Source organism: Bacillus sp. 17RED48 (genome assembly GCF_019837545.1).
Taxonomy (GTDB): Bacteria; Bacillota; Bacilli; order Bacillales; family Bacillaceae_G; genus Bacillus_A; species Bacillus_A wiedmannii.
Genome location: NZ_JADAXG010000003.1, coordinates 173,015 through 230,685, shown reverse-complemented (window position 1 = coordinate 230,685; position 57,671 = coordinate 173,015). Strand labels below are relative to the sequence as shown.

Annotated in this window: 48 protein-coding genes and 6 pseudogenes; 20 read left to right on the top strand and 34 right to left on the bottom strand. The window is 33.6% G+C overall.

Features of this window, described 5'->3' with window-relative positions; translation table 11 throughout:
* Positions 1-337 precede the first annotated feature (337 nt).
* On the top strand, positions 338-1,051 hold the full coding sequence (locus ILT06_RS14030; protein ID WP_222655217.1) for an exosporium leader peptide-containing protein: 714 nt from the start codon (positions 338-340) through the stop codon (positions 1,049-1,051).
* Between the two features lie 94 nt (positions 1,052-1,145).
* Here ILT06_RS14030 and amyS read toward each other — a convergent pair whose 3' ends face one another.
* Positions 1,146-2,687 carry an alpha-amylase gene (gene amyS, locus ILT06_RS14025; protein WP_222655216.1) on the bottom strand — a complete coding sequence of 514 codons (1,542 nt, stop codon included), beginning with the start codon at positions 2,685-2,687 and terminating at the stop codon, positions 1,146-1,148.
* A gap of 216 nt (positions 2,688-2,903) precedes the next feature.
* On the opposite strand from amyS, the gene ILT06_RS14020 reads away from it, so the two are divergent.
* Both ILT06_RS14020 and pepF read left to right on the top strand, forming a co-directional pair.
* A complete protein-coding gene (locus tag ILT06_RS14020) occupies positions 2,904-3,695 on the top strand; it encodes an arylamine N-acetyltransferase family protein (RefSeq protein ID WP_222655215.1) in 792 nt (263 codons plus the stop codon).
* 117 nt (positions 3,696-3,812) lie between these two features.
* Positions 3,813-5,600, top strand: a complete 1,788-nt coding sequence (pepF, locus tag ILT06_RS14015) for an oligoendopeptidase F (protein ID WP_088047100.1) — start codon at positions 3,813-3,815, stop codon at positions 5,598-5,600.
* 48 nt (positions 5,601-5,648) lie between these two features.
* Here the strand turns inward: pepF and ILT06_RS14010 are convergent, their stop codons facing one another.
* The 8 genes and pseudogenes from ILT06_RS14010 to ILT06_RS13980 form a co-directional block, all read right to left on the bottom strand.
* Positions 5,649-6,686, bottom strand: coding sequence for an agmatine deiminase family protein (locus tag ILT06_RS14010; protein WP_222655214.1), 1,038 nt, complete (start codon positions 6,684-6,686; stop codon positions 5,649-5,651).
* 107 nt (positions 6,687-6,793) lie between these two features.
* Positions 6,794-8,536 (bottom strand): amidohydrolase, encoded by a 1,743-nt coding sequence (locus ILT06_RS14005; RefSeq protein WP_222655213.1) that lies wholly within the window; start codon positions 8,534-8,536, stop codon positions 6,794-6,796.
* An 81-nt stretch (positions 8,537-8,617) separates the two neighbouring features.
* Positions 8,618-8,701 (bottom strand): annotated as a pseudogene (locus ILT06_RS32890) (MerR family transcriptional regulator); the annotation flags it as partial.
* Between the two features lie 129 nt (positions 8,702-8,830).
* Positions 8,831-9,960 (bottom strand): annotated as a pseudogene (locus tag ILT06_RS14000) (RNA-guided endonuclease InsQ/TnpB family protein).
* 633 nt (positions 9,961-10,593) lie between these two features.
* Entirely contained in the window at positions 10,594-11,352 is a 759-nt protein-coding gene (locus tag ILT06_RS13995; protein ID WP_088046772.1) for a MerR family transcriptional regulator, read from the bottom strand.
* Positions 11,353-11,390: 38 nt separating this feature from the next.
* Positions 11,391-12,368 (bottom strand): agmatine deiminase family protein, encoded by a 978-nt coding sequence (locus ILT06_RS13990; protein WP_222655212.1) that lies wholly within the window; start codon positions 12,366-12,368, stop codon positions 11,391-11,393.
* A gap of 360 nt (positions 12,369-12,728) precedes the next feature.
* Positions 12,729-13,886, bottom strand: a complete 1,158-nt coding sequence (locus tag ILT06_RS13985) for an agmatine deiminase family protein (RefSeq protein ID WP_142289328.1) — start codon at positions 13,884-13,886, stop codon at positions 12,729-12,731.
* 230 nt (positions 13,887-14,116) lie between these two features.
* Positions 14,117-15,244, bottom strand: a complete 1,128-nt coding sequence (locus ILT06_RS13980) for a serine hydrolase domain-containing protein (protein ID WP_064476903.1) — start codon at positions 15,242-15,244, stop codon at positions 14,117-14,119.
* 262 nt (positions 15,245-15,506) lie between these two features.
* Here ILT06_RS13980 and ILT06_RS13975 point away from each other — a divergent pair.
* Positions 15,507-15,737, top strand: a pseudogene (locus ILT06_RS13975) (hypothetical protein).
* 109 nt (positions 15,738-15,846) lie between these two features.
* On the opposite strand, the gene ILT06_RS13970 reads toward ILT06_RS13975, so the two are convergent.
* Positions 15,847-17,079 (bottom strand): MFS transporter, encoded by a 1,233-nt coding sequence (locus ILT06_RS13970; RefSeq protein ID WP_142289327.1) that lies wholly within the window; start codon positions 17,077-17,079, stop codon positions 15,847-15,849.
* An 85-nt stretch (positions 17,080-17,164) separates the two neighbouring features.
* Here ILT06_RS13970 and ILT06_RS13965 point away from each other — a divergent pair, with 85 nt between their 5' ends.
* From ILT06_RS13965 to ILT06_RS13955, 3 genes and pseudogenes are all read left to right on the top strand, one after another.
* Positions 17,165-18,016, top strand: a complete 852-nt coding sequence (locus ILT06_RS13965; RefSeq protein WP_103655096.1) for a LysR family transcriptional regulator — start codon at positions 17,165-17,167, stop codon at positions 18,014-18,016.
* Positions 18,009-18,518, top strand: a complete 510-nt coding sequence (locus ILT06_RS13960) for a DUF3916 domain-containing protein (protein WP_222655211.1) — start codon at positions 18,009-18,011, stop codon at positions 18,516-18,518. Before ILT06_RS13965 ends, ILT06_RS13960 begins: the two co-directional genes overlap by 8 nt.
* Before the next feature lie 93 nt (positions 18,519-18,611).
* Positions 18,612-19,289: pseudogene (locus ILT06_RS13955) on the top strand (YdcF family protein).
* Between the two features lie 44 nt (positions 19,290-19,333).
* On the opposite strand, the gene ILT06_RS13950 reads toward ILT06_RS13955, so the two are convergent.
* The 4 genes from ILT06_RS13950 to ILT06_RS13935 all read right to left on the bottom strand — a co-directional run bounded on the left by ILT06_RS13950 (position 19,334) and on the right by ILT06_RS13935 (position 24,207).
* Entirely contained in the window at positions 19,334-20,278 is a 945-nt protein-coding gene (locus ILT06_RS13950) for a glycerophosphodiester phosphodiesterase (RefSeq protein ID WP_088047068.1), read from the bottom strand.
* A 531-nt stretch (positions 20,279-20,809) separates the two neighbouring features.
* The gene (locus tag ILT06_RS13945) at positions 20,810-21,601 is read right to left on the bottom strand and encodes a hypothetical protein (protein ID WP_098102230.1); all 792 of its coding nucleotides are present in this window, start codon (positions 21,599-21,601) and stop codon (positions 20,810-20,812) included.
* Positions 21,576-22,229 carry a hypothetical protein gene (locus ILT06_RS13940; RefSeq protein ID WP_088047067.1) on the bottom strand — a complete coding sequence of 218 codons (654 nt, stop codon included), beginning with the start codon at positions 22,227-22,229 and terminating at the stop codon, positions 21,576-21,578. The genes ILT06_RS13945 and ILT06_RS13940 overlap by 26 nt, the downstream gene beginning before the upstream one ends.
* Before the next feature lie 358 nt (positions 22,230-22,587).
* Entirely contained in the window at positions 22,588-24,207 is a 1,620-nt protein-coding gene (locus tag ILT06_RS13935; protein ID WP_222655210.1) for an FAD-dependent oxidoreductase, read from the bottom strand.
* A gap of 477 nt (positions 24,208-24,684) precedes the next feature.
* Here ILT06_RS13935 and ILT06_RS13930 point away from each other — a divergent pair, with 477 nt between their 5' ends.
* The 5 genes from ILT06_RS13930 to ILT06_RS13910 all read left to right on the top strand — a co-directional run bounded on the left by ILT06_RS13930 (position 24,685) and on the right by ILT06_RS13910 (position 29,193).
* Positions 24,685-25,029, top strand: coding sequence for an ArsR/SmtB family transcription factor (locus tag ILT06_RS13930; protein WP_088047065.1), 345 nt, complete (start codon positions 24,685-24,687; stop codon positions 25,027-25,029).
* Between the two features lie 18 nt (positions 25,030-25,047).
* Complete coding sequence (locus ILT06_RS13925) at positions 25,048-26,046, top strand: NADP-dependent oxidoreductase (RefSeq protein WP_088047064.1); 999 nt, start codon at positions 25,048-25,050, stop codon at positions 26,044-26,046.
* A 178-nt stretch (positions 26,047-26,224) separates the two neighbouring features.
* Complete coding sequence (locus tag ILT06_RS13920) at positions 26,225-27,691, top strand: protein adenylyltransferase SelO (protein ID WP_222655209.1); 1,467 nt, start codon at positions 26,225-26,227, stop codon at positions 27,689-27,691.
* 222 nt (positions 27,692-27,913) lie between these two features.
* Positions 27,914-29,008 (top strand): response regulator aspartate phosphatase, encoded by a 1,095-nt coding sequence (locus tag ILT06_RS13915; protein WP_222655208.1) that lies wholly within the window; start codon positions 27,914-27,916, stop codon positions 29,006-29,008.
* The gene (locus tag ILT06_RS13910; RefSeq protein ID WP_222655207.1) at positions 29,005-29,193 is read left to right on the top strand and encodes a Phr family secreted Rap phosphatase inhibitor; all 189 of its coding nucleotides are present in this window, start codon (positions 29,005-29,007) and stop codon (positions 29,191-29,193) included. The genes ILT06_RS13915 and ILT06_RS13910 overlap by 4 nt, the downstream gene beginning before the upstream one ends.
* 335 nt (positions 29,194-29,528) lie before the next feature.
* On the opposite strand, the gene ILT06_RS13905 is transcribed toward ILT06_RS13910, so the two are convergent.
* The 6 genes from ILT06_RS13905 to ILT06_RS13880 all read right to left on the bottom strand — a co-directional run bounded on the left by ILT06_RS13905 (position 29,529) and on the right by ILT06_RS13880 (position 34,121).
* Positions 29,529-30,134 (bottom strand): FMN-binding negative transcriptional regulator, encoded by a 606-nt coding sequence (locus tag ILT06_RS13905; RefSeq protein WP_222655206.1) that lies wholly within the window; start codon positions 30,132-30,134, stop codon positions 29,529-29,531.
* 141 nt (positions 30,135-30,275) lie between these two features.
* Complete coding sequence (locus tag ILT06_RS13900; RefSeq protein WP_154131204.1) at positions 30,276-30,803, bottom strand: GrpB family protein; 528 nt, start codon at positions 30,801-30,803, stop codon at positions 30,276-30,278.
* A 23-nt stretch (positions 30,804-30,826) separates the two neighbouring features.
* Positions 30,827-31,174, bottom strand: a complete 348-nt coding sequence (locus ILT06_RS13895) for a DUF4260 domain-containing protein (protein WP_222655205.1) — start codon at positions 31,172-31,174, stop codon at positions 30,827-30,829.
* A gap of 12 nt (positions 31,175-31,186) precedes the next feature.
* The gene (locus ILT06_RS13890; protein ID WP_222655204.1) at positions 31,187-32,155 is read right to left on the bottom strand and encodes a bile acid:sodium symporter family protein; all 969 of its coding nucleotides are present in this window, start codon (positions 32,153-32,155) and stop codon (positions 31,187-31,189) included.
* Between the two features lie 4 nt (positions 32,156-32,159).
* On the bottom strand, positions 32,160-33,551 hold the full coding sequence (locus ILT06_RS13885; RefSeq protein ID WP_064476918.1) for an FAD-binding oxidoreductase: 1,392 nt from the start codon (positions 33,549-33,551) through the stop codon (positions 32,160-32,162).
* 171 nt (positions 33,552-33,722) lie between these two features.
* Complete coding sequence (locus ILT06_RS13880; RefSeq protein ID WP_222655203.1) at positions 33,723-34,121, bottom strand: DUF2871 family protein; 399 nt, start codon at positions 34,119-34,121, stop codon at positions 33,723-33,725.
* 255 nt (positions 34,122-34,376) lie between these two features.
* Between ILT06_RS13880 and ILT06_RS13875 the strand changes: the two genes are divergently transcribed.
* Positions 34,377-34,880 (top strand): GNAT family N-acetyltransferase, encoded by a 504-nt coding sequence (locus ILT06_RS13875; RefSeq protein WP_064476919.1) that lies wholly within the window; start codon positions 34,377-34,379, stop codon positions 34,878-34,880.
* A gap of 468 nt (positions 34,881-35,348) precedes the next feature.
* Here ILT06_RS13875 and hlyIIR read toward each other — a convergent pair whose 3' ends face one another.
* The 4 genes from hlyIIR to ILT06_RS13855 form a co-directional block, all read right to left on the bottom strand.
* Positions 35,349-35,954: a hemolysin II regulator HlyIIR gene (gene hlyIIR / locus ILT06_RS13870; protein ID WP_222655202.1), complete on the bottom strand. Its 606-nt coding sequence runs from the start codon at positions 35,952-35,954 to the stop codon at positions 35,349-35,351.
* A 465-nt stretch (positions 35,955-36,419) separates the two neighbouring features.
* Positions 36,420-37,658, bottom strand: coding sequence for a hemolysin II HlyII (gene hlyII / locus ILT06_RS13865; protein WP_222655201.1), 1,239 nt, complete (start codon positions 37,656-37,658; stop codon positions 36,420-36,422).
* Positions 37,659-37,960: 302 nt separating this feature from the next.
* Positions 37,961-39,196 (bottom strand): N-acetylmuramoyl-L-alanine amidase, encoded by a 1,236-nt coding sequence (locus ILT06_RS13860; RefSeq protein ID WP_222655200.1) that lies wholly within the window; start codon positions 39,194-39,196, stop codon positions 37,961-37,963.
* A 453-nt stretch (positions 39,197-39,649) separates the two neighbouring features.
* Positions 39,650-39,943 (bottom strand): ArsR/SmtB family transcription factor, encoded by a 294-nt coding sequence (locus ILT06_RS13855; protein ID WP_064476923.1) that lies wholly within the window; start codon positions 39,941-39,943, stop codon positions 39,650-39,652.
* 713 nt (positions 39,944-40,656) lie between these two features.
* On the opposite strand from ILT06_RS13855, the gene ILT06_RS13850 reads away from it, so the two are divergent.
* Complete coding sequence (locus tag ILT06_RS13850; protein WP_222655199.1) at positions 40,657-41,022, top strand: hypothetical protein; 366 nt, start codon at positions 40,657-40,659, stop codon at positions 41,020-41,022.
* Between the two features lie 365 nt (positions 41,023-41,387).
* Here ILT06_RS13850 and ILT06_RS13845 read toward each other — a convergent pair whose 3' ends face one another.
* The gene (locus ILT06_RS13845; protein WP_222655198.1) at positions 41,388-41,828 is read right to left on the bottom strand and encodes a hypothetical protein; all 441 of its coding nucleotides are present in this window, start codon (positions 41,826-41,828) and stop codon (positions 41,388-41,390) included.
* 634 nt (positions 41,829-42,462) lie between these two features.
* Here ILT06_RS13845 and ILT06_RS13840 point away from each other — a divergent pair.
* A complete protein-coding gene (locus tag ILT06_RS13840) occupies positions 42,463-43,716 on the top strand; it encodes a sensor histidine kinase (protein WP_103655085.1) in 1,254 nt (417 codons plus the stop codon).
* A 451-nt stretch (positions 43,717-44,167) separates the two neighbouring features.
* Here ILT06_RS13840 and colA read toward each other — a convergent pair whose 3' ends face one another.
* Both colA and ILT06_RS13830 read right to left on the bottom strand, forming a co-directional pair.
* Complete coding sequence (gene colA / locus ILT06_RS13835; RefSeq protein ID WP_149173494.1) at positions 44,168-47,083, bottom strand: collagenase ColA; 2,916 nt, start codon at positions 47,081-47,083, stop codon at positions 44,168-44,170.
* 203 nt (positions 47,084-47,286) lie between these two features.
* Entirely contained in the window at positions 47,287-47,964 is a 678-nt protein-coding gene (locus ILT06_RS13830) for an MgtC/SapB family protein (protein WP_064476928.1), read from the bottom strand.
* 304 nt (positions 47,965-48,268) lie between these two features.
* On the opposite strand from ILT06_RS13830, the gene ILT06_RS13825 reads away from it, so the two are divergent.
* Both ILT06_RS13825 and ILT06_RS13820 read left to right on the top strand, forming a co-directional pair.
* Positions 48,269-48,787, top strand: coding sequence for a GNAT family N-acetyltransferase (locus tag ILT06_RS13825; protein WP_222655197.1), 519 nt, complete (start codon positions 48,269-48,271; stop codon positions 48,785-48,787).
* Positions 48,784-49,701 (top strand): annotated as a pseudogene (locus ILT06_RS13820) (GNAT family acetyltransferase). Before ILT06_RS13825 ends, ILT06_RS13820 begins: the two are co-directional and overlap by 4 nt.
* 21 nt (positions 49,702-49,722) lie before the next feature.
* Here ILT06_RS13820 and ILT06_RS13815 read toward each other — a convergent pair.
* Positions 49,723-50,631, bottom strand: coding sequence for a VOC family protein (locus ILT06_RS13815; protein ID WP_088047050.1), 909 nt, complete (start codon positions 50,629-50,631; stop codon positions 49,723-49,725).
* Between the two features lie 174 nt (positions 50,632-50,805).
* Positions 50,806-51,717, bottom strand: a complete 912-nt coding sequence (locus ILT06_RS13810) for a VanW family protein (protein ID WP_222655196.1) — start codon at positions 51,715-51,717, stop codon at positions 50,806-50,808.
* Positions 51,718-52,080: 363 nt separating this feature from the next.
* On the opposite strand from ILT06_RS13810, the gene ILT06_RS13805 reads away from it, so the two are divergent.
* Positions 52,081-52,422 carry a hypothetical protein gene (locus ILT06_RS13805; RefSeq protein ID WP_116480664.1) on the top strand — a complete coding sequence of 114 codons (342 nt, stop codon included), beginning with the start codon at positions 52,081-52,083 and terminating at the stop codon, positions 52,420-52,422.
* A gap of 115 nt (positions 52,423-52,537) precedes the next feature.
* On the top strand, positions 52,538-53,629 hold the full coding sequence (locus tag ILT06_RS13800; protein WP_000345047.1) for a DUF3900 domain-containing protein: 1,092 nt from the start codon (positions 52,538-52,540) through the stop codon (positions 53,627-53,629).
* A gap of 179 nt (positions 53,630-53,808) precedes the next feature.
* On the opposite strand, the gene ILT06_RS13795 is transcribed toward ILT06_RS13800, so the two are convergent.
* Entirely contained in the window at positions 53,809-54,156 is a 348-nt protein-coding gene (locus tag ILT06_RS13795) for a hypothetical protein (protein ID WP_064476933.1), read from the bottom strand.
* A gap of 256 nt (positions 54,157-54,412) precedes the next feature.
* On the opposite strand from ILT06_RS13795, the pseudogene ILT06_RS33060 reads away from it, so the two are divergent.
* Positions 54,413-54,535, top strand: a pseudogene (locus tag ILT06_RS33060) (hypothetical protein); the annotation flags it as partial.
* Positions 54,536-54,826: 291 nt separating this feature from the next.
* On the opposite strand, the gene ILT06_RS13785 reads toward ILT06_RS33060, so the two are convergent.
* From ILT06_RS13785 to ILT06_RS13770, 4 genes are all read right to left on the bottom strand, one after another.
* Positions 54,827-55,672 (bottom strand): exonuclease, encoded by an 846-nt coding sequence (locus ILT06_RS13785; RefSeq protein ID WP_222655195.1) that lies wholly within the window; start codon positions 55,670-55,672, stop codon positions 54,827-54,829.
* Between the two features lie 188 nt (positions 55,673-55,860).
* Positions 55,861-56,061 (bottom strand): cold shock-like protein CspB, encoded by a 201-nt coding sequence (gene cspB, locus ILT06_RS13780; RefSeq protein WP_001179147.1) that lies wholly within the window; start codon positions 56,059-56,061, stop codon positions 55,861-55,863.
* 216 nt (positions 56,062-56,277) lie between these two features.
* A complete protein-coding gene (locus tag ILT06_RS13775) occupies positions 56,278-57,177 on the bottom strand; it encodes a WD40/YVTN/BNR-like repeat-containing protein (protein WP_000449520.1) in 900 nt (299 codons plus the stop codon).
* Between the two features lie 16 nt (positions 57,178-57,193).
* Positions 57,194-57,637, bottom strand: a complete 444-nt coding sequence (locus ILT06_RS13770; protein ID WP_001062763.1) for a flavodoxin — start codon at positions 57,635-57,637, stop codon at positions 57,194-57,196.
* Positions 57,638-57,671: the final 34 nt, after the last annotated feature.

The window sequence follows — 57,671 nt, the reverse complement described above, 5'->3', positions numbered from 1 at the left end:
CTTATAGATTTTAAATTACGATTTATATAAAGAACTTCTTCTCATAACCACAAGTGTAAAAACACTCATTCGTTATCTATTTACACTTATAGTGTAATTTTACACTATAAGTGTTTTATCGTAAAGCAAATATAATATCTATTAAAATCACGTTAAAAACATACTAATATTTAGTTCTATAGCAATCACAATACAGTTTTTTATTGTATCGAACTTTAAAGTACTAACTTTAATTTCGCTGCGAAAAAATTAAATAAGCACCTCCGCTATTGCGAATGTCATTTACTTTCTCTAATACATTTAATAATTATGACAAGCAATCATAGGAGGTTACTATATGAGCGAACAATACATCATTTTACACGGACCTACTCTTGAACCCAATTTAATTGGCCCCACACTACCACCAATTCCACCATTTACATTCCCAACCGGACCTACTGGAATGACAGGACCTACCGGTGCGACAGGTTTTACTGGAATTGGAATAACTGGTCCTACTGGGGTTACAGGATCTACCGGAATTGGAATAACTGGTCCTACTGGGGTTACAGGATCTACCGGAATTGGAATAACTGGTCCTACTGGGGTTACAGGATCTACCGGAATTGGAATAACTGGTCCCACTGGAGCAACCGGTTTCGGGATACTCCCCGTATTTGGAACAATAACTTCTGAAATAGGTATCGGTTTTTCAGCCGTAGTTAATACAAATGTTAATTTTACCGTTCCAGGACCTGTTAGCGAAACTACTCTAAATCCAGTAGACAACTCCATTACCATTAATACCACTGGTGTATACTCTGTATCCTTTTCAATCGTATTTGCGATACAAGCTATTTCGTCTAGTATATTAAATCTTACAATAAACGATTCTATTCAATTCGCAATTGAAACACGAGTTGGTGGTGGTTCTGGGGTAAGAGCTACATCCGCCAGAACTGATTTATTACCTTTAAACCAAGGAGATGTTCTTCGGGTACGAATAAGAGAAGCTACTGGTGATATTATTTATTCCAATGCATCTCTTGTTGTTTTAAAAGTCGATTAATTCATTTATTAAAATAAAAATCTAGGTATGATAACAATATAAAAAGAAGAGGAAGACTTATATTTCAGTCTACCTCTTCTTTTCTATCACCAATTCACTGCTGAACATATATGGAAACTGATCCTCCACTTACATGGAATTGTCCCCATCCGTCCTTATTAATTGTTACAGTATTTGTTTGATTACCCGTCATATCGTACCATACTTCCCCCGCGTTATTCTTTCCAACTTCCATCCACTTTGATCCTCCTGGTCCATCTGAGATTAATGTCGCTAAACCGGAATCCGCATGTACATCATCCCCTTCTCTTGTCCAGCCAATTACATCTGGATGGTCTAAATAATCACGCTGCGTACCATATGCAAAGTTTTTTCGTGCCGTCAAAATCGGATCAATTTTATTTTTTAATGCTGGAATTTCATAACTACTATTTCCGTCTGTCCCATAGTAATCACCATAGAAAACTGAAGGATACCCCTCTGCACGAGTTAAAATAAATGCATATGCCAACGGTTTAAACCACGGACTTACTACAGATTCCAATGACTGTCCAGGCTGAGAATCATGATTCTCAACGAGAGTAACTGCAAGTGCAGGGTGATTTTGCATTACTGTTCCATTTAAAATATTTCTCATATCATAATTCCCATTTCCTTTTGAAGCATAATGAAAATTGTAATGCAGTGGTGCATCAAATACAGATTGATTATAATTGACTTTCGCTAAATAATTATTTAAAGTTTGGATATCATTTTGCCAATATTCAGCCACTGTAAACATTTCTTTTCCTGTTTGCTGTCTGACATGATTTACCCAATCGCGTAAATATTCATGATCAATATGTTTAACAGCATCTAAACGAAAGCCATCTAAATTTAATTCATTCGCATACCACGTCCCCCAATTTTTCATCTCATTCGCAACATCTGGATGATCAAAATCAAGATCTGCATACATTAAATAATCATAATTTCCATTCTCGCTAGACACCTCCCAGTCCCACGCTTTACCTATACCCCTAAATTTATAAATTCGATTTAATTTCCTCCCTTCATCCCAATCCGTTCCGTCAAAATGATACCATTTCCATTTGAAATTAGAATAAGCTTCTCCGCGCCCAGGAAAGTTAAACCCCGTCCATGCATTAATTTCATAATCACCTGATACCTCAACATTTCGATTGTTACGGTCTACCTCAACAGCCGTTACATTTTCAGTATAATCTGCTCCACCTTTATGATTCATAACTACATCGCCGTATACATCGATGTTTTGCTTATGTAAAGCTTCAATTGCAGATTTCAACTGTGCTTTTGTCCCATATTTCGTCCGCACCGTTCCTTTTTGATTGAATTCCCCTAAATCATATAGATCATACGCTCCATATCCTACATCATTTTGCGTAGTTCCTTTATATGCAGGTGGTATCCAAACAGATGTAATTCCTCTTTGAGCTAAATTTTCAGCATTTGAATGCAAGCGATTCCAATGATTACCATCATTCGGAGCATACCACTCAAAATACTGCATTAACGTTCCATTGTTAACCGTATCTGCATACACTTTACTTCCCCCATGTATACTAGGTAAAAACAAAACAACCGACAAGCCGACTACTGTTATTTTTTTCAACATATTTACACCATCCCCTTCAAAGAAAACGTTTGCATAGTTTATCGAAATTATTATAATATTCGTTCTACGATTAGTAAAGTAGTAATCTCTCACTCTCCCACATTATTTTTTAATCTAACTTCAAATATTCAACAAATACTTCAACGTAGTTTTTATTTCACATCTTATTCAAGATTGTTTACAATTTATCTATAAAAGCATAACGGAGGGATTTCTATGACGGACTTTCAAAAACATTTTTTTGCAAGATTACATATAGAAGAAATACACAAAATTTCATTCGAAGATTTACCTAACATTATGTACGCGATGGCACAAACTGTCCCTTTTGAAAACTTAAATATTCTCGAAAACAACTTTACAGAAATATCAAAAGAAAATCTAAAAGAAAAAATTTTAGTAAACAACCGTGGCGGTCTTTGTTATGAACTCAATCCTACTATGTATTACTTCCTTAAAGACGCTGGATTTGATGTTCATCTCGTTTCAGGAACAGTGTACAATGCTGCAAATTCTATATGGGCTGTTGATTCTGGCCATATCGCAACCGTTTTAACACATCATAATGAACTTTATTTAATTGAAGTAGGATTCGGATCATACTTATCTCTTGCACCTGTCCCTTTCTCAGGTGAAGTCATTCACTCCGTTACAGGAGATTATCGTATTCGTAAAGAAATGACCGAAAAAGGAAACTACATGTTAGAGATGCGTAAAAATAATGAGTTTTTGGATCAATCTTCTGCTGATGATTGGACGTTAGGCTACGCATTTTATATAGAAGAAGTGGATGAAGAAAAAGCAAATGCAGCACAAGAAATTATCGTTGAACATGAGGGCTCACCATTTAACAAAGTACCTCTTATTGTAAAACTAACTGAAGATGGGCATGCATCTTTAACAAAGGATAGTCTGACAATAGCGAAAAACGGTAAAAAAACGAAAGAAAACGTTACAGATGTACAATATAAAAATCTTTTACATTCAAAATTCGGAATTACATTATAATTTTTTAAGCCTTGCCATTTTAGCAAGGCTTTTCATTTTCCAGCAGGGATTTTTTGCAATTTGTTGTATTTCATAGTTATATAGGAATATAACTACATATTTAGAAAGGAAATGATTATGACTGAACTTAAAGATCGACTACAAGTAGATGATAAAGAAAAATGGGATTTAACGGATATTTACCATACAATTGAAGATTGGGAAAGCGATTTTCATAAAATTGAAGTATTAACGAAAGAATTACATGAGTTTAATGGAAATATTCACGATGGCAATAGTTTATTAGCTTATTTAACAAAGAGTGAAGAAATTTCTAGCATAATATCTTTAATGTTCGCTTATGCACGATTACAATCTGACCTTGATACACGCGATACTGACGCCCAATCTCTTGTCGATAAAGTATCACAATTACACGTGAAAGTAAGTGCGGCTAAATCTTTCTTTTCCCCATTCTTACTTAGCATAGATGAAAACACATTACATTCTTACATAGAAGAAGCAGAAGGCTTACAATACTATAAAGAAGATTTATTTGAATTATACCGTTATAAAAAACACGTATTGAATAAGGACCAAGAAGAGATTTTATCACAAATGGGTGAAGCACTCTCCTCCCCGCAGCATACATATGGCATGTTAAATAATGCAGATATACTATTTGGTGAAGTGACTACTAATGATGGAGAAAAAGTTACTTTAACGCGCGGAATGTATGCAAAGTTAATAGAAGATGAAAATCGTGAGAAACGTAAAGAAGCCTATAAAGCTTATTACAAACCATACGTTCAATTAAAAAATTCTATCGCTTCTACTTTATCTGCTGCTATTAAAAATAATGTTACTGTTTCAAAGCTAAGAAACTATCCATCAGCTTTAGAAAAGTCATTATTTGGCGACATGGTTCCGAAAGAAGTATATGAAAATTTAATTGAGACGACGAAAAAAAACATTCAATCACTACATACTTATAATGAACTTCGAAAAACAAAATTAAATGTAGATGAACTACGTCAATACGACTTGGGCGTTGACTTAGTAGCGGGTGTAAAACAAGACATTCCATATGACAAAGCGTTTGACATCATGATCGAATCACTAGCTCCATTAGGTGAAGAATATATTGAAACATTAAAAAGCTTTAAAGATAAACGTTATATCGACGTGAGAGAAACGCCAGGAAAACGTTCCGGTGCTTATAACTTTGGTGTATACGGTGTTCATCCTTTCATCCTTTTAAATCATCACGATGATTTAAATAGCCTTTTCACTCTTACTCATGAATGTGGTCACGGCATGCATACACATTACTCACACGGATACCAACCAAGAATTTCTGCACACTATACTATTTTTGTCGCAGAAGTCGCTTCTACAGTAAATGAAGTGCTATTAATTCATCATTTATTAAAAGAAGCAAAAGATGCTGATGTACGTAATCATTTAGTAAACCATTTCATCGATAAATTTAAAGGCACTTTCTTTACACAAATCATGTTCGCTGAGTTTGAAAAAATCACACATGAAATGGCACAGCAAGGTAAACCATTAAATGCCCAAGTCTTTAGCGAAGTTTATGAAAACTTGTTTAGAGAGTATAATGGCGACTCCCTCGTATTTGACGAAGAAGTAAAATACGGCTGGGCTAGAATACCGCATTTCTATCGTCCATTTTACGTGTACAAATATGCAACTGGATTCGCTTCTGCAATCCAAATTGCTGATAAGTTATTGAGCGGCGATCCAAATGCTCAAAAACATTATATTGAATTCCTTAAAGGCGGAAGTTCTGACTATCCATTAAACTTACTGAAAAAAGCTGGAGTTGATTTAACTACGCCAGAACCGATTGAAAGTGCACTAAATCGTTTTAGCTCACTTGTTGAAGAGTTTTCAGCATTATAAAAAGCATGCAGAGTATATACTCTGCATGCTTTTTTCATTTCGGTTACTTTATGCTAAATGTTGCTGCGTCACACAGTGAATCATGCCACCATACGCAAACAGCTCATTTACATAAATGCCGATAATTCTTCTTCCCGGAAACTGCCCTTCAATAATTTGAAGCGCTAACTTGTCATGCTCATCGCCATATATAGGAACCAATACAACCTCATTTCCAATATAAAAGTTTAAATATGAGCCCTTACAATCTGCTTCTTTTACAGCTTTTCTTGTCACCGTTACTGGTATAAGCTGAAATGGTTTTCCATCTATATTTCTTGCTTTTCGCAATTCTTGATAATGCTTTTCGTACGCCTCCAAAAGGTAGGATTCACTCTCCCCGAAAGGATCATATTCATAAAGAATTGTATTTTCATTTACAAAACGTGCTGCGCCATCAATATGGTAATCCGTATCTTCATCATAATTATCCTCACCGCGAATACCATTTATCCATATAAAATTCGTTACCCCCAAATACTTCGTTAACTCCATTTCAATCTCTTCCTGACTTAGTGTAGGGTTTCGATTTTCATTTATAATAGAAGTTTTTGCCGCCATTAAGGTTCCATTTCCGTTTATCTCTATTCCTCCACCTTCTAGACAGACACTAGATTTAACTTTTGGAATACTATACATCTTACTTATTTTTGCCGGAATAACAGCATCATTTTCATACGGATATTTATCTCCCCAACCATTAAAAACCCAGTGTGTTAAGCAGAGATTGCCTTCCTTATCTTTTACAAAGATCGGTCCATTATCTCTTATCCACACATCATCCGTCTCTTGAACTAAGAAATCAATTTTATCCATATCCACTTTCGCTTCCATTAACTTCGATTGGACATGTACTTTTTCTTCCTCATCATATACAACAATATGCACAATTTCTCCGTAATGAAGCTCCTTTGCCATCGTTACCCAAATATCATCTAGCTTAGCTCTGTAACCTTCACCTCTATGAGCTTTATCATGAGGCCATTGGAGCCATGTCCCCTCATGTTTCTCCCACTCAGCAGGCATATAAAATAAATTTTTTATCATACGTGTTCACCCCTTCTTTGAATGTAAGTTCAGTCTAAACTTTGACATCGTGTTAAGGTCAACAGATATATATTCATTTACTTGTAACTACTTTATAAGGTGTCTCTCTATTTCTCTTTGTGATACACTACTTCTCCTTGTAAAACCGTCACTAAAACTTTCGCATTCGGAATCTTATCGGCACTCATTTTAGTAATATCTTCATTTAGTAATACCATATCGGCTGATTTACCTACTTCAATTGAACCAGTAATAGTATCAAGACCTAATGCTTTGGCGGGCTTAATTGTATATGCATCAATAGCTGCGTATACATCAGATAAGCCTTTCTCTTCAATACTTAGTGCATTCGAAATCGTCACAAGTGGATTTAGTTCATTTACATCCCAATCACTACTAAGCGATACGTTCGCTCCTGTTTTCCAAATGCGTCCTAACGGCATAATTCGTTTCATCTGTTGATCTGAAAAATACGCACTTGCCCAGCTTTGTTTAGGATCTTCTGCAAAATCATGGCCTACTTGGAAATCAGCACTAATACCTAACTTAGCAAAACGATTTATATCACTATCTTCTACCATTTCAACATGCGTAAGCGTATAAGGCTGATTCGCCCCTTCTTTTTTCGCTGCTTCAATTGCATTTAAACTCTCTCTTACCCCGCCATCTCCAATCGCGTGAATGAGTGCACCGTAACCAATTTTATTAAGTTCCGTCAACCACCACTTCATCTTTTCTTCTGGAATATAGTTCAAACCGTACGGGGTTCCTTTAAACCATTCAAATTTATATTTTTCTAGTATTTTAGCTGTGCTGTTAATGCTAATTCCATCACTATACATTTTCACTTGATTAATAAGCATTCTAGATGATACATCATCACGCTTAATTTTTTTGAAATACTCCATTTGTTCTGCTTCATTTATATTTGGATATACCCACGGACGAAGTACTACTCGCGACGTTAACTTTTTCTCATCATTAACTTTATTCCAAACGTCTAACCAGCCTCGTTTCCAATAAAGACGTCCATCACCGACTGTAGTAATACCATTCTTCGCCAACTCATCTAAACCGTCTAGCAAACCGTCATAATTTTTTTTAAAGAGATTGGACTGGGCATTCCATGCTTTTTCCATTACGATATCCCCTGCTGTATCATACAGAAGCCCGAAAGGTTCTCCTGTTTCTGGATCCCGGATGATTCTTCCGCCTTGCGGATCTTTCGTCTCTTTATTTATTCCCGCTACTTCCAATGCTTTTGAGTTAACCCATACAGAATGAGAAGTTCTTTCCATAATTAATACAGGGTTATTAGGAAATAACTCATCAAGAACTTGTAATGGCGTTTGTTGTTCTGATTTTTCGTCCAAATCTTTTAACAACTCTTCCAAACTAAATCCTGTTCCACTTATCCATTCACTATCTTTCACATCTTTTTTACAAGCTTTTAAATACGATCGTTTTTCTTGCAGCGCAGCATCCGGTGAAACACTACAATTCCCTGCTGCTGGTGATTTTGCTTCAAAAATATGATTATGGTTATCCACAAAACCAGGAAGAATAAAACGCCCTTGTAAATCCACCACTTTCGTATCTTCATTTATAAATCCTTCTACATCCTTGTTTGAACCAACAAAAGTAATTTTCCCTTCTTTAACGGCTACAGCCTCTACAATGTCTTGCTTTCCATTTGAAGTATAGATTGTACCATTTTTAAACACTACATTTTTAGGCAACTGATTAGGTAGAACGAAGCTACCATTCTCACCTTCTCCTACTCCAGGAGTACACGCTGAAACCCCTGTCACACTTAGAATCAGACAAATAATCATGATTGTTCTTTTCATATTCTTTCTCCTTTTTATTATGATGAATTACTTACATAAATAGAATAAGGATTGACATAATGTTAATGTCAATCCTTATTCTCAGTCTATTTTCATCACTATAAAACAAATTTGTGTCACATATTCCTCTACTAAACAATCACATTCAGGTCCGATACGATAAACTTAACTAAATCTATACAATTCAATCAAATTTACACAAGTTAGTGCTTCATCGTGTTCTCGCAACCCCGAAGGGACGAGGGGTATAACACTCCACACGAGGCAGTATCGTTACCTCCTATTATCAAGCATTTATTTTACCCATCTTGATAAATTTATCGACGCATTTACATCCCTATCGTGATGGCTATTGCACCCAACACAACAACACTCACGTATTTTTAAACTCCACTGTCCTTCTGGTTGAACTGAATGGTCGTATTTTACTCCGCAACATGAACAAATCTTGCTTGAGGCGAACCATTTATCAGCTTTTACATACTCAATGCCATACTTCTCGCACTTGTATGACAAACATTGAAAGAAGAAGTTTAATTTTTGAAATGAAAATGCTTTCGATAGTTTTTTGTTTTTTAACAGGTTTGAGATAGGTAAGTCTTCCACAACAATCCTCATTGGCTTGGTTTTCACCAATTTAGCTGTTGCTTGATGGATATGGTTATTTCGGATATTCGTAATTTTCCTAGATAACCGCAGGTGCTCAGTTTTAGCTTTTTCATATCCGGCAGATTGAATTTTTACACCTTTTTTAAATCTCCTAGACATATCTCTTTGTGCTGACTTTTTCCTTTTCAAAAGTTTTTTAACCTTGGCATCTTTGTTTATATTTCGTTCTTTCATACCATTAGAAGCTACAAACAGCTCTTTTAAACCAACATCCACACCAATCGACTCATTGGTTAGTTCTTGTAATTCAAAGTCTTCTTGAAACCCCACACTAATCCACCAGTGACGACCATCAAATGTAACTCTTGGATTGGATGGTTTTTTATTTCTTGGTAGTTGTTGGCTTGTTTTCACTTCTCCAATAGACTGAATATGAACTACTTTCTTTCCTATAATCAGCCTTTCATAATTGGCATAAAATCCTTGGATTAAATCTTTTTTGGATTTATAAGAAGTGTGATAACCATTTTTATACTTTTTGAACGAATTTTTTCTCGCCGTATCAAAATCTTTTGAAGCCTGTTTGGGAACTTGTGCGTTAATGTCATGTAACCACTCATATCTCTTTCGCTTCTTGATCTTGTAAATCGTTTCTGTAAAGCTAACTGTGAAACAGATTTTCCAAATAGCTTATAGTATCTATCACTCATTCTTTTACAATAGTTATAAGCGAATCTTGCAGCACCAGCATGGTTTCTAAGCACTTTTTCTTGTTTAGGCGTTGGAATCAGTCTGACTTTCTTCGCCAATATCATCAGAATTTAACTCCTTTAATGAAAGATTTGTTCTTCTGAATAGTAGCGTGTTCCACCAGCATTTTCCTGAGACTACTCGGATGTAAACCTGTTAATTCCGATACTTGACTAACTCGTAGAATTTCATTATTATTCTTACCTCATTAAATCTATCGTAGCACATACGTTCGATAGGTTCAATGAGGTTTGATAGATTTAATTAAATGTATCTCGTTCAACTAAGGGCGCAATTCCTTAGCCAGTTCTCTTATGAACTTCTCATGTTTTCACATGAGCGCAGACTATATGTTTATCTCTTTAGAGATAGAGGATTTTTCCACCACCATAGGCTTGTGGTGTACTCTCGTCAGTTATACGAGATAGTCGTTGAACGTTCATCTTATCCATTTTGACTTAGATGATTCGAGGCGGAAGACCCATTGTTCTAATGTTTAGGATTTAACCTTGCACCATCTGATTGATTTTTTCTGCTTTCGCGACATTCACGCTCGCCATTTCTAGCCACGTTGTAGTTCAATCAGCTTTAGGGATTGCCCGCAGTTAACCCTCACTACTAGCCAATCACTTGACTAGCAGGGCTTACTGATATATTTAATTAACTTTCGTTATAATTGGTTAAATAAATCGTAACAGTTAGTTACCCTTTACGTAGACCTCATATGGTGAACCATCTATTACATAACCATTTCTTTCAATCCATTTTTCTAACGCAATATAAGCGTAGCCTATATAGTCATAACTTCCATAATGCATAGTAGTAACGATTTGATGTGGATTTAATTTTTTTATTTCATATTTTTGTACTACATCTTTATTGTTCCCATGCATGACCGGAATCCTTAATTCAACATCACTTTCATTTGGAATATACTCTTCATCATAAAAGACCGTAGAGGGCGAACCAACTATTTGTAAGTTATGCTTTTGTACTTTTTCATATAAGTCATAAAAATAATCATCCATATCATCTATATTTATTTGCAGTCTTTGAGCAATTACTGTTATTTCATTTCTCATTCCAATAAATATATCGTAATTTCTATGACAAGCAGTATTTAAAGCATGATTCATATTTACCATTTCATTCATTTCTGAAATAACCTGTAAATTTTGTTTTACTTCATGAGATAACTCTATAATTTGTGCTTGCATATGTTTAATAAATGAATCTTGATCTGACGACTGCAGAATGATTTTAATTTTCGGTAGAGGGAACTTATACTCCCTTAACTTTTTTATTTTCAACGCTATTTCTAACTGCCCTTGCTCATAATATCTATACCCATTTTCCGGGTTCACATATGCTGGTTTTAATATATCCTCTTTGTCATAATGCCTTAGCATCCGTGTACTCATTTTACAAATCCGCGAAAATTCAGTAATTGTATACATATACTTACCCCTTGAATACATTTTCTTATACGCTTATTTTAAAACCAATCAAAAATCTTCCTAACTGAAAAATCTTCATTCTGATTGTTCAATCTTTTCATTTTTGAAGGTAACAAATGATGAGGACAATACCACGTTAAACAATTTATTGCGCCTCCCATTGTCGATATTTCTCCTACATGAATTTGAATAGCTTGTTTCTCCGTATGCTTTTGAATATATCGTAACACTTCCCGATCTTTAGCTAATCCAAACTTAGGAACGTAAATCGTATCACATGTTCCTAACATATTTATATACAACCCTTTTGCCGATGCTATTTCTTGATCATATTGTCCCTTTTCTGTATATGATGATGGAACAACTATAAATTCAGCTTCTGGCATTTGCTCTTGAATAACCTCTTGAACATTATATCTAAATTCATGATCTCCTAAAAAATCACTAATAAACATCGTATGTTCATCAATAAATTTAACCATTCCGTCTGCATGCGCAAGTACGTCCCCTTCTTCAGCAGGAATAATAATAACGCGGCTCACATCCAAATCCCATTCCAGTTGCTCTATAATTTCTTCTTCCGTCCAATCATCATTATCATCAAATATGCGTTCCGTTAATATAACAGTATCTTTTTTATTCCAAATAAGATTTCCACCGTCTAATATCAATGGAGACTTCACATATTCAAAGTCGTTCTTTTTCAACCATTTATTAAATTGTTGATCTAAATATTGCCATTGATCTTTCGGTAAGTAATTTGGTTGATATTTAAATTTAACTAAATGATTTATTACAACTGGTGCAACATCCCTTAACCAAATATCATCATACTCAAAAAAGCTTGTATGAAAGCCTTGCACTTCAACAGATAAAGAAACAAGTTGATCAGTACATGCTTTATTTTCATTTAAGTATTCATTAAAATAAATCAGGTCTTCATAAAATGGTCGATAATACTCATTTGATTTATCTGGTATTGCAGTAAAAATAATTCCATTATGTTTTTGTTCCATAATATTTACCTCGCTTTTTAATAATGGTTAAATAACTAATTTCACTATGCCAACTATTTCTCTTTTCATAACAATTTTCGAAACGTGCACATTTTCATGAATGGATTATAGCACGGAGAAATATTATATATTTATATAAAAAATATATAGCCGTGGTTGAGCGAAAAATTGACTCTTGACAGTATTTTAAATAGGAAAGTATGAAATTGAATAATAGAATCATCAGCCCTATCATTATGAAACTAGTTAATATTATTCCTTTCAATGCCCTTGCTCCTTTTTGCGAAAAATAAAACATGACAAAATAGATAAAGGTAACAATGTACCTATTTTGTCGGAAGGTTGCTGAATTTCAATCGATTATTTCAATTGAATCGGTTGTTGCTGTGTAACACAATGAATCATGCCACCATTTTTATACAGCTCTCTCACATCAATACCAACTACTTTACGATCTGGGTATAACTTCTGAATCGTATCGTTTGCGATTTTATCATTCGGATCATTATAATTAGGCACCAACACCACAGTATTACCAATATAATAATTGATATACGATCCTTTATAATCGAGAACTTTTCCATTTTCTAAAGCAACTTTATCTTTACTAAGCGGTAAGTATTCATACTTATATTTCTTTCCTGACGCATTTTTTGCATCTAACAACGTATCCATATCTTTGTTTGACAAACCCCATTCGGCTAGGTCATCTTCTTTCATCGTTACAATCGTAGATTTACCATGGAATTTAGCAAAACCATCAATATGAAAGTCAGTAATATCTAAATTAGGCACCCCGTCTAACCAAATAAAGTTTGTTACCCCAAGGTCACTTATATATTTTTCAATTTCCTTTTCTGATAAATCTGGATTTCTATTTTTATTCGTTACAGCACTCCGGGTTAATAATGCTGTACCGTTGCTGTCTAATTCAATTGCGCCGCCTTCAAGGACAAATTTTCCCCAATCAATTCTTTCGATCCCTAATTGTTTACTAACATTCTCACGAATACGAGCATCATTTTTATAAGGAGTTTTCTTCCCCCAACCATTAAATGCTGGATCTAATATTTTAAGATTTTTATTATTGTCATAAACAAAAATTGGTCCACTATCTCTTGCCCATACATCATCAGTAGGGGCGATAAAGAAATCAACTTTATCCATATTCAGTCCTTTATCTATTAAAAGCTTATTAATTCGCTCTTTCTCCTCCTCATCGTATGCAACAATGTGGACTTTTTCACCTTCAGTTAAAGAGCTTGCCATCTTAACCCAAATCGGTTCAACTTCCTGCTTATACTCTTCACCATATGTGTATTCATGAGGCCATTGCAGCCATGTACCTTCATGTTTATCTTTTTCATCTGGCATCGTATATTTCCCAACTTTTTTCTGTACCTCTACTTTTCCATTCTCTTTGCCTTTTACATTTTCTTTACCACCTTCAAAAGAACAACCACTAATAATCGTTGTAGATAATGTAGCTATTAAACAAAACTTTACTACTTTTTTCACCTTTTCATCCTCCTGTTCTTACCTCCAATAATGTAAAGCTTCACATAGTGTGAAGCTCAAGCTTTTTCTTCAATGTAAAAATTCCCAATTATTCTTTACAGTCATATCATTTAACTACCTATATGTATTTATTCAACTACCTTCCTTACCTACTTATTTAGCACGCTGAACTTTACGAAATAAAAAAATCGGTATTGATCATTACATATCAATACCGACTTTTAAAATTATTATTTTCCTTCTATTAAATCATTCGCCATTTTCCTAAACTCCTGATTAAACGTATCATTCATACCATTTTGTACGTTAGAGAATAATATGACAAACGTTCGTTTATCCCGGTTAAAGTTATTAAATGTATTCCAACCAGCTAATACACCATGGTTATGATAATAATCTGGATTAGTATAGAAACTAAATCCATATTTTCTTACAGGTGATGCAGTAAACATATCTGATACACTTTGTTTAGAAATCAACTTTCCATCCATAATAGCCTCATCTAATCTTTTCATATCTTCAACAGTCGTATACATTTCACCACACCCATACAACCAGTTCATTTTTAAGCGGGGTGCAGCTATTAACTCATTATCTTTTTTCATATAACCTTCTGCTAAGAAAATATCTTCAGGGAGAGTTGCACCCATTCCAGATTCATGCATTTCAACAGGCGTAAAAATATTTTCTTTCACATATTCAGCGAGCGGTTTATTCGATATCTTTTCTACAATATACGCAAGCACCATATAATTATAATCTGTATATTTCCACCCAGTCCCTGCAGAAAATTGCAATTTTTGTGCACCAATCCACGTTACTAACTTTAATCGTGACGCCGCATCAACCCTACCTTGTCCCTGATCTGGCAACCCAGACGTATGTGTTAACAAATTTCGTAACGTAATGTTTTTATCTGCCGGAAATGATGGAATATATTTATTTACATTGTCTTCAATATTTAATTTCCCTTTTTCTTTTAGCTGCATAATAGATATTGCAACGACTGTTTTCGTAATAGAACCAATACGATATTTCGTTCTCGGCGTTGTTACTACTTTATCTTTCACATTCGCATATCCATAACCTTTTCGTAAAACCACATGATCTTTACTAGCTACCAGAACACTCCCATTAAACCCTTTATCTTTTAAGTATTGATCTAGTTTTCCAGCTACAACTTCATAGCGTTTTTTCTCATTTGCATCAACTTCTTGCATATCGTCCTTTTGCTTACTATTTACATTAGAAAATGCCTTTATATCATATTTCTTACCTTTATGTGCATGTATTAGTGCAACGACACTCCCACAAAAAATAGCAAAAATAAAGAAAACGATTAACCATTTCTTTAACATACTAGGAACCCTCTTTTATCTAGTTTCAATTAACGTACATCCATTTTGTTCTATATCTTTTAATTTTCAAATATTTTATAATACTACCTATCTATTATTCACCTATTTAAACTAGATTCCTTTTTCTCATATTCAGTTTTTGGCTACTCTCTATTGTATTTCTTTCTTGCAAAATTTCCACCTTACAATCGGATACACCCTACTATAATTTCAACAGCTTATGTAACATTTGTTACACATACTAAAAAATGGAGTTGTTACGATGAAAAATACTGATAAACGCAATCGTTTAAATGATATGATGTTCCATTACAAAGTAACAAAAAATAACATAGTTTTAATTGAATATTACGGAAAATGAATTAAAGTATTAAAAGGAAATGATGCTGAAAAATTTTTAAACAAAATAAATCATGCACATAACGATACAGAAAAACAACTCATTATGGCTAAAGTAACAGGTAATTTCAAAAGAGGCAATGAACGTCATTGAAAACGAATCTCATTTATCTTTTGATTATACAACATATAAAAAAGAAATGTCGCACATTCGGCATTTCTTTAGATTTTCTTCATATAAAATTTACATTACTAACTTTCTTTTATTTTTTGTTTTTACTATATAAACTCACTGCCGAGATACATAGTAATAACACTATACATAACCACGCATACGTATAGCCTTTTTCATCTACAATATAACCAAATAAAACAGGTGCAACAACAATCGCAATTTGATTGAATGTAAGTGCCAAACTAACTGTTATTCCAACACATTCTTCACTTGCCAATTCAGCAACTTCGACGATAAAAAGACTAAACCATCCAATTGAAAAGAAGCCTAACAATGCACTTACACCATACAATACTCCACTCGTTACTGTATGTATGCACATTACTAACAATAGAATCAAACCGATAGAAGCGCAGACAGCTATAAATAAAGGTATGCGCCGATTCCCCTTATAAAACAAATCACTACTAGCTGCTAATGCAACACGACCAATCATTCCAGAAAAGAACATCACTGAAAATACGGTTCCAGCTACAATAGATGTGATAGATTGTTCCTTTACTAAAAATTTCATAAAGTGCCCAACTAACACCATTTGCAATGAAATCATGCAAATACCCGTTATATAAATTGGATACAACTCTTTTTTGCATATCACTACTTTTAGCTGCGTCCAAAAAGAAATTTTAATATGTTCTTTCCTTACTTCCTCCTGAACATATGGCTCTTTATAAAACATAAAAAATAATAAACCTCCAATTATACAAATGCATGCCATACTATTTATCCCGTAAGTCACATTATATTGTATTGTAAGAAAAGGGATTAATACTCCTGCTAAAGCACCACCAATCGGTATACCCGCTTGCCTTATTCCCATCGCTAATCCACGATTTTCTTTTGAGAACCATTTTAAAATCACTTTACTTCCTCCTGGCTGGGAAACACTATAAAACATCCCTACTAATAAAAGTACAAATAACAGTCCATTAAATCCATTTACTATATTAGTTAGTAAAAGCGAACCTCCTAGCAAAAATGAACTTATAGAAATTAATAATTTTTCATTATATTGATCAAGTAGCCGACCGACAAACAGCATACAAAATAGCGGTCCAATATTTACAACACTTACTAACAATCCACTCTCCGTATTCGTAAGTCCATATTCTTCTTTCCAAAATAACGCCAAAACTCCAACACCATACGTTATAAGTGTCGCTGTTGTTTGAGCAATCGTCGCAACAATTAACATCATCCACTTATAATTTCTATTCATCCTTTCTTCGATTAACAAAATAATCCCTCCATCCACTTTCATTGTATGAAAGTTCTGATATCATATAAAATAAAGATTCATTATATAATCCATCAAAAAAAATGATACCTTTTCGGAGGGATACTACGTGGACATAAAAGATTTAACTGTATTTTACGAAGTTGCGAAGGAAAGTAATATTTCTCACGCAGCTAAAAATTTGAACTATGTACAATCAGGCGTAACAATGCGTATGAAACAACTAGAAAATGAATTAGGTGTGCCTTTATTTTACCGTAACGGAAAAGGTGTAACTTTAACTTCTAACGGTGAAATTTTATTAACATACGCTAAACAAATTATCCACTTAATGAATCAATCTATAAAAGCGGTTCAAAGTAATGGAACTGAGCCAAAGGGCACGTTGAAAATTGGATGTACAGAATCTACAACTGCGGTAAGGCTTCCCTCTATATTAACGGCCTACTATGAGAAACACCCAAAAGTCGAATTGATTTTAGAAACAAATACGACCGAACAACTAATTAGGCTAGTGTTAGAAAGAAAACTAGACGGAGCGTTTATAGCTGGCTCTACTCAGCACGCTGAACTTCATACAAGTGTATTTCGTGAAGAAGAATTAGTTCTCATTAGTAAAAAACCTTTACCCTCTCTTAAAGACATAGAAGATATGAATTTACTCGCTTTTAGTCACGGTTGCTATTATAGAAGTTTATTAGAAGACTGGCTTCAAGAAGTAGGAATCTCACCTAAACGAGTATTAGAGTATGGAACAATTGAAGCGATACTCGCATGTGTAAAATCAAATATGGGCGTAGCAATTATGATGAAATCTATTTTAAATGATCATGCACATAACTTATCATTCAATCCTTTACCAAATAGATTCAAAAAAGTTCCTACTACTTTTATTATTAGAAAAGATCTATATTACTCAGCTGCATTACAAAAATTTATGGAGATGATTCACAATGCGTGAAAAGAAAATACGTGGGATGAAGCGTAAAACAAATACGATGATAAAACGAATTGAAGAACATACAAAAACGTTCCCTTCTGCTTTCTATGACGATGAATATTGGTATATGCTATTACCAGTTTCTCAAGCTTTTATCAATTCATGTAAAACACCTAGCAAAGTAAAACGATTGTGTATACAAACCTTATTAAATCAAGCACAGCATTTAATAAAAATAAAACCGAGCGATACACATACATATCGAGTTGTTGTTTTAATTTCTATAGAAAATTTATGGAGATCGCAAATTATCGTATTTAAAAACGATGACTACTTTCAAAATTTTTTCAATAGAAATAATGAATTTCAAAAATGGATTTCTCTTTCAAATGAGTCTGATTTTTGGAAGACATGGGGAATTTCAATTTGTCCTACTGCCCAAACATTGCACTTTGAAGAAGTCATTTATAATGAGGATGCAATCGATGAAAAAGAGATTTGGTTTGTTGGAGAATTATCTTAAAAGGGGTACTTTCAAATGAAAAACTTCCCTTTTTCCACTTAATAAAATCGCTATATAATGAATTTATCATTTTACTATATAGGAGGTTTTCACATGGTAATCCCTAAATATCCTGATGTCCCTACTCTTACGAAAAAACAAATCTACCAAATTACAGAAATCACTTTTCTAAAAGAAATAACACCACAAAAATGTGATGCCATTTTCGTTTTCGGCGGTTCTCATTCTGGCAATTGGCAAACTCCACTAAAAGCTTATCAACAAGGTTTAGGAAAGCAAATTATCGTTACAGCTGGTACTAGTTTGCATGGCATGAAGCATCCGAGCTGGAATTACGGGGAATTGTCAGAAGCAGAAGTAATTGTAAATAAATTAATTGAACCAGGCGTACCAAAAGACGCTATCCTATTCGAGACAAACTCCCTCCATTCTATTGCTAATGTAATTGAAGCGAAAAAGATTTTTGATTTCACAAAGATTAATCGGCTACTATTTGTATGCAAAAGTTTAGGAGCTGGTCGGCAATATAGAGTATTAAAAAAACATCTACCTAAAACTATTACTTGTATCCCATATACATTTGATACAAGTTTCGATGGTTAGTTTATAATGAATAGATATAATTGAATGGAAGATGAAAAGAGTCGCTCTATGATTTTTGGAGAATACTTGAGAAATGTTTGCTACGGTAGAAAAGGCGGCATTGAGCCACCTGAAAAAGAAGTTCAAGGTTTAGAGGAATATGTATCCTACTACTATAATCTAGCATAATAGAAAAAGGTATACCCAAAACAACGGTATACCTTTTCACCTATTTATTTTTCCTTTAGCACACTATGTAATCGATCAGGATAATTTGTAAACATTCCTGTAGCACCCCATTTAATTAATAATCTCATATCTTGTTTCTCGTTAATTGTATACGGGTGAATTAACAATCCATTTTTCCTAGCCATTTTCATATATGACTCATCAATAATTATTTCTCCGTTATCATTACGTAAGTTCGGTCCAATACCAACTGCATACTTTTTAATTTCTTGAAAATCATCATTCGTTACACTTTTCGGTTCATGTGTAATACCAGACCATTCAACAATCTCATTGTTTTCATTTGGATAATACCAAAGCAGTTGAACTAACGGAATATTTTTATTCATACTATGAATCTTTGTTAAACTATCTTTACTAAATGATTGAATCATAACACGACTAGATGACATGTTTTGACCTACTAAATTATATTTATTTAACAATGCTAACAATTTCTCTTCCATTCCTGGATACACATCTGGTGATTTTGTTTCAATGTAATACTTCATGCTTCTACCGTACTTTTGGAAGATTTCTTCAAGAGTCGGAACTTTTTGACCAACGTACTCTTGCTTAGCCTTTTCTGGATAAGCTTTATTGAACCAAGATCCAGCATCTAAGCTCTTTATTTCATTTAACGTTTTATCTCGTACTTCACCTGTTCCATTTGTAGTACGATCAACTGCTGTATCATGCATTGCAATTAATTGGCCATCCTTAGTTAATTGAATATCTAACTCCAAATAATCCGCTTTCATTTTTTTCACAAGATCATAAGAAGCAAAAGTATGCTCCGGTGCATGTCCACTTGCTCCACGATGTGCAATGTTTAAAAATTTATTCGTATTCCATTCATGCTTCCCTTCTACTTTCGCATGAACAGCTCCCCCAGCAAAAACACTTCCCATCGTAAAGAAAATAACTAATACGCTAATAATTTTTCTCATCCTTCTAACCCTTCCTACGTTGCAAATTTCAACAAGTTAATGAGATTTACACGAAATAGAAGATATACTTTTATTATTTTTATAAGTTTATATTAAAATTCCAATCTTACAAATATAATTCCCCTATGTTATTACTATACTATTTATTTTCTTTATCCCTCCTTTTACATGTAACCCCCTACTGTTTACTGTTCGTTCAATAAAAAAAGCCATAAATTATTTAGAGGACACTTCTGTATCCCTAAATAAATTTATGGCTTATCTCAAATATCTCCGGCCTCGATTAACTTGTCGAAATTAATCATACCAAACCTATTAAAATTTGTGAATATTATTTTTTCAGTACGGTGAAGCTTTAATCAGTATAAGTTATATATCTATCTCATACTAATTAGTATTTGAACACATCGAATTTTTCTGTACAGCCTAATTCCTATCTAACTTCTTTAATTTCCATTCATACAAGATAAAATTCTATGGTCATTTGACGTGATATTTACGTAAATCTAGGTTTTACTTAATTACAAATTCTTAATTTCGTATATCCTTTCTTGCAAGTTTAGTTTTCTTTTGAGATTGTAGTATATTTACATGCCCCGAGGCAGCCATGGCTTGTCTCCTTTTCTTCCTTGACAATTTAGGCTGCTTTTGAGACTGTAATTCTTTTAAATGTCCCGAAGTAATACCTTGTTTTCTAAAATCAAAGTAAAAATACAAATGTGTACTTAGGGCTAAGAACACAACGGAAAAAAATGAGGCGAGAATGATTAATAAAATAGCCATAGCCTTTTGGCCCAAAATTCCAATACTAACTTGACCAATCATATAACCTAAACTCGAAAAAAATACAATTCTAGGAATTTTCACACCTTGATTAGTTGTCCCCCTTAAGCGGGCTGTAAAATATTTAATCCAGAATAATTCAGATTTATAAACAATTAAACTATATGCAATAAGCGATAGAATAAAAAATAAAGGTGACTCTATTTCTACGAATTCATAAGCTAACTTTTGCACAGCTATAAAACTACAAAATGAAATACTTAACGAAACAAATCCAGAATATAGTAAATGTTGCAATTGAGGCTGCCGAGGCTTATAAATGGAAACCCAAATCCCCCATAGATTACATATCACATAAAACGGTAAAGCTACGTAAGAGTATAAATTGTACGGTGGAAATATGAATAAAATGATAAGTAGAAAAAAATTCATGAAAACCCACATAAAGGCTCCTACAACATTCCTTATATCAAATGGTATTAATATTCGTATACAATCAACTATGTTGTTGCCATTATATTTGTCCATTATGCATCCCATCCATTTCCTTCCTCTTCAAATCAATATATACCCATATATATACTCCAGATATACTAAGCACAATAGCAAATAAAGAAAAGACTAAAATTAAGACCGTCGCTAAACCGTTTTGTGATAATGTACCTATACATATTTGTCCAATAACATATCCCAATCCTGATAAATAAACAATTGGAGAAATTTTTATATTGTCATTTTCTTCATTGTTTAATCGCCTTAAAAAACTTTTCATTCCAATAGAAATCAATTTATAGATTGTAAGAATGTAAAGCAGAAAAGTAACAATAAAAAACAGAGGTGTTTCAATTTTAATAAAAGTATATGCAATCTTTTGAATCACTATAAAGCTACCAAAAGAAAAAGTTATCCCCATAAATCCATTATATAAAATGTGTACCAACCTTGGCTCATTTGGTTTACAAAAAAACACCCATACCCCCCATATATTAGCAATCAAAAGAAAAGGTAAAATTATATATAAGTATATAGTAAAGGTTGGAGGAAATAAAAATGGGGTTAAAATCATAAAATTAATAACTACCCACACCATAACGACACTCGATCTTACACTGTCAGGCATCAATTTCTGAATAATTTGTTCTGTGCTTTTTCCGTGGTATTTTTCCATATTACTCTCCTAAAAACTAAAAAATTTTATCTAAAGTTGCTCCGATTACAATCGTAACCTCATTATCAAATATACTAATTCATGCATATATTTATTTGATAAAATAATAGATTAAATATTCAAACAATATCACTCTCTAGCGTAATATATAATCTCTAGGAAAAATAATACAATAAAAAGATAATCTAATCTAGCGATAGATATCACTTAAAACTAAAAACTGAAAAAATTCTAACAAAAAAGGGGATTAATTTACATATATTTTTATAATAATAATGTCTCTTCACTAAACAATTTTATTTTGTAAGCCAAAAAAATAGAAGTATCGTCCTATATTAGACAATACTTCCTTAGTTACTTAAAAGTCACATAATAAATTACCCATTACCTCTTCAAGCATTACATCTGGATTTACTACCTCTTTTTTCGAACGCCATCCTATAAAGCCATCTGGTCTAATTAATACAGCTCCTCCATTCTCTATCTCATATAATTCACAAATAACATTTTCTTGAGCAATAAAGTCTCCGCTTAACCCTACTCCATACACTTTAATATTTATTCCTAATCTAGATGAAACATCACATACAGCTTCAGCCCAAGAACTATTGTCTACTCCAGTAAGTAATACAAAATTGTTACCAAATAAGTCTAATATAGAAGCTTCTTTCCCTTTATACATCCCCAAAAAGTGCGGTGCTCGTGTTCCAGGTCTTCCATTCAACTCTACGGTATCCATTCTATGTGGAGTGGCTGAATCATCTATTATTGCTTCTGAACAATACTGATACCCAACAGTTACAGCTAAACCATCCATATTATTCGAACTACCTTCTTCTCTATTCGCAGCACGGAATAATAAACTACTCGCATAATTCGTCGTTAATTTTGCAACAGGATATCTCTCTTCATAATATGTTTCTAACAATTTGGGTTTTGCCTTCCCTTTTATAACAGCCGCTAATTTCCAAGCTAGATTGTGCGCATCTTGTATTCCTGTATTTGAACCAAACCCTCCAGTTGGCGGCATAATATGTGCAGAGTCGCCAACTAAAAAAATGCGATTATCTTGAAATTTTGTAGCAGTACTTTCAGTCGCTTCCCACGGTAAAACACTTACTATTTCTGACTCAACATTTGTGCTTCCAATTGCGGTTTGAATAATTTGTTTACAACGTTCTATAGTGAAATCCTCTGGTCGCTCTCCTTTTAATGGATCGTAGGATACATGGTAAATCCATCTTCTTGCGTTATCAACTGGAATAAGCGCACCAAGAACTTCCGGATGAAGTACCATAGAAAAACCAAATGCATCTCCTTGTATAAACTCACTTAAATCCGCTTCAAAATAAATATTCATATAATAGCCACCGATTGTACCTCTTCCCTCAGTACGTATCCCTAGCTGCTCACGTATTTTACTTTTTGCCCCATCTGCTGCAATTACATAGTCACAATGAATAATACTTTCTTCTTCCGTTTCACGATTCCGAATCGTCGCTATTACTCCGTGCTCATTTTGTTCATAAGAAGCTAATTCATGATAAAAAGATAATTCTCCGCCTAATGTTCTCGCTTTTTGTAACATCATCTCTTCTAAAATAATTTGATAACAAGCCGTTTGTTTTGATGGACTAATCTCTTCTATTTTTTGAAGTAACTTTTCATCGTTTCCATACTGATTCGCCCTCATTTGTGCCAATTCTTCCTTATTCGCCTCAGCTATTGTATGAACTGCTATTCTTCCTCGGCAATTTTCTAACGCTTTACTCGCTGATCTAATTCTTTGTTCTAAACCCAATTCTCGAAATAACTCCATCGTACGAAAAGTGATTCCACCTGCTTTCGGATGAATTGCAGTAGACGAGTGCCTTTCAATCAGTAAATAATCAACGTTATGTTTTGCAAGGAATAACGCAGATGCTAACCCTGATAATCCTCCTCCAACAATTAAAACTGGTACATCATTCGATTTCATATATTTACCCTCCACATCATTGTTCTGAGCTCAGTGACATAAATATAATCAAAAAAACAACAAAGATATAGACTTATATTTCATTTTAAATTATCATATAGATAGATTACGCCCCAAATTACTTTTACTTTTTCATACATCTATAATCTTCTTGAATTATGCATGTATGAAAGAGTAAAACGAAACAACTCACTTTAGTAAACACCAAAATAATAAAAACATGATAAGCGGTCGTAACCCTATAAATTATAAAGGGTTACGACCGCTTAATTTTTTCGTCAATGGATTAACCTTACTCATCTGTAAACAACGTATGATTAAACCCTTTTCTATCCCCTACCATTTTCAACAAATAAAATTTCATTCGTCTCGATTTTCTTTCCCAATATTGCAGCTCATTCAACAATCATGTAGCATTACCATATCGATGTAATGGTCCATCATCTTAAACCTTTCGACTAATTCATTGGAGGTAACGTGATTGAAATGAATAAACAAGAACAATTAAATGTTATAAAAAAAGATTTTGTTGATTCTCAAAAAGTATTATTGGCAATTGGCGATGAAACACGCCAAGCTATTTTGTTAGTTCTCATGGAAACGGAATGTCAAACCGGATTACGTGTAGGAGAAATTACGAAGCAAACACACCTTTCTCGACCAGCCGTATCACATCACCTTAGAATTTTACGAGAAGCCGGTATTATTTTAATGCGAAAAGAAGGTACAAAAAACTTTTATTATATTGATATACGTACAAAATTAGGTGTATTAAAAAATCTTGTATTAGATATTGAAAAATTGTTGCACAACTTTTATTGAAGTGTGGAGGGATAAGAAATGAAAGCAATGATAATTGATAAGTATGGAAAAGTTCCAATGCGTATGGCAGAAGTGCCTACTCCTGAAATAAATGAATATGAAGTACTCGCAGAAATTCATGCAGCTAGTATTAACCCAATTGACTTTAAAATACGCGATGGAAAAGTAAAGATGTTACTTAAATATGAAATGCCCTTAATTCTTGGTAATGACTTTTCCGGTGTCATCGTAAAGGTTGGATCAAAAGTGACTCGTTTTAAAACCGGCGATGCAATATATGCACGTCCAAGAAAAAATAAGATCGGTACTTTCGCGGAATATATAGCCATTCATGAGGATGATATAGCTTTAAAACCAAAAAATTTAAGTTTTGAGGAAGCGGCGTCGATTCCTCTCGTTGGCTTAACATCATATCAAGCACTACATGACATCATGCAACTAGAAAAAGGACAAAAGATTTTAATTCACGCTGGATCTGGTGGTGTTGGTACTTTCGCAATTCAGTTAGCAAAAATAATGGGTGCTACCGTTACAACAACTGCTAGTGAAGCTGGTGCTGATTTAGTAAAGTCTCTTGGCGCAGATAAGATTATTAATTACAAAACAGAAAAATTTGAAGAAATACTAAAAGATTATGATGCAGTATTTGATACAATCGGCGGTACAACACTTGAAAAATCATTCAATATTATAAAAAGCGGCGGCAACATTGTTTCCGTTTCAGGAGTGCCAAACGCTCGATTCGGTAAAGAATTTGGTTCTGGATTTTTTAAAACACTCTTATTTTCATTAGCAAGTAAAAAACTTACTGCACTTGAAAAAAAGCATAATGCTCAATATTCATTTTTATTTATGAAGCCAAGCGGGGATCAATTACGTACTATCGCAAACTATATTGAAGCTGGAAAAATCAAACCGGTAATCGATCGAGTTTTCCCTTTTGAAGATGCTCAAAAAGCAATGGAATACTCAGAGGCTGGAAGAGCAAAAGGAAAAATCATTGTAAAAATAAAATAAATATAAAGACTCCATTTTCTTAAAATGGAGTCTTTATATTTACTGTTAAATAGACATAGTGCAGTGAAGTCCTTACAATAGATTGCAAGGGGAAATATCATATTATACTTTTAGCTAATTTTACAAAGAATACATACGTACAAATACATAATAAAAAAATAAACAAGGAGGAGATAAAATGACTAAAAATAATGAAGCTGGTTGGAATTTAGATAATAGTTACACGAATCTACCACAAACATTTTATACAGAAATCCCCCCTACTCCCGTAAGTTCACCGGAGCTAGTTAAACTAAATCATTCACTAGCAATATCTCTTGGCTTTAATCCTGAAGAATTGAAAAAAGAAGCTGAAATTGCTATTTTCGCTGGTAATGCACTCCCAGAAGGAGCTCATCCATTAGCACAAGCGTATGCCGGTCATCAATTCGGACATTTTAATATGTTAGGCGACGGTCGTGCTCTTTTAATTGGCGAACAAATTACTCCTTCAGGTAAACGTTTTGACATTCAACTGAAAGGTTCTGGCCCTACTCCGTATTCACGACGCGGTGATGGTCGTGCTGCACTCGGTCCGATGCTACGTGAGTATATTATTAGTGAAGCAATGTATGCACTCGATATTCCAACTACTCGCAGTTTAGCAGTTGTTACAACTGGCGAACCAACATATCGTGAAACAAAGTTACCTGGAGCAATTTTAACTAGAGTCGCTAGCATTCATATACGTGTCGGCACATTTCAATATGCTGCAGCTCGCGGTTCTATCGAGGATCTTCAATCACTAGCTGACTATACGATAAAAAGGCATTATCCAGAAATTGAGGCTCATGAAAACCGATATACTGCATTACTACAAGAAGTCGTAAAGAAACAAGCAAGTCTCATCGCTAAATGGCAACTTGTTGGATTTATCCATGGTGTAATGAATACTGACAATATAACGATTAGTGGAGAAACGATTGATTACGGCCCTTGTGCATTTATGGACAATTACGACCAAGGAACTGTATTTAGCTCTATTGATACACAAGGTCGCTACGCATATGGGAATCAGCCATATATGGCCGCATGGGACCTTGCGCGATTAGCAGAATCTTTAATACCTATTCTGCACGAAGATGAAGAAGAAGCATTAAAGATTGCTCAAGACGAAATTTCAAAATTTAGCGTACAATATGAAAACAATTGGTTCCTTGGAATGAAAAAGAAATTAGGACTATTTAGCAACGAGGAACAAGATCAATCACTTATTGAGCAACTTTTAAAAATGATGGAGAAACATAAAGCCGATTATACAAATACATTCCGTTCATTAACTCTTAATACGCTCGAAAATACAGCTCTATTTGAAAGTCCTGAATTTAACGAATGGTACAAACTATGGCAATCTCGATTAGAAAAACAAGAAGAATCGAAAGAAAACGCCTACGAAATGATGAAAAATAATAACCCATCCATCATCCCAAGGAACCACCGCGTAGAAGCAGCACTAGAAGCAGCTGTCACAAATCGCGACTATAGCGTAATGGAAAAACTTCTTGAAGCTCTATCAAATCCTTATGCGTATACTACAGATCAAGAAGAATACTGCGTTCCACCTGTACCGACGAATCGTCCTTATCGCACTTTTTGTGGGACTTGATTGTTTAATATAAAAAGGTGTGTTCATACAAATTGTGTGGGCGCACCTTTTTTATACTCTCTCCTCCGCTCTTTCTTTAACCAAAAATAAAAGTCACTCTATTCCAATGAGCTTAATAATAACTCTACTATACAAATGTTGAGAAATATAAAACATCATTTCTAAATATTGTTATTTTTGATACTATATTTTATAAGAATATTCAAAAAGTGAGGGGATTTCATGAACGTTCAACTACAAGGTAATGAACAAATTACGAAATTATTTAATGATTGGTATTTAGCTATGCTTAAACAAGATGTGTCTCAGGCGACAAACTTAAAGCATGAAATTGAGGAAAAGGAACTAAACTTTGAAGAAGATGAAAACTTAGCATTATATCATTCCTTACTAGACTTTCGATATAAAGTTTTAGTAGATAGTCTAAGTATTTCAAAAGATAGTTTTGATAAGATAGATTCTTATTCAATCTCATCTAACTATTCACTTTCTTACTACTATCATTTATTTAAAGCTATTCATGCTACTTTAACAACAAACTACAACTTAGCTAGCGAACATTACGAAAATGCTGAAAAGCTACTAGGAAATGTTTCAGATAAACTAGAGGAAGCAGAATTTAATTACAGATTCGCTATCTTTAATCAACATTTTTATAAACCTATTGAAGCAATTCAATATGCTAATAAAGCACGAGAAATCTTTTTCATGCAGAGAGATCACGAAAAAAATGTCGCTTCATGTGAAAGTGTTATAGGAGCAGCCTGTGTACAATTAAGACAGTACGAGCAAGCTGAAGAACACTACAACTCCGCAATCAATATTTTACAAAAACAAAATGAAGAATCTTTACTTTTAAGAGTGCGTAATAATTTAGGATGGCTATATGCTAATCAAAACTTATCGACATTAGCTATTCGTCATCTATCTGAAGTAACGACAAAAATGCCTACCCATTTCAAAGCAATTTTCTTACAAGCTAGGGAACATTCTAAACTTGATGAAATAAATATTGCTGATCAATTCATAAAAAAAGGATTAAAAATTTGTACAGAACTAAACAATGAAGAATATATGCTTCACTTTAAAATTTTAGAGTCTCTTAACAATAATGAGTCGACTGAAGACTTAGAAAATATTATCCTTGAAGGAATTGCGTATTTCGACAAAGAATCTTTATATAATTACACTCAAGAATATTCAGAAAAATTAGCGATTAAACTTTACGATGAAAATAATCACATAAAGGCAAGTGAGTATTTTCATAAAGCGTTACAAGCAAAAGAAAAAACTTTTGAGAAAGGGGCATTAAAATGATAAAAAAAATTGGTTCTATCTTACTAGGATTATCTGTTATTGGAATTGTGTCTATTGGGGTAAATAGCTCGTTTACATACCAAGCAAGTCATGCAGATTTCCCTGCACCACAAAGACCTGACTTTGTTCAATCTGTTGACGTAAGTAAAGACTACAACTCAACAACAGCTGAAAAAGCGCTTTAAAAACGAAAGACCTTCCATTAAGAAGGTCTTTTTTAAATGCACTTATTTTTGAATATTTCTTCATACAGGGCTTTCCATATGCCTCCGACGGGATTCGAACCCGTACTCCTTTCGTAAGCATAGGCTAAGGGGAACACGCTTCCCTACGGAATTTCACCGACAGGAATTCCACCTGTCTCAGCTTATTTGCTTTTCGGTGCTTCTGAAACCTTCGCCTTGCGACCCGGTGCGACATGTTTTCCGGCGCTCTTCCCTTCTAGAGCTACGGAGGCATTTTCTTTTAAGTAAAAATATATTTTCTACAAAACTAGCAAATTACCTTTATTTCACAGAACTCATTTTGTTTCTTTCATTAAACCCGCAATCCCCCTACTCCCCTCACTACCAACTTTCTCAAGTTCCTCCACAACTAATTTTCTTCTTGCCACAGAATGATTTTGACTTAACTTCGCTTTTCCTTCTATTTTATTTATCTTTATCTTAAAGCCCACTATACCTTTACTTAATCCCGCCATATAATTCGAATCTACCTCATTTAGCGAGTAGCTACTCTGTGGCTCTTCATATTTATGTACTAAATCTTGAAGAGAATTTAATAATTCCTGTTCATCCTCAACAACTTCTAACTCTCCATATACATGTACTGCAACATAGTTCCACGTTGGTACAGCTTTGTTTGTTTCATACCACGACGGCGATATGTAACTGTGTGGCCCTTGGAATATAGCGAGTACTTGTTGATTTCCACTATCTTTCCACTGTTCATTCGGACGTGCGAAATGGCCATGTAAAGTTAGAGTCTCCCTATTTAATAACAACGGTAAGTGCGTTGCATATGGTTCCCCGTTATGTTGAGAAAATAATGTCGCAAAGCTATTTTGTTCCATTATTTCGTAATTCATCTCTTCATCTTGTATTGCAAAATATTTTGGTACGTACATAAACTCCCTCTTTTCCGATCTTTTCTTTTTTATCTCCTATTATATTTAGTAATCGCAGCAATCAACAGGGACAGTTTGTCATTATTTTATAGTGGCAGCTTTCAATAAAAAAAGAATAGGCAGCATGTATTCCATGCCGCCTTAGTTTATTTTTTCTAATATATTTGTAATAAATGCCGTCTTACCTTCGCTATAGCTCGCTCTATTTTTCGACTCTCTTGCTAACTCTTTCTTTAAACATCCATATTCAACAGCAACATCGGCATGCTCACGAAGGTAATCCCGAAACGCTATATGTCTTCTTAACTCTTCGCTATTTTTGTCACACACATACAAATGATGTTCCATCCAAACTGTACTTTCCCCGTTCCATGGAACGAAAGCGTCCTTTCTGCCAAATACCTCTCTTCCTTCGAAGCTCCAGTCTGCTTGATGGTAATACCCTATCGTTTCAAGCCCTTTTACTACTTCAGGAAAAATTTCGTACTCTTCTATTACTATATCAATATCTAATATTGGTTTTGCTGCAAGTCCTTTAACAGATGTACTCCCAACATGTTCAATGGACAAAACAAGTTCTTTTATTACATTATTAATGAGCGATTGTAGTTTATAAAATTCACTTTCCCATAGGATGTTATATTCTTCGATAGTTATTCTCTGTTTCAACGTATCCCTCTCCCAAAAACAATTTATAACCTTTGAATATGAGTATCTTTAAAATCCGTCTCATATTTCAATCCATATCCAAACATTCGATCCATTCCAATATGCGCTGTCCATATTAGGCCAATCATTATAGCGGTATCTATCTTAAAATAGACACCTATGATAGCTACTAATATGGATATAATATATGTGTGACATATATTATAAATTTTAGCACCTACATGATTATTTATACCGTACGCTAACATTGATAAATCCGGTGCCAAAAGGAACACAAAAAATATAATCCAACTAAATTCATATATTGAATACGTATAAATTGTGGCTAATAAAACAGCTAGTCCTTCAAAATGTACAATACGTTTTTGCATTTTTTATCATTCCTATTTTTCTATATTTATTGATAAATTTTCATCACTAAAATTTCTCTTTGCATTTTTTGACCAAATGGTTGCTAAAATCGGTCCTGCAATGTTATGCCATACTGCCGCTAATACACTCGGAAGTGCAGCTGCTGGTCCAAAATGTGCTGTTGCCAGCGCAACACCTAGGCCTGAATTTTGCATTCCCACTTCTATTGAAATAGCTCTTCTTGTCCCTTCGTCTAGTCTAAGTACGAACGCTGTTACATATCCGAGTAAAAAAACAAATGCATTATGAAGCATCACTGCAATAAAGATAAGAAGGCCTGAAGAAATAATGCTACTTACATTCGCTGAAACAACTGCAGAAACTATAATGATAATTGCTACAACTGATATGAAAGGAATAACAGTCATTCCTTTCGTAACAGTTGTAGGGAAAAACTTCTTCACTACTAATCCTAAAATAATAGGTAGGATAATGACTTGTACTATAGAAAGAAACATAGACATAGCATTCACTGGCATCCATTGTCCTGCAAGTAATAATAAAATAAGAGGTGTAGCAATTGGTGCTAGTAACGTTGATAATGACGTCATTGCAATAGACAACGCTAAGTTCCCTTTTGCTAAATAAACCATAACATTTGATGCAGTGCCACCCGGTACTGAACCGAGTAACACTAATCCAGCTGCTAATTCGGCTGGCAGATTCATAACGTAGGCTAGTACGTATGCGACAAGTGGCATAATAATAAACTGAGCACATACACCGATAATAACTGGCAATGGTTTTGTAGCAATGATTTTAAAGTCAACAGCCTTTAATGTTAATCCCATCCCAAACATAACAACGCCAAGTAAAATTGTTATGTAACTAGTTAACCCGAGAAATGGTCCAGGAATGAAATATGCAATAGCTGCAATACAAATAACCCAAAATGCAAAATACTTTCCAGCTATAGTACTTATCGCTTCTAGTACTTTCACCCAATCATCCCCTATCCTTCAACTGAAAAACTTTATTCGGATTCAAAATATTTTGCGGGTCAAGAGCTTTCTTTATTTTTTCCATTACGAGTAATGCCGCCCCATGTTCCACTTCTTGATACTTCCGTTTTCCAATCCCAACGCCATGTTCTCCCGTACACGTTCCACCTCGTTTAAGAGCATATAAAACGATACTTTCATTTATTTCGTCGCCCTTTTCCACTTCTTCTTTATCGTTCGGATCAATCATTAAGAGCACGTGGAAATTCCCGTCTCCTACATGACCAAGAATACCACCGACAAGACCTACTTTATCTAATGTCTCTTTCGCATGTTGGATTGCACCAGCTAATTCTGAAATTGGTACACATACGTCTGTACTCATAAGCTTCTTACCAGGATAGCTATGAACGTAAGAATATGCTAGATTATGCCGTGCATCCCATAATTTATTTCTCGCCGCAGTTTCCGTTTCAAAAGCAACTTCTTTACATTTATGATCAAAAACAATTTCCTTCGTAAATTCTATATCTTGCTTTAGCCCTGCTTCATTACCGTGAAACTCTAAAAACAGCGTAGGCTCTTCTCTGTAACTTGTTTCATTATAATGATTTACTTGTTTCATAGATAATTCATCTACAAGTTCAATTCTCGCAATTGGAATACCCGCTTGTAATATATTAATAACAGCTTCTACTGCATCATTTATAGTTGGAAACGATGCTCTCGCAGCCATAACATGTTCTGGTATGCCGTATACTTTTAACGTTAACTCTGTAAAGCATCCAAGCGTACCTTCTGACCCTACGAAAACACCATTTAAATGGTAACCTGATGATGACTTCGCTGCTAAATTTCCAGTATGTATTACTTCCCCATCAGCAAGAACGACTTCTAAATCACGAACTTGATCACGCATTACCCCATACTTAACTGCTGTCGTTCCGCTTGCATTTGTAGCAGCCATCCCACCTAACGTTGCGTCTGCTCCTGGATCTACACTAAAAAACAATCCATACTTTTTCAATTCTTTATTAAGCTGAGAGCGAATCACTCCTGGCTGCACTCTTACAAGGAAATCTTTCTCTCTTATTTCGAGTATTTTATTCATGAGCGAAAAATCCATTGTAATTCCTTTTTCATATGGAATAACATGTCCCTCTAAACTAGAACCTACCCCAAAAGGAACGACAGGTTTTCCATGCTCACTCGCTACTTTCATTATCCTACTAACCTCTTCAGTCGTTTTCGGAAAAACAACTACATCAGGTAAACTACTAGTATGATAAGATTCATCTTTACTATGTAACTCTCTTACTGTCGTATTTACAACTACTCGATCTTCGGGAAGTACACCCTTTAATTCATTTACTAAACGCTCTACCGTTATTTCCATCGTATACTCGCCTACTTCCTATAAATTTGAATTACAAAATATGTTAACTATTTTATACATAATAATCCGAAAAATTAAATAATTCAAGTTTTATACATATGAAATTCGTTTCTTACTGTCGAATAAACAAAAAGAACTTGCAATAACTATTGCAAGTTCTTTTCTATAAAACTACATTTTAAATGCCTTCTTTATTAACAACATAAACCAAACTAAAGTAACTGCCATTAACGAATGGGAAAACCCTACAATATAAGTTAACCCTTTAAAATCCGCCCCATTTAGCTGAAGAAGCCCTCTCGCTGCTAATGAACCTAACATTAAAGTTAATGCAATATTATGTAAAACAAACCACTTATTAAAACTTTTCGCTTCATGAAACGCGAATACTTTTGCTAATCCTAAAGCAATTAAAAAGAAGAAAAAGCCGAGTACAAGTGTATGTGTATGCAAAAGATTTAATAAAGTAGATCCTACAATCTCCTTATACTTTCCATACTCCCTAGCGAAAATCCCTGATAATAAGCCGATAATCAAATACGTAAAAGATGCATTATATAATTTTTTCATTATGTACCTCCTTGGGTAGACTGTGTAGTGTGTCATATTTAGTAATAATGATAGTTATATAGTAAAAACTCCTAGTTACCTAGGAGTCATTGTATAAGTATCTCACTCTTTACAATCAATTCTAATTATAAAATATCCCTTTATACAAAACAAACGAACTTTATGTGAACAAGTAGAGCATGATGAAAATATGTTGCACTTTTGTATTTCGCAACCCATACTAATTGTTATAACTATTAAAGGTGGTGCAATGGATTGATAGTTCTTGAAACTGAACGACTCGTTATTCGCTGGTTCGATATAAAAGACGCTCCATTTATTCTTGAATTAGTAAACGATCCTGCATGGATTCAGTTTATTGGTGATAAAAGGATTAAAAACTTAGAAGATGCAAAAAAATACATCTTAAACGGACCCGTTGATATGTATAATAAAATGGGCTTTGGTCTTTACTTAGTAGAACGAAAAGAAGATCTCACTCCACTTGGTATGTGCGGGCTTATAAAAAGAGATTCATTAGAAGATGTTGATATCGGCTTTGCCTTTTTAGAGAAATTCCGTTCAAAGGGGTATGGCTTTGAATCAGCTTCTGCTGTAATAGACTACGGTGTACAAAAGCTTGGTCTGAAACGAATTGTAGCAATTACTACTATTGATAACATCAATTCAGGAAAGCTTTTAGAAAAAGTAGGATTGCAGTTTGAAAAGATAATTTCAGAATCAGGAGAAGATTTAAAATTATTCGGGTATAACATATAATAAATTATCAGATTTCTCTTTCAATCTAATCAAAAAACATTTCTTACATATACATTCCTAAAAGTTATTATAATTAAAATACTCATCTATTTTTTAACGTTATAACCACACTAATTTAAATCACAACTCTAATTTTCAGTACTGTATTTATTCTTAAAAATCCTCTATCTTGTTCTTAAAGTTGTCAAAACTCTTATGTAGTTAAATGAAAAGTTTATGCTAATATGTTACTAAGAAACTATGCGTTCCCTTAACCCTGTATCCGGCCCTGGACTTTTTACAGGGCCTTTGTTTATTTAAATTACTTATCACGTGCTTATACACATTAAAAGTCATTTCAAATGTAATAAACGATAAATAATAAAATAACTTAAGAATGAAGTGTCGAAAAAAGCCTAATTTCTCTACAATACATTGAGGAATTAGGCTTTTTAATAGGAAAATTAAGATTCATAAACAATGAGTAATTTATATATTAGGCTTATCTGTTAAAGCGGAAATAATCCTGTTCACTAAGTCTTCTGGCATCCATTCATGATTCATATCATTCGTTTCATTTGGTCCTAAAGAATCAATGAACTTTTTGAACTTTGGAAATAAAACAATTGAAGTGATCCAATGTATCGTATGATTTATAGAGAATAAATGAAAAACTCCTTGTTTTTCGCCCTCCTGTAATATTTCTTTTAACTGTTCAAAATTACCTATGAAATATGGTTTAATCTTTTCTAATCTTGCACTTTCCTTAATAATCTCCTCATATGCCAATGCTCCAATTTCAGGATTTTCTTTTATATGTGTAGCAAAGACTGTTAAATATTCTTTAAGAGCATTGATAGGATTAAATTGATTCTTCTCAAGAAAATTAGGTAACTCATTAGCAAGGCCATATTTCTTAAACACTTCATAATACAGGTTTTCTTTCCCATTAAAATAGTATGAAGCCATAGCAACATTTACTTTCGCTTCTTTTGCAATTTCTTGTATGCTTGTACCTTCGTAACCACGCTCTCCAAATTTTTTCTTAGCAGCCTTCAAAATATTTTCCATCGTCTGCTCTCGAGATTTCCCCATTTCACACACCTCAAATAATATATATTTCACTTCAAAAATCCAATAAGGACTTTGAATAGAGTATCTTTTTAATGAAATTTAATTATATATTTAAAGTAGTAACTTAACAACCGATGAAGTCTTGATTACTTTAAACAATTCCCCACACAACGTACACCTCAAAAAGAAACATCTCCTGAATCTCTCCTCCCCTATGTCACCATACAAAGAATTCTTTTAAAAATGAAATAAAAATAAACACCATACTTAAAAACAATATCCCCCTGTGTAGCATGAATAGCTTTCAAATACTTCATGCTCTTTTCTAATTGAGTATAAAAATGAACAAAAAAATAATAAGGACCCGAGTTTATCTATTTTTACAGATAAAATTGGATCCTTTCATTACATTATACAAACTTTTAAAAACCTTTATACTCATATCTTGATGAAATAATTCTCCATCAATTGTACCTCATTTACTGATTAGATTTGTTTAATCTCAATATAAGGTCCTTTGATGTTTAATTTGTTAATGTCATTTGAGATATTACCTACAGTTGTTTTTTCATTAAACGTGTAGACCTTTTCACCATTTACAAAGATACCCCAATTTCTATCTTGGTAACTGATACCATAACCAGCATTGCTAGATGTCGCTTTGAGTTGATTTCCATTCATTGAAAAAGATAATTTCCCTTTTCCTTTGTTAAGTTGGTTATTCACATTGTTGATACTACTCATTTGTTCTTCAAGGGCTTTATGGTTATCAAGAGTAACTTGATGGTTTTTCCAGTCTAATTTATAGTTGTTTGTAAAGAACTCATTATATGTATCTTTATTATTTGTTCCCCACCATTTTGAACTTACCCATTCGATATTGTACTGATCTGAAATTCTACGATTTGTTATTTTTAAATCAGATGTAGATTCTGTTTTATCAGCAGTAATAACTGCTACTACATTAGGAGAAAAACCGTATCCTGTTAAAGCTGGTACTGTATCTTTTGAAACAAAATTATTCGTTCCTTCATTATAACTACGTGATTTCATAAATAGTTGATTACCATAGAAAGTATTAAATGTATCACGATTATAAATTCCCCACTCTGGGAAATTAAACGATTGGAATCCTACTTTCCAATTTAATTTTTTATCTGTGTGAGTCTCTAATACCGTTTTATAGTCTACTTGATCATAAGATACACTTTCTTTCCAAGCGAAGCTACCTGTAATACTTGCATCGGCATTTGGCCCTTTATCATTTACCCCAACTTTAACACTTCCACCAAGTGTATACCCTACTTCAGAAGTAACCTTTGCTGAAGTCATTGTATTAACTGGGGCAGCTTTATGAAATTGAGCGCTATCAACACTTGTTATTTCTGCTTCAGTATGATATGCTGATGGCCATTTTAAACCTGCGTTATAGTGTCCGCCATTAATTGTATATTTAGCATCTATATTACTACCATCTGTTGTAACAATTGCGATTTTTTTATCTGCATAAGGATCCTCAATAAAAGAAACCTTTATTGAATTTTTGATATTCTGCTTCATGTCATAAGTAGTTTTAAAACTATTATAGACTTTTCCACCATTTTGAAGATTTTCTACAGTTCCTTTAGAATCTGCAAATGCAGATGTTGCTTGTACACCAAGTGATCCAGACATAATAACGGACGCTACCGCAACACTTTTAACTATTCCCTTTGCTTTTTTCATACAGACATCCACTCCTTCTTAAACATTTAAAAGGTATAAACATATTATTTTTAGCTCTCAATACTAGAGATAGGTTCATAACTTTACAATGTAGAAATTTATTAATCTTTATGACAATAACTATCAACACTTGTTTTTCTAATTTCCATCTCTTTTTTTACTGATAACTATTATCAATATTATTAAAACACATAATAACGATTTAAACAACAATTTTAAATATGTATTTAAAATTGTTGTTTAAAAAAGTGCAAAAAAATTATAGAATTCTTTATTTCGAGAATTACTATATTTTCATTTACTTATTGCAACCTATATTCAGATACATTATTCCCTTTCCATTCATAATAATCTAAAATACCCTCATAAATGGCTTCTGCTGCGACCTGCCTTCCGTTTTCTGTAGATAACTTACTATAATCGATACCATTATCTATAAAAGCAAGTTCCGTTAACACAGCTGGCATTTCATTTTCTCTTATAACATGAAGATCTCCATGTTTAACGCCTCTATCACGTGTTTGAAGAGCATCTACTAATCGAGTTTGAATTTTTTCAGCTAAAACACGACTTTCTTCCACATGAGGATTTGTTTTTTCAGATTTAGAAGATTTATAGTAGTATGTTTCTGTCCCTTTTGCATTACCATTATAAGCATTTGCATGAACACTTATAAAGATATCCCCCTGATTTTGTTTAGCAAATTTAACACGTTCCTGTAAAGAGCTTTTTTGATCATGTCCAGGTCTAGTATCAGATTCACGAGTTAGTAAAACTGTAAATGGTGTATGTTTTTCAAGCAATTGTTGTAGACGTAAAGAAGTGTCAAGTACAATCTTACTTTCAGGTAATCCCTTTGTGTCTTTTCCAGGATCTGCGCCACCATGTCCGGGATCAATAATTATTGTCTTATTTTCTAAAGGATTACTTTGACTATATTGAAGCATATCTGTTTTTGCGGTTAGTTGTGCAGCTTCAGCGCGTGTTATGAACCTATTTGGTTGCCAACCATTATCTGTACCAACTGAAATTTTTAAATCAATTAAAGTATTTGCGAACTTTTCACCCCAATGTCCCTTTAAATCTTCAAATTTACTTTGTCCATTGCTAGTGTTTTTATTTTGTAGTTTATATGCATTCACTAGCATAGTAGCCATAGCAGCACGAGTAACTTTTCCAGAAGGATTAAATATTCCATTTCCTTCACCTTTAATTATTCCTGCCTTTTCAGCTGCGGCGATATAAGGGGTTCCCCAGTGGTTTTGTGAATCTTTAAAAGATGGTTTTGCATTTAAATCAATGTTTATACCAAGAGCCCTTGTCATAATGGTTGCTGCAGAAGCTCTATCTAGTGTATCACTTGAACCAAAAGTTCCATCTGGATAACCACTCAATACTTGTTTATCAACTAAATAATTAACGGATTTGTCAGCCCATGCAGGAACATCTGGGAATTTGTGAGTATCTGCAAAAATACTAGTAGAATAAGATAGTAAACTTCCAGCAAGAATTCCTGTAGCAATTAATTTGTTCTTCAAAATTTAGCACCTCTAAAAAATTATTACAAGTTGGTAAATTATGTGTATTATAGTTAATCTTTAAATAATATGAATTCGAATAAAGTATAGATTAAGTTGGCATCATCACTATATTATAAGATAAAGAATCTAGTATAGAATTATCATTCCGAAAAGAATCCTTCGACATACACTTATAGATTGAGACTATTACATTTATTCACCAACATTGTGTAACTAGTATAGTTACTTATATATACGAGTGTCAATTAAAACAACCTTACATTTTTGTAAGGTAACCAGATTAATAATATATCAAGTAATTATTAAATAATGTAAATAATTATCTTTTATTTTAAGAACAGATTGATTTAAGCACACTCCTTCTAAATTATCATTGATGCCTCTTTCAATTCCTAATGTCCCTCTTAAAAAGGGCACTTTTGAAAAGTGCTCTTTTTAAGAATTATGAAGCTACAAACCTAGAATTCCTACAATCTGGCGAGCCTTAACATTATCAATATAATAATGCATCTCTAATCCTCGTCTTTGTACACGGAGCACAGTTCCCCTTAATTTTGATAGATGCTGTGAAACAGTGGATTGTGGGATTCCTAATATTTCTGTCAACTGTGTCACATTACACAGTTTATGGTGCATTAATTCATTTACAATTTTTAATCGAACGGGATGTGCCATTACCTTTAATACATATACATCTTCCTCTCGGATTTTAGCTAGATCTCTATTAGATATTAATGTTTTCATTTCGCATTCCCCTTTATTATTAATTTCTATTTTCCAATTATCCTTATAAGTAGTACTTATAGATATTTACCATTTGTCCTGTCGAGAAAATGTATTCTCGTTCTTAAACAAAAAAAGACACCAATCCAATAAACAGCTTTTACTGTTCCAATGAATTGATGCCCTCTAATTTTTAGCCAAACTATATTTTGTTTTAAAAGGATTATTTTATAGTCTATTATATGATTTTAAATGAGACGTAACATTCTTTTTTACATAAAAAGTAATACTTTTCTCCCTAGTTTAAGTACAAATTTAAATTCTGATTTTTCTTTCTCACATTGTAAAATTCAGATGAAATGTTTCTTCATTTCATCTTATACAGCATATATTATGTATTTCTCAACACCAATAAACGTAGCTAAATCCCCTATAATGGTACCTCCAGATGGCAGCTGTCATTCCTTTTTAAAAGACCCTTTTCTTTAATTACAGGGCTTTTTAACTTTCCTCAATTAAAATATCCTTTTTATTTCATTGTCTTGTTAACCCCAATGATATGTAAACCTCTTTTAATCTATTAATCCCCTATTACGCTCCTTCATGTAGAGATAAGGGAGACTTCTCGTTCAAATAATAAATTATGCAACATTGCATTTGATAACCATTTTAGTTGTAACTATAATGATTACAGGAATGCTATTAATCCAAATACTCTACGTGGAGGTTTTATTATGTTTAAAAAATTTATTGTATCTTCTATGGCGCTTACTATGTTGGGTGGGGCTGTAACTATGCTAGAAACACCTACTGCTCAAGCAGCTTCTTATAACTCAACATCATCTTCTTACTTTGATGTCACTCCCGAAGAAGCAGCTGCTTTTTATCAATCTCAGGACTATAAAAAATTAAAAGCCTTTATGGATGACTTTGAAGCTAGAAATCCTTATGTTCCTGGTGGAGGCTATGCTCAAGGTAGTGTCCGTATGCAAAAATTCAATGATGCCCTTAGAGCTGCTAAATTAACAAATGTATACCAAGAATTTATTAGAATTTCGTACTACAATCATTATCCAGAACCAAATAATCAAAACAAATAAAATGCTTATTACTTTAACTTAGCCTAATTTTAAATGTATAGCCTAAAACTAGAAAAAACCATTTATATAAGGGGATTTTTCTAGCTTCCTATGTAATTCAGCTGAATACTGAGTTATTTTTATTTTAAGATTACTTACAACCGACATCCTCTTTTTTACACAAACTAGTAAATTAGCTATAAAAATATCAAAATGTATTTATAAATTGTTGAAAACAATTCCCTTCTGTTTAATAGTAAAAAGCGAGCACCTTCTCGTAATTACATAAGGTGCTCGTTTTTATTTTCATGTGTAATTCTCGATTTAATATAGTTACTTTCTAGTAAGTAAAAACTAAATTAACTTATAAACAAGGTTTTTTAAATTTAATTTATAGATTTTACTACAACTTGGAATTGTCCCTTAGAACCATCATCATTTGAAACGTAAATTTTATACGTTCCAATTGGTAATGGAGATAAAGCATTCCGTACATTTGTAACATTAATTTTTTGTTCTCCAGGTTTTATATAACCACCAACAATTAGCTCCATATTTGGACCTTTCACACTATATCCCATTGTATTTTGGCCATTATTTTTCATAAAGAAGCTTAAATTTCCACTCCCATTATATACAAAAGAAGTTACAGCCTCTCCACTATAATCCATTGTTTGATTTAATAATAAGTCTACAGGAACATGTTCGACTATATGAATTTTATCATTCGTTTTGTGTATTTCTTCAGCATAAGTATTATTTCCTAACACACCAAGTGTTAATGCTGAAATTACTCCACAACTAAGCACTAGTTTATTTAACTTCATTTTAAGTTCCCCCTTGATGTTTGTAATCTATTACCATCATACCTTCTTTTTCAAGTGCGTTTTTATGTAATAATTCATATCTTTAAACCTATATATTTTAACTTTACACCTTAATAGTTATTGAAAAACTCACATTGATAAAGCTACAGTATTATGATATTAAAAAAGAACATGCAAATTTCAAAGTCCTTTTTAACAAGAATACATACAATTAAGTACCAAAGCACTCAAATAAATAGCATTTCCATTTTAGATAAAATATACTAATGAAAAATTTTGAAATTTCCACTTTATAATTTGATATATTCCATGTTAATATAACGTAGGCTACAAAATATGATTCACAAGATATATTTTTTCACAGAATATCCATACTTAAAAACCCATTATTTTATTAGTAACTCAATCCCAGTTTTACCTATACAAAAGTTAATTTCTAGTTTCATATGTATAAATATCTAAGTAGATTTTTTATCTATTATTTTTCCTAACTTCCTTATCAATTCTAATACGATTAATATAATAGTACTTTTTCAAGTGCCCTTCCTTTTTTAGATAGAAAGTCTACTGATACTAAACATCTAAGTTTAACTCATACATAATCCAATATACAAACTATCGGAGATGCAAAACTATGGGAATATCTACTCTTTTATTAAATACCTTTATAATAATAATTTGTATCCTTAGCTACCACGTATTTTGGCTAGAATTTAAAGAAAAAATAACATGTAATAATATATTGATTTCTATCCTTTCCTCCATTGCTATTATTTTTTGCATGACTTTTCCTTTTCATCTACATGCTGGATTTATTTATGATTTACGTTTTATTCCTATCATATTAGTTTTTCTATATGGAAATACAAAAAACATTGTTTTTATAGGAATTTTATATCTTTCTTATCGATTTTTCTTAGGCGGAAATGGAGTTCTTCCATCATTTATTATCTTTACTATTATTTCTGTTATAACAATGCTCTTTCGTTACTTATTACCAATGTATGTTAAAGAAAAAAAGATATTATTAAGCTTGCTTCTTATTTTATTATGTACAACTTCACTTTCTATCTGCGGTATTGTAACTCAAATAAATACAGGTGGTAAAATTGACTCTACTCTCATAGAATTTTTATTAAATTATATAATCATTAATATATTTACAGTATTATTATCAGTGTATTTAATAGAGGGAATGATCGAGAAATATAAAATGAAAGAAAAGCTGCAACGGGCTGAAAAATTTTATATAGCTAGCGAACTAGCCGCGTCCATTGCACACGAAATCCACAATCCACTAACCACAGTACATGGATTCACTCAATTGTTAAATGAAAAACATGCCTCTAAGCTACCTCAGGATCAGTACTTGGAAATCATGTTAATTGAAATGCAACATATACAATCTACTATTAATAACTATTTATCTTTAACAAAACCACAGAACACCCTAAAAGAGAAAATAGATATTAATCATATTTTAAATCAAGTGAAAGACACTTTTTCACCACTCGCTCTATCATACAAAGTTGAAATAATACAAAATAGTACAAATTCCTTTTATATAAATGGAGACCCCGAAAAATTCAGGATCTGTCTAAACAACATCATACAAAACGGAATTGAGGCCATGATAAATGGTGGAGTATTACAAATAAATATACAGAAAATTAAAGGTAATATTATAATCGATATTATTGATTCAGGGGTTGGAATGTCCTCTCAACAAATAAAGCGGATTGCTTTACCATTCTATTCAACAACAGAAAAAGGAACTGGGCTTGGTACTATGATTGCCTATAGTATTATTAAAGAATTAAACGGTGATATAGAAATAGAGAGTAAATTAGGTCAAGGTACACGATTTTCCATTAGTATCCCCTGCTAATATGACGTAATAAGTTAAATAATGAAATTTTTCATTTAACTTATTAAATAAATTTCAAAAATGCCGCTTCTTAACTCATTAATCATCTTGATTTCGTGAATAAATTAAACGTAATAAGGACCAGAGTATATCTGTTTTTATGGATAAACTCTAGTCCTTTAATTAAATCAAACATACTTAAATTTTATTACTTTGCTCACATCTCTATGAAATCATAATTCATCGATTGTATCTCATTTACTGATTAGGTCTACTTAACTTCAAGATAAGGTCTCTTAATACTTGATTTCTTAATATCATTAGATACATTACCTATAGTTATTTTTTATTTTAAATATTAAATTTTTAACATTCGTAAAGGTACAATATCTTCATAACTGATATTGTAACCTGTATTACTTGATATAGACTTAAATTGATTTCCATTCATTGAAAGACAATTTCTCTTTTGCTATTTCACTTCTACCGTATAATTCCCTGTTCCTCCGCCATACTGATACACATGTAAATAATATTTTCCTGGATACGTGTAGTAACTTCCTACTAATTTATTTCCTTCTTGCTGGGCATACGTAACATAATTATTTAAATCCGCTTCTGAATAAAGAACCCAGTTTACTCCGATATTATTTTCCTTCGTTACATTAATTTGTAGGTTTTTCGCAGTTTCCACATTTATTTCAAAGTAATCACTCGTATCACCGTTTCCTAAACTAGCACGTAAAACTTGATTTAACTGCAGTTTATTTGCTGTTTGGAATGAATTATTTGGCTCTTTTTCTACACTGTTATCTTCTTTCTTTTGAACCGTTACATTCGTTGTAACAGTATTCGTTAATCCTTTGTCATCTGTTACTGTTAATTTTGCCGTATATGTTCCTTCTTTTGTATACACATGAGTCGGATTTTGTTCATTACTTACAGTACCATCACCAAACTCCCATTTATAAGCAACAATTTTCCCATCTTCATCTTTTGATCCATCGCTTTTAAACGAAATTGCTTCATTTATATTTCCACTATATGGACCATTTATAACTGCAATTGGTGCTTTATTCACAGCACCTTCTTCTGTATTGATACCATGGAATACAACGTCATATTCAAATTGTCCTGATGCATTCACACGATAATTCACAAAGTACGCTGTTACTGTTTTATAGCCTGTCCATTCTTTTGCACTTAAACGTTTTAACGTATCATTCACGTTTTGTGTAATTGTTTTCCAGTCTTCATATTCCCCTTTCGCAGTAGTACCTGTATACGTTCCTTGTAGTGTAAATGTATTAAAGAACTGTGATTTATTTTTCTTAACTGATACATTGCTTAATTTTGCTTCTGCTGTAATTTCTGCCGCAATATCTGAAACTGGTTTTGGTGCATGAGTTGCTAAATAATCATCTGATACTAATGGAACATTATATTTCTCACGGTTATCGACTAACATTTGCATATAGTCTTGATACTCTTTATTTAAATTCGCATCTTTACTTAATGCAGAACGGTATGCATCATATGCTGTTACATCATTTTTTCTAATAAGATCATGAACTTTGTCAAACATATCGTACCTCTTATTGTACATGTACGATTGTAAAGCGAAGGAATAATTGTAGAAATCCCACGTTCCATACTTTGCATTTAACGTTCGTTCTGCCGTATAACGTTCTGCTGGATTTGAAGATATCCCTCCTATAATACTCTTTCTCGGTACAACATTATCTGTTCTCGTTGCCCCTGCAAAAAACTCCGCATTCCCTTCTTCAAACCAGGATAATCTCTCGTTCTCATACATCTTACCTTGTCCCCAAAGCCCTGGTACTTCATATCTACCTTGCAAGTAATGCGTGAACTCGTGTCGGAACAATTCTTCTAAACTATAAATACTTTCTTCTGGCGTACGTTCATAAGTAAAGAACGTACCTGTTCCTTCTATATAAAGACCTCCGTTATTCGTTTCATACCCGTACAATTGACGGTTAAATTGATACTCAGCTGGACTATTATAAATAACCATCGTTAATACATCATCAGGATTTCCTTTTTCTAAAGGTTGATCACTTTCAACCGTACGATGGAATTGTGCCTTCACTTCTTTTGCCGCCCAATATAGACGTTTTACCTTTTCTTCTGTCACTTTATCTCCAGCTTTTAAAACAATTGCACCATCATCAAACGTATACGTTTTCGGCAAATACTTTTTCTTCCCATCTTCTCGTATTTGATCTAAATTAACAACATTTCCATTTGCATCTTTCCCGCCATAATTCGTCGCGATTTGCTCAGCCGCTACGAAATATTGCTCTCCTAAATACGGATACATTTTCATCGCGTCTGTTACAACTTGCAATCCTTTCGTTCCTGTACTATGGAACGTACCAACTCTACCTGTATAATAAATACCATTATTAATTAACCAACCACTCTTCTCTGTCACCGTTCCAATTAAAGAAAAACGACTTAATTCATTAATATAGCTATCAATTTTTTGGTACCATACTGTATCTTTCGGTGCTTTTCTCGTATCGTACAAATACGATTGAATGTCGTAATCAACACCTTGCATAATATCGTAAATCGCATTTCCAACTGATAGATTGTCTACCAATGTAGAAAAATTATCGTTATATTGTTTGAAAATCTTTGCAGCTGATGTTATCGTTTCCACATCACTCGAAGCATTTCCTATTAATTTTCCGTATGATGATACAACTCTATTTTGTTCTAACGTACCAAGTTTAAAATTCGGGTTATTCGCAATCGTTTTTAATGCAGGTAAGCATGTATCATGATAGCTCCGCTCATTTAGTTTACTTAATTCTGTATGATAAAATCCTAAATAAAACCCTGAACGTAATACCTCTACTAAAGTCTCAATCCCTTTGGAATCATCTTTCGTATAAGCTTGTCCTTGCTGCTTCAATTTATCAATAATTTCCTGCATCCTACTATCATTTTGATAGAATGCAAGACTATCCTTATTAAACTGAAATAGACCCGTAATTTGCTCCCAATTGATTGTTACAAGTAAATCTACTAACTGCTGATTGCTTAATTGATTTAATTCAGCAATTGTATAAGTTTTCGCTGCAGCTAATTGCTTACTTTCCTTTTTCACTTCAGGCGGTCTTTGCGACAAATCAGCAAATTGTAGCCTTTTCTCAAAAGACTTGCTTTCAAGCACTTTTGATGAATGAGCTAATTCTTGCACTGGTAGTTGTACACCAACTGGCTCCATTTTGAGCACATTCCGATAAGAAACTTGCTCTCCCTTTGTACTTTCTGCCAATGTGCTCCCTTGAAAACTTCCTAACATTAAACTAGCAAAACTTACCCCTACTAACACTTTTTTTGAATAGCCTTTCATGCTCTCCCCTACCTTACATTTTTTAGTGTCCTGCACCATTATTTTACTATTCTTACTTTTTATTCTGTATTGAGAAAAAATAAGGGAACGTTCACACATGTATCCATACCGCGCAAAATTAACACTTGACTTTATGTGAATTTTATATCAAAAAAAGATAGATAATAGCGAAATTCCTGCTATATCTATCCTCGTTTTCAACGCTATGATTTTAACTTTATAAACGTAACTTCCGGTAATGTTTGCATATGCTGAATAAATTCATTCTTTTCTTCTGACGATATATTTTTCAGCTGCATCCCTACCTTATAAACTATTTCCGTACCTCGCTGTAAAGCTTCCACTTCATATGACAGTATTGGAATGCCTTTCACTTGAAGCATTTCTACTATTTGCTGTACCGCCTCATGTTTATTTATACACATTTGCACTGTTATATTTTGCGGAAATAAAAATTGCACCTTAAAAATACGACTCACAATCTCTAAACCAATTAAAACGAGAATCGTCGCTCCAATGCCTACTACATACATGCCAGCCCCTATTGCTAATCCAATTCCTGCTGTAGCCCATAAACCAGCCGCTGTCGTTAATCCTTTCACTGCCTGTTTTTGAATAATAATTGTACCTGCACCTAAAAAACCTACTCCACTAACAACTTGCGCTGCAATACGGCTCGGATCAAGAGCCATATGTTCTTCATTCATAATATCTGAAAAAGCATATTTCGAAACGACCATTATTAATGCACTTCCTACCGCTACTAGGAAATGTGTTTTTAATCCCGCTTCTTTTGATCGAATTTCCCTTTCAATACCGATTATTGCTCCTAACAAACCCGCAACACCGATTCGTATAATTAAATCAAAATTTACACTCACGAGCCCTTCCCCCTTTCATTCATTATAGATAGATAAAACAAAAATTATCACACACATCCATTTATCGATATAAAAACATTTCATTAAAATATACTTAATATCCTAGGTGATTTATGTTAATATTTTCAATATTAACATAAATAGAATTCAGCCCACTTTTTATACGAAAAACCATAAACTTTACTTTCCATTTAAAAACGGGATATGGATTGCATAAAATGAGGTTGAGAAAGTTTAGAAAACGCTTACATTTTGCGCCGTGTTTTTTTTATACATACTACATAAATAAAGGAGCTTACTAACAATGAACGTCTCTTTACTTACACCTACTATCGATTTACAAGAAGAATACTTAGATTTTTATAACGAATGGAAAGATAGCGGTGAAACGATGATTCCGTGGGTTATCTCAAAAGATCCCTCTAATTTCACGGCAATGATTCAAGAACTTCACGATGCACATAACGGAATAAACCTCCCTGAATCTTGGGTACCAGACTCTACGTATTGGCTCGTTACAGATGAAAATAAAATTGTAGGAGCTGTTAATATACGTCATAGTTTAACCGAACATTTATTTAACGCTGGAGGTCATATCGGTTATGGCATTCGCCCTTCTGAAAGAAGAAAAGGTTATGCTACGAAGTTATTAGAATTATCGCTAGAAAAAACGAATGAATTAAACATCGAGAAAGTACTTGTCGTTTGTGACGAAGTGAATACAGGATCAGAAAAAACAATTTTACATAACGGCGGGCTTCGTGATGATGATTTCATTGAGGAAGATGGAAATGTAGTAAGAAGATTTTGGATTAAGCTATGAAAAAGTCATCCGATGAAAATAACCTTGTTATAGAGAAATATAGTAGAAGTAATGAGCTAAAAGTAAAACAATTTATTGATTTATACAATGAAGACTCTTATCTATTTAACTTATTACGAGATAATAAAACAAGATGTGCGTATGTTGCCTACTATAAAAAAGATGTAGTAGGCATCTTTCTCACCTGGAACAATAACTTCCATCCATACTGCACATACTTTCGAATATATACGAACCCTTTCTATTCAGTGCTACACATAAAACAAATCTTATTAACCGAGATTCTAAAACGAGAAAACTTCAAATTACCATTACAAACCTCTATATGGGAAACATCGGCTCATTTAAAAGACTATTATGAAGAACATAATTTTACGGAAATCCGAAGAACATATATGCCGATATTAGACGTACGAAAAATCATAGCTATCGATACAATGCTTCATTCAAATTATGATGTACAAACCTTATCAAACATCTTGTCTAATAATAGCTTCTTTGAAAAGCTAGCTCACTTAGTAAAAACGAATTATGAGGATACTCACTTAGCAAATCCCGTTGCCTCATACCCGCTCGAAACTTGGAAAGAACAGATCTTAACTGATGATGTGTTACTAGATGGGAGCTTTGTAATGATAGATGAAGAGAATAAAATTATTGCGTACTCTTTCCTCCATACATCAGAAAAAGATAATACGGTAAAACTAGGATAGTGTGGGACTCACACTACAGAAAATTTATTCTTACTGAAGCTACTCGTTTTCAAACAAGCTATGTATGCAAGTAAACACGGTTATTCTTTCATTCAAGGTGAATTTGATTCAACGAGTATATATGCAATGGAGATATTAAAATCCTTTCCTTTCAATCCTTATGCTACTTGGATTACGTATCAAAAAGAAGTCGGAAAGTGATTATACACCTTCCGACTTCTTTTATGCTGTCTCTATGTCAAACTGGACTATAATACCACTAGGATCTACTACTGTAAATCCGTTTGTACTTTCGTTTACTTTATGTTGTTTTTCTATTAATCTTTCTTTCACTTCATCTAACGCTTCTTTATGCGGTAATACAATTGTATATACCTTAAGTCCAGTTGCATACGCTGGTGGATGTGGATTATTTACTCCGTTCCACGTATTTGCACCGATATGGTGATGATATCCTCCTGCAGAAATGAATAAGCAGTCATCTTCACGCTGTTGCACTTCAAATCCTACTGTCTCTACATAAAACTCGTGTGACTTCTCTACATCCGCTATTCGTAAATGTACGTGCCCAACGACAGTATTAGCAGGCAACCCATCAACCTCATAATCAACGAGTGTTGCCAGTTCTTTTAAATCAAGCGGCGTACTGCCTCCTGCTCCTTCTCCCCATTGATCGCGCGGACGGTCTGCATAAATTTCAATACCATTTCCCTCTAAGTCTTGTAAATAAAAAGCTTCGCTATACGTATGATCACTTGCACTATTAAACCTTGAAATTGGTAAAATTTCATTTGAATATGTATAACGCCCTTCTTGCTCAGCCGGGCTATCAATTACATTCTTATTTCGAATCACACCAAATAATGCCGAAGCAAACGCCTCACGAGTCGGAACTAAAAAGGCTACATGATATATACCAGTCGTACGTGGTTCTTGCAGTACCCCGTCCTCTAACTTTTCAAGAACAAGTAACGTGCTCTTTCCACCTTTTCCTGATAAATATGCTTTATTCGCCTCTTGCTTAATTACTTCTAATCCTACTACATTCTCATAAAAAGCAATTTGACGCTCTAAATCTTGCACTTTAAGTTCAACATGACCAATACGTGTATTCGGATGAATTTGTACCATGAATAACTCCATCTCCTTATCCCGATATTTCCCTATTTCATATAACCGTTACTATGAAGGATACAACTAAAATCATCCTATGTAAATAAGAAAAGTCAGAATTTATACACATTTTTATTTTCATAATAAAAAAAGCCCCTCTTCTAACTTTCAGAAGAGGGGGCTTTTTAACTCTTATTTCATTTTATGTACTTCAGCAACTAACTTTCCGCCCTGAATGCCCATATAAAGTTTCACAGGCGCATCATTCGTGTTTTCAAACACTAAGTCTAAGTATGGATATGCAATCGTAGCATCTCTTCCTTGTGGAACATAACCTACCGTTTTAGAATGTGTCGTTCTCTCTACCATTTTCAAACCAGCTTGATCTGCTGCATTATATAAAGTTGATGATGTTTGACAAACACCACCGCCGTATCCATCTACTAATTTACCATCTACAATTTCTTTTCCTAGTTGATATCCTTTATCTGGCGTTGTATCACCAATTAATGCATTGAAAGAGAAACTGTCTCCTTTTGCTAATACAACTCCATTTATGCTCGCTGCTGACAAACGGATATTCTCAATACAGCCACCTGCTGAGCCACCTAAATTCGTTTCATATCTACCAATTACCGTACCACTTCCTTGCGCATCACTTAATGTTGCGACAGGCTTTTTCTCAACAATAGGTAATTGATATGAAGAATCCCACATACCAACGTTTAATAATTTATTTACTAGCTCTTTTTCCATTAATTCAAAAGAAGGCTTTCCTTCTTGCCAACTTCCGTCAGATGCTAAACGTGAAGGAACCATCTTTTTGTCAACGTTTTTACCAACTTCCTTAGCAACCTTCTCTACCGATTTTTTAAATTTTGCTTCATCTTCAAAATAACCTAGACTCGATAAATCTAGCTTTTTCACTTCCGTACCTGTACGACCATCAACTAAACTAATAGAATCCTGTACTTCTGCTTTAGCCTCTACCGTGTGGCCACCAATGTCACTTACTAATGCAACATCACTTACTTTTGTGCCACAACCACTTACTACAGCTACACATAACACCCCAACTAATATACCCTTTACTTTACGGAACAATAGACTCTCCCCTTTTTCCAAACATTACTTTTATGTATTATTTCATTTTTATGTATGTTTTGTTACAATCATTTTACAATATATTTATAAAATGTTACAAGTTATTTTTTACTCTATATAAATTACTCTTTTCTTTTGTAAATGTCTATACATATTTACATAAAATTTTGAGTTTGATAGAATTGTAACTTTTATGTAACCTCACCCTATTATCCAGTATATACCATAAAACAAAAGAAATACAAATGTAAAAACTCCATATTCTTATTTATAAAGAAACATCCCGTGAGCATAAATAGGTATTTGCCGTGCCACACTCCGCTTTTACACATACATTATGGTGAATTAACCTATTTTAAAGAAATGGAGGATGTTTTTATGTACCCCTACAATCCATACGATCCATATAACCAAAATGGTTATCAGCCTCAATATGATTTACAAGCACAATACCAACAATATATAGATCCAGCAGAACAAGTTAATCCATATGATCAAAATCGACAATTCCAACTTCCAATCTCTTTTCCTGGTACTGGAAACCGTCAACTAGAAAGACGAGTAAATGAGCTTGAGCAAAGAGTACGTCAATTAGAAAACACGGTTGAGCGTCATACACGTAGATTAAACCGCTTAAACCAACGTTTACGTACAATTGAAAACAGACTAAACATTCCATTTTCAGCATTAGAAGACGGATTTTAATTTCAAAAGTAAAAAATATATAAGGAAGGGGCTCACCCTTCCTTATATAAATTGACGAAAGTTTTTTCCATCTCTATACTGATAAGAGTTAATGAAATGAAACAAGGTGATAAATATGGATTTTGAAATAAATTATCTTTCCTTTTATGTTGTACAAGTAGAAGGAAAAGGTGAAGCTGTTGATAAACGCTACAAACATTTTCAAACGTTAGACGCTGAAGAGTATGAAGATAGCTCCTTAAAAGAATTTTTAAATGGTGAATTATTAAAAATTTCAAAGCGAAAAGTAGAACGTCATGCGAAAACAGAACAAGCTCCGACAAAGATCGGTCGCTTCATTGTAGAAGAAGGGCACGAACTTGATTCAAACCCTCATTACAACCTCTTTAATCGCATTCGCTTTGCGGAAACAAAGGAAAACTTCAAAGATATGAGTGAACCTCTCGTTTATACATATCTGGACACAAGCGCTGTACGCGGTGGTGTATTTTTAATTGCGCAAGCAAAACTACGCAAATACTTTGATGATCCATTCGTTTTCGTTATGAAATGTGACTTCGAACCGAAAGTCGCTTCTATTTCAGATGAATCCACACTGATTCGTAACGTTGAAATGGCCATCACAACAAAAAACATGAAATCTATCCAATATCCGTACATGCCTGAAGAAGGTATGGTCGAAGTGGGTGAGCTAAAAATTCACCAAGCATCACACGCCCGCTACTTTGAAGACTTCTTAAAATTCGTCGAGTACGAACGCTCTATGCCTGAAATTATGAAAACACAAGTAATGGACATGGTATACGACCAAATTGAAGATGTATTTGAAGAAGGTACGGAAGAACGCGAACAATTCGACCAAGCAATGGAAGTATGGGCTGCCAGTCCGAAACGCGAAATTATGGAACAATTTTCAACCGAAGAAGTAATGGAAGCTACTGCTCAAATCGTCGAGCATGCTCCTGAAGTGGAATTAAAGCTAAAAGCAGATCATATCTCTGTGAAGGCCCTGCTTGCTGATTTCGGGGATCAAATACATATCGCAAAGGTAAATGATCGATACGTATTAATGATTGAGGCTGATACACTTACGTTTGAGAAAGGCTTCTCTCCGATTGAGTTTCTGAAGCCGGATGAGTTGCAAGATGTGATTGAACGGATTGAGAATAAGCAGCAGTATTCTTATGATCCGAACGGGATTGAATAAATCCTTCCATATCCCTATTTTTACTGAGCGCTGTTAACGAGCGCTCTTTTATTTGGGACATATTTTTTAATTTTTTAACTCAAGATGATATTTGTTGCGGAATCAAGTAGATTCCTTCCTTGTTGTACAAGTGTATTTCCATTAGAGTAGTCACTATGTATATTGGTAAAATGAAAATTTCACTTCACTACCTCAAATTTATTGTACCCATAAAAAGATAATTGAAAACGATATTCTGGATGCTCTCTCACCCAATCGTAAGCTTCTTCTAAAATATCCATTTTGTTTTGTAAGTCATTAAGTTCACTACATTCGTCCCTTTTCTGTTTGCACAGAGGGCAGAATCCATTCACTATTTCGGCACTCGTCGCCCTAATAGTTTTACTTTCTAAATCAACTACTAGACTAAGAAGAAGAGAATGCTCTTCTTTTGTAGTCACCGTCATTTCAGCAAGCCCATCCTCATTCCAAAAGACTCCGTTTAATTCCATCTGTACCGTGACGTCTTTAATATCCATGTCTATCACTATCCCCCCCCCTTGTATAAAACTTTTATCTTATTCTTCGATTTTAATCTTTAATACACCACGATTTAAAGATATATTAAGCGTTTCCATTTTTTCTAAATTCAGTTACCTTTCATTTATACATATACTACTATAGATTAAATTTACTTTAATAGAATGGAGGATTTATATGGGGTGTTACAATTCATCAGAAAGAAAGATATACGAACTTGAACAAAAAATAAACAAGTTAAACTTTCAGGTGAATAACTTAAATGAAAGAGTTCATCAATTAGAAAATACAGTTGAGCGACATACCCGTCGGTTGAACCGTTTAAACCAACGTTTACGTACTGTAGAAAACAAGTTAAATATTCCATTTTCAGAAAGTGAATATTAACTCGTTAATTCGAACAATGTAAACAATGCTATTCCTATTATATTTCAAACTAGAAATTCACGTTATTTCTCCCTAAATACTGAATCCTCTGCGTAATTTGCTCCCTATTTTGTTCTATCCCTCACACTACTCTCCATTATCTTTCTCAGAAAACAAATAATTTGTACATTCGTACTAAAAACAATAAAATACTCTATTCCTAATACGGGACGAGCCGTGAATTTTCCAACTAAACTTCTGCGACTTAATCCTGAAGTTTAGTTGTACATATGAATAAAATTGGTTATATTACTAACTTTCTTCTACTACTTTCTCCATCTCAGCCAAATGCCTAATCTGCCTTTCCGCCTTTCTCACCGCCGTACGAAAATGCTTTTTCAGAAGTTCTATTGTAGCTTCACTTATATAATATCTTTCCGTTATACTTTCCCACGTGTCACTACTTTCAAATGCACTCCAAACGAAAGGACGCTCTGTATTTTTTCTCATTTCTTTAAATACCCATTTTCGCATCTTTTTTTTCGCTTTTTCTGTTAGTTTTCCGTTCTCTACAAGTTCAAGCTCACCATGTCTTTTGTACCGTTTATGAATGTCTCTCTCGCTATATACTTTAAGAAGTATATTCGCTGTATTCTCAGCATCCGCTAAAGCTCGGTGCTGCTTCCCTTCCCACGTTAAACCGAGCTGTTCTACTGCAAATTGTAAACTTGGTGTATGCTCAAATAACTCTTCATACGCTTGGAAAACAAACTTCTGCAAATCAAATTTGCTCTCTTTTTCCATACATGGGCATTCTACACCGTATAACGTACAATCATGAGATAGAAAACGATAATCTTCTCTACCCCATGAAACAAATACAGAGTCTTCTCCGATAAATTGAATAAATTTCTCTATAATTTGTGGGAATTTCTCCACACCAATTAAATCTTTCTTTGTAATTCCCGTTAATTTTGTCGTATGACGAGTGAGTCGTGCACTCGGCTTTACTAACTCCGAAAATTCTCCAATTACCTTCATTGTACTTGCTTCTATTTTTACAGCTCCGATATCAACTATCTCTGACGGAGCTTCTGATTTATACGGCCTGAAATTTCTCTCTATATCGAACACAATAAAATGTGTAGCGTTTTCCAATTTATTTACCTCTTTCTAAATTCCTTTTCACACACATACTCTATTTTCAGTATTTATTCATTCATGCACTTTATGCATGAAATACTTCGTCTAATAAACAAAAATTTAATCTCATTATTATATGTACATAGGAGGTTATTCAATAAAAATGCAAAAAAAAGAAGGGCAAGCCCTTCTTTTTTCCGTAATTACTTCTTGTTTACGTTTGTAGCTTGAGGTCCACGGTTACCTTGTTCTACTTCGAAAGTAACTTCTTGACCTTCTTCTAAAGATTTGAAGCCGTCGCCTTGGATAGCTGAGAAATGAACGAATACGTCTTCTCCGCCTTCAACTTCGATGAAACCGAAACCTTTTTCTGCGTTAAACCATTTTACTTTACCGTTTTGCATTTAAAAAATCCTCCTACAATGTACCTATATGTACATATTCATTTTCAACCACTTTACAATAATACTTCAAACATTAAAAAACTGCAACCCCAGAGGAGATTTAACATTGCTATCCTCCTCGGAAGTTACAGCTCATTTAAATCTCTATATTATTAAAAGTAAAATGGTTTAAAGTAACTATATCATATCAATATAATAAAAGTAAAGTTTTTTTTGCTATATAATTTTTTTCTTCCATTGCATCGCTTTTGATTCACCTGATCCAGCTACAACATAACCCTCTTTTTGGTTAACGATGCGCCAGCCATGCCCTTTAACTGAGTCACATACTGTAACAAGTTCTTCTTCTAGAAGTACACGACAAACCGTACTAATCCCCGCCTTATTTTGCGTTGACGTTGTATATAGCACATGTTGATCTACACTCAAGGCTAAATAGCTACTTGCTTTCTGCTCACTTTGACATGTATGCCAATATGTTTTTTCACTCTCAATACTTTCATCTATTTTACAAAAAGAAATATTCCCGCTAATACCCTTGCATGATCCACTCGCTGCTACTATATAAGAATTGTGTACAGTCAACGCTGAGATCATCTGATTCATCACGATTTTAATCCTCTTTAATTTACGTGTCTCCAAATTAAAGAGCCAAACACCACCATATTTAGCATGTATTTTCGTACCGATAAATAAGTAATGTTTATATAAAAATAACGATCGAATAGATGGTGCCCCGCCACCATACTCAAGAAATGGATGAATGGTTTCCCATGTCGAACCAAAATCATTAGAATGATACAACGTTTTATCTCCATGAGCAATGACTGTTCCTTGTACATTACTACAAACATTCCAACTCGTTGCTTTTGTTGGAAAACGCTGAACCGTCCAGTTCTCTCCACCATTCATACTACGAATAAAAATCCCTTCGTCACCTACACCATACACTACATTATCTTCGCTATGTAAATCCCTAATTCGTTTTTGAAAACCATTTAATATTTGTTTCCATTCTCCGTCTCGTTCAATAAATAAGCCATTATATGTAGTAGCTAACATAAGTTTTCCATCTCTTAACTTTGTAATAGCGGTTGCACTTAACATTGTCTCCACGTTGACACTCCCATTCTTAGAACTTCTCAGCAAATGCAATTGCAAAATTACTGCATTTTTCAACATCCTCTTCATCTTCTGGAGCTAGTTCGATTTTCAATCCTTCTTGCACAAGCTCCGCACCGCGTTCTACAAGTCTTTCTTCAAATATCGTTACCGCTTCACAAAATAGTTCATACGCCGTATCACCTGATCCGAATACCGCTACTTTCTTCCCTGATAAATCTATATTTTCTAAGTCCTCATGGAAATCTTCCGCCTCAAACGGTAATTCACCATCGCCCCACGTATAAGATCCTAAAATGATTCCATCATAGGCTAATAATTCTTCAGCATCCATGCCTTCCATTTCTTGCAATACTACTTCATGATCAAAAGCATCTAAACTAACTTTTATTAAATCAGCAATACTCTCTGTATTTCCTGACATACTTGCATAAGCTATTAAAATTTTTGCCACTTCGGCATCCCCCTCTTACAATAAATGATTCTCA

Coding starts and splice junctions, on each gene's coding strand:
- ILT06_RS13940 (WP_088047067.1), bottom strand. CDS start 22,229: ATGGAAAAATACCACGGAAAAAGCACAGAACAAATTATTCAGAAATTG.
- ILT06_RS13960 (WP_222655211.1), top strand. CDS start 18,009: ATGCGTGAAAAGAAAATACGTGGGATGAAGCGTAAAACAAATACGATG.
- ILT06_RS13805 (WP_116480664.1), top strand. CDS start 52,081: ATGGAGGATGTTTTTATGTACCCCTACAATCCATACGATCCATATAAC.
- hlyIIR (WP_222655202.1), bottom strand. CDS start 35,954: ATGGGGAAATCTCGAGAGCAGACGATGGAAAATATTTTGAAGGCTGCT.
- ILT06_RS13885 (WP_064476918.1), bottom strand. CDS start 33,551: ATGGAAATAACGGTAGAGCGTTTAGTAAATGAATTAAAGGGTGTACTT.
- ILT06_RS13825 (WP_222655197.1), top strand. CDS start 48,269: ATGAACGTCTCTTTACTTACACCTACTATCGATTTACAAGAAGAATAC.
- hlyII (WP_222655201.1), bottom strand. CDS start 37,658: ATGAAAAAAGCAAAGGGAATAGTTAAAAGTGTTGCGGTAGCGTCCGTT.
- ILT06_RS13895 (WP_222655205.1), bottom strand. CDS start 31,174: ATGCAAAAACGTATTGTACATTTTGAAGGACTAGCTGTTTTATTAGCC.
- ILT06_RS13950 (WP_088047068.1), bottom strand. CDS start 20,278: ATGAGAAAAATTATTAGCGTATTAGTTATTTTCTTTACGATGGGAAGT.
- ILT06_RS13925 (WP_088047064.1), top strand. CDS start 25,048: ATGAAAGCAATGATAATTGATAAGTATGGAAAAGTTCCAATGCGTATG.
- ILT06_RS13920 (WP_222655209.1), top strand. CDS start 26,225: ATGACTAAAAATAATGAAGCTGGTTGGAATTTAGATAATAGTTACACG.
- colA (WP_149173494.1), bottom strand. CDS start 47,083: ATGAAAGGCTATTCAAAAAAAGTGTTAGTAGGGGTAAGTTTTGCTAGT.
- ILT06_RS14030 (WP_222655217.1), top strand. CDS start 338: ATGAGCGAACAATACATCATTTTACACGGACCTACTCTTGAACCCAAT.
- ILT06_RS13905 (WP_222655206.1), bottom strand. CDS start 30,134: ATGTACGTACCAAAATATTTTGCAATACAAGATGAAGAGATGAATTAC.
- ILT06_RS13935 (WP_222655210.1), bottom strand. CDS start 24,207: ATGAAATCGAATGATGTACCAGTTTTAATTGTTGGAGGAGGATTATCA.
- ILT06_RS13910 (WP_222655207.1), top strand. CDS start 29,005: ATGATAAAAAAAATTGGTTCTATCTTACTAGGATTATCTGTTATTGGA.
- ILT06_RS13840 (WP_103655085.1), top strand. CDS start 42,463: ATGGGAATATCTACTCTTTTATTAAATACCTTTATAATAATAATTTGT.
- cspB (WP_001179147.1), bottom strand. CDS start 56,061: ATGCAAAACGGTAAAGTAAAATGGTTTAACGCAGAAAAAGGTTTCGGT.
- ILT06_RS13970 (WP_142289327.1), bottom strand. CDS start 17,079: ATGAAAGTGGATGGAGGGATTATTTTGTTAATCGAAGAAAGGATGAAT.
- ILT06_RS14020 (WP_222655215.1), top strand. CDS start 2,904: ATGACGGACTTTCAAAAACATTTTTTTGCAAGATTACATATAGAAGAA.
- ILT06_RS13915 (WP_222655208.1), top strand. CDS start 27,914: ATGAACGTTCAACTACAAGGTAATGAACAAATTACGAAATTATTTAAT.
- ILT06_RS13995 (WP_088046772.1), bottom strand. CDS start 11,352: ATGTATACAATTACTGAATTTTCGCGGATTTGTAAAATGAGTACACGG.
- ILT06_RS13855 (WP_064476923.1), bottom strand. CDS start 39,943: ATGAAAACATTAATATCTAATAGAGATCTAGCTAAAATCCGAGAGGAA.
- ILT06_RS13945 (WP_098102230.1), bottom strand. CDS start 21,601: ATGGGATGCATAATGGACAAATATAATGGCAACAACATAGTTGATTGT.
- ILT06_RS14005 (WP_222655213.1), bottom strand. CDS start 8,536: ATGAAAAGAACAATCATGATTATTTGTCTGATTCTAAGTGTGACAGGG.
- ILT06_RS13815 (WP_088047050.1), bottom strand. CDS start 50,631: ATGGTACAAATTCATCCGAATACACGTATTGGTCATGTTGAACTTAAA.
- ILT06_RS13880 (WP_222655203.1), bottom strand. CDS start 34,121: ATGAAAAAATTATATAATGCATCTTTTACGTATTTGATTATCGGCTTA.
- ILT06_RS13980 (WP_064476903.1), bottom strand. CDS start 15,244: ATGTTAAAGAAATGGTTAATCGTTTTCTTTATTTTTGCTATTTTTTGT.
- amyS (WP_222655216.1), bottom strand. CDS start 2,687: ATGTTGAAAAAAATAACAGTAGTCGGCTTGTCGGTTGTTTTGTTTTTA.
- ILT06_RS13800 (WP_000345047.1), top strand. CDS start 52,538: ATGGATTTTGAAATAAATTATCTTTCCTTTTATGTTGTACAAGTAGAA.
- ILT06_RS13845 (WP_222655198.1), bottom strand. CDS start 41,828: ATGAAGTTAAATAAACTAGTGCTTAGTTGTGGAGTAATTTCAGCATTA.
- ILT06_RS13850 (WP_222655199.1), top strand. CDS start 40,657: ATGTTTAAAAAATTTATTGTATCTTCTATGGCGCTTACTATGTTGGGT.
- ILT06_RS13990 (WP_222655212.1), bottom strand. CDS start 12,368: ATGGAACAAAAACATAATGGAATTATTTTTACTGCAATACCAGATAAA.
- ILT06_RS14010 (WP_222655214.1), bottom strand. CDS start 6,686: ATGATAAAAAATTTATTTTATATGCCTGCTGAGTGGGAGAAACATGAG.
- pepF (WP_088047100.1), top strand. CDS start 3,813: ATGACTGAACTTAAAGATCGACTACAAGTAGATGATAAAGAAAAATGG.